A 46,461-nucleotide genomic window follows, 5' to 3' on the forward strand; every position below is an offset into this window, starting at 1 on the left:
CGGTGCTCGTCGACCGTATTCAGCTCGGGGATGTCTGCGAGCATCAGTCCGGCTCAGGGAGTGGGTTGGTGCGCTGGGTTCCGTGCTTCTCCATCAGTCGATAGAGCGTCGTCCGGTCTACACCGGCGTTCCGAGCCGCGCTGGAGATGTTGCCGCGCGTCCCTAATGGCATGCTCCAAGTACGCCCGCTCGGGATCCGCGAGAACCAGCTCGCGAGCCTCGTGGTAGCCTTTGCTCAAGTGGAGCGACATTCGGACGGATGCATCCTCAGGTGTGGCGCCCGGCAAGCCCATGTGCTTTGTCGACCCTCATAAAGCGCAAGCGCGGTGCCAAACGGAGCTAGATTCTACAACCCCATATGTTGGAGCGACTTACGGTAAGGAAGTGCGCCGGTATAAGGCCGAAAGGAGGCGGACAGCTTGGCGGCATCGGACGAATTGACCGGACAGACTGTCCGCGTCGGGATGGGCGCGCCAGTCTGACGCGTCGTTTCACGACGCGTATTTGGTCTACCCGCCGCCCTTCCGTTCGATGTGCTTCGGGAGCGTGAGAGCCCTCTCAACGGTGGTCAGCCGCCAGCCGAGTCGCTCGGTGAAAAGCTCTTGTCGTACCCCATCTCGTGCTTGAATCCCATGTACCAGTGCGACCCGTCGCAGAACGGTTTATTGCGGGATCCGCCGCAGCGGCAAAGAGTCTGGCGCTCACGGAAATCGTACTCCTCGCCATCGCCCGCCACCACCAACACAGCGCGTACGATGTAGGGCGCGTCCCTCGCCACAGTGACACTGGGCCCCTGAGGGCTCTCCACGGGCTCGGCGGAGTCCGTCAGCGAGTAGCTCAGAGCGCCTGACGGACACGCGCTCACCACACGGATGATCTCCTCCGCCTGCGCACCGTTTACATCGATCCACGGCTCTACGCCGGACCTGAACACTTCGCTCAGATTGTCCCCGCACAGGCCGGCGTGAGAGCAGCGGCTGCGGTCGTCGTGAATCGTGACGCTCTCGCCCACGTAGCTCTCCGCCCGGTCCGCCGCGGTGTCTTTGCTGGCAAATTCCTGACCGTTGAAGTTGTTGCTATTGTGGGTCCCATCACAAAACGGCTTGTTTTTCGATCCCCCACAGCGGCAGAGGGAGTAGGCCGCGGGTGCCTCGATCCCGGTGCCCTCGTGATCAATGAGGGGCACCCCTCCTTCCACCCGGTACGGACCGCCGGTCAGCACCCTAATTTTCTGCTCGTTCGTCCCGTCAGGCATCTGCTGCTCCCGTTCGAAAGGGCTTCGAATCGCATCTCGGTCTCCGTCACCACCCAGGGGTCAGGACACTAGATCCTCGCCTATCCGGTGTAAAGTTGGTGGTGGTGTCTGCTGATTTCGATCCACTCATCATGGCGCCCGCGCTCGCGATGCCGGTCGATAGGCACCTAACGCGAGCCGCCTGTGGGCCGGAAGGAAGACGCGGGCTATCCAGGCTGAGCCGACCAGTAGGAGCGCTATGATCAATATCGTGGTGCGAAAGTCCAGAAGATCCGTCAGCAGTCCAGCGAACAACGCGCCAACGGCGTATCCAAGGTCACGCCACAGGCGGTAGCGGCCGATGGCGCTCGCCCGCGTCTGCGGGCTGACGAGGTCACCCACCTGAGCAATGAGGGTCGGGTAGACCGCGGCCGTGCCAATACCCAGCGCGACAGCCGAAGCCGCCCAGGGGATGAATCCACTCAGGCTCGCGAACCCGACCAGCGCCACTGCTTGAAGCAGCAGCCCTCCCACGATCAGGGGGCGGCGTCCGATCAAGTCTGACAGCGTGCCCGTGCCGAGTTGCGTGAGCCCCCAAACCGCCGGGTATAGCGCGGCCAGCCATGCGATCTGTCTCAAATCGAGTCCCTGCCGGGCAAAAAAGACAGGTAGGAGTCCCCAAGCCACGCCCTCTTTGAGGTTGGTGAGCAACCCCGCTTGGTTAGCGGCGAAGAGGGGTTTGTGGGTCCGGCTTCCGTGCCCTATTCCCGCTGCCCAACCGGACGCGAGTTCAGGCGCCCCGCGCGCCGCGTTCGTTTTCACGATCTCTCTTTCGAGCTCGACGTAGTGTTCGGTATCGCGAACCCCGAAGAACGTCACCGCCAACCCGAGCAGCGCCGCGCCCAGGGCGATCAGATATGGAGCGGGTCGCGGCCCGTACGCGTCCGCGAGATACCCGGCCCCGAGGGCCGCAGCGGCAACCGCCAGGTACCCAGCACATTCGTTCAAGCCCATCGCCAACCCGCGCCGCCTCGGTCCCACGAGATCGATTGTCATGATCTGTGTGGTCGACCATGCGAGTCCCTGGTTCATGCCGAGTAGCAGGTTGGCGAACACAATCCAACCCCACGATGGCGCCCACATGAGAAGGAGCGGCACCGGAATACCAAATCCCCAGGCGGCCAGTAGTATGCGCCTGCGTCCGATCTGCCCTGCAAGATCGCCCGCGAGAAAGTTCGCCACGGCCTTGGCAAGGCCAAAAGCGATCAGAAAGCTGATCGCAGCGGTCGCGGACGTGAGCCCGAATTCTGCCGCGGCGAGAAGCGGAAGGACGGACCGTTCGACGCCAACCACGGCCCCGATGAACGCTACAGTGACAAGAAGTAGAGCGACCTGGGCCCCATTCTCGCGCAGACCAAGGCGCGTATCCGGGATTCGTACACCTCCTTGCGAGGCAAATCGGCTGTTATGTAGGCTTGAAGAGTAAGCCCCGCAAGACTTCGCCGAGTTGCTCTCGAGACGAAAGCCACGAAGCTAGATCAGGAGCCATGCACCAAGCCCCGCCCCGCCCCACCGGAGTGGATGTCAGCCAGACCCCATCAAGGGGTCGCTCACGCCGAGCCAGTGTACGGCGATGAGCCCCAGGACGCCGACCACCAGCAAATAGTAGATGGTGGGCAGCACGGTCTTGCGGAGCGTCGCTCCTTCCTTTCCTAGTAGGCCAACGGTCGCCGAGGCCGCCACGACGTTGTGGATCGCGATCATGTTGCCCGCTGCTGCGCCGACGGCCTGCAACGAAACGATCATCACGGTCGACATCGCCAGACGCTCCGCCACGCCGTACTGGAAAGCGGAGAACATCAGGTTGCTGACGGTATTCGAGCCGGCGATGAAGGCGCCGAGCGCTCCGGTGAAACCGGCGAAGAATGGCCAGACTTGACCCACGTTGCCCGCGACCCAATCCGCCATGGCGAGCGGCATCGAGAGCATGTCGGCACCGTTCACGTCGGAATTGATGTAGACCCGGACCATCGGAACCGTGAACACGAGCACGATGCCCGCGCCCAGAAGCACCTTGCTCGACGAGCGCACCGCGTCGACGACGTCGCTACCCTTCATCCTGTGCAGCAGCGCGGTGATTGCCACGACGACGAGCAGAACGAAGCCAGGCAGATACAGCGGAGTCGTGGTCGCGGTGATGCCCGACCCGAGGATATTCGCCCACTCGACGTCGACCGCGCGTAGCCACTCACCTATGGGCAACGCAGGCAGTCGGGTCAGCACGAGCAGCCCCCCGAGGATCGCATAGGGCGCCCACGCCACGACCGCGGGGATGTTCTCGCCCTCAGGCACGTCGGCGAGCTCCTCTTCGAGGCCGCTGACCCACTCGTCTTCCCAGGACGCTCGGTCGGGGAAGTCCCATGTGTCCTGCGGCAACAACCAACCCTTGCGGGCGATGGTCACCACGATCGCCAGGCCGACCGGCGCCCCGAGCAGAGAGGGAAACTCGGGTCCCAAGAAGGTGCCGAAGAGCACGTAGGGCACCGTGAACGCGAGCCCTCCCAGCAGCGTGAAAGGCAGAATCGACAGGCCTTCGGACCACGATTTGTTCTTGCCGAAGAAGCGCGTCATCATGACGACCATCCAGGTCGGCATGAGCACTCCCGCCGTCGCGTGCAACAACACCGATTTTGCCGTGACGGCCCTGAGAAAGTCGGTCATGGTCATGCCGACCGCGGCTAGGTCGGCAGAGAACGCCTCCCCGCCCAGACCGCCTTGCACGCCTACCAGGATCGGAGTGCCGACGGCGCCGAACGTGACCGCCGTGCTCTGCACCATCATGCCGAGCATCACGGCTGTGGCCGCTGGGAAGCCGAGTGCGACGAGCAGGGGAGCCGCCACCGCTGCCGGGGTGCCGAAGCCGGCCGCGCCCTCGATGAACGAGCCGAAGAGCCACGCAACGATCACGACCTGGACCCGCCGGTCGTCGCTTATGCCGTGGAAGCTTCGGCGGATTGCGCCGACGCCCCCGGATCGCTCGAGGGTGTGCAGCAGCAGGATGGCGCCGAAGATGATGAAGAGCAGGTCGAAGCTCAGGAAGAGGCCTTGGATCGACGCCGCGATGACCCGCGACGGCACCATCTGCCACGCCCAAAGCGCTACGGCCACCGCAGCGACATACGCGGCGGGCATGGCCTTCTTGGCGGGCACGCGGAATCCGACGAGCAGGACCCCACCCAGGGCGATCGGAAAGAGCGCGAGTGCCGCCTGAAGGCCGGAGCTCACGTGCGCCCTTCTAGAAGGGCACTCCGAGTGCGCCGCACAGGAAACGCATGAAGGGCGTAGCGGTCTTGAATACCTTGGCGAGTTCCTTCGGCAGATCGGCGCTCGTTGCGAACGATCGCGACAGGCGCTTCACACCGATGAAGTCCTTCCATTTCAGATCCTCGATGAGCGGATGCTCGGGGTCGAAACCATTGGGAGGGCGACTCAACCGATCCCCTTCGAGCTCCACGGTATCCCTGAATTTCTTGCCGCGCGAGGCCCTCTTCCACGCTGCGGGCTCTGCGACGATGTGCTCGCGGATCGCGCGCAGCGCCTTCGACTCGGGGTGCCAGATCCCCATGCCCGCGAAGATGGAGCCGGGCTCGAGGTGCAGGTAGTACCCGGGGGCGTGTGCGTTCTTGCTCTGCTCGTGCCGGAAGTGGATACCGGCGTGCGTCTTGTAGGGGCTCTTGTCTTTCGAAAACCTCACGTCCCGGTAGATGCGGAAGAGCGAGCGGGGCGTCGCCATGAAGTGCGGACTGAGCTTCTCCAGGTGGGCGGCGAAGTCCTCGATGAAACCGAGCGAGGCGTCTTTGACGTCGGCGTCGTATCGATGTTTGTTCTCGGCGAACCACTCGCGGTCGTTGTTGTCCGCCAGCTCCGACAAGAACTGGAAAGTGTTTCGCGTGAAGTACTGCCTACCGGCCACCGTGATCCTCCTTCCGGTCGAGATTTTGGTTCAAGATGTGACCCCGCCCGGCGAGGCACCACCGAGCTCTTTTCGTAAGCGTGGGCGACCCAGGTCGCGCTCCGCCGATGCCGGGCCCAAGTTCCACCACTGCCGCGCTGCTAGAAGAACACACACCTGGAGGTTTCCATGACCTGCTTCACTCGTTGCAACCGGCTGGGATTGGCCGCAGTGGTTTGCTCAGTGGTGATCGCCTCGGCTGCATGCGCCGCGGGTGGGCGTTCGATCGGCCGCGACCCCTTCCAGGGTTCGTCTGCGGGCTCACGATCGGGCGATCGCGCGAGCGAGATTCGCATTCGGGTCCGAAACTCCAACTTCAACCAGGGCACCGTCTACGCCGTCAGGCTAGGGAGTCGGAGGCGTCTGGGTCGGGTTCAGGGCGCGAGCGACGGAGAGTTCAGGATGCCGTTGGTAAACTCGGATCAGATCCACTTCGAGGTCGATCTTCTCGCGGGCCAGCGCTGTGTGACCAGAACCGTCTTCGTCGAGCCGGGACAGACTTTGCTGCTCGTCATCGACTCGACGAGCCGGCCCAGGAGCAATGGCGTCAATAGCATGTGCGACGTGCAGCGTGCCCGCTGAGGGTTCATGGGTAGAGCCGCGCCGTGTCCCAACCGCCCTCAGACCGCGTGAACACGAGGCGGTCGTGCAAGCGGTCGGCGCGCCCCTGCCAGAATTCGATCCGGTCCGGGTTTAGCCGGTATCCTCCCCAGAACGACGGCAGCGGGACGTCGTCTCCAGGGAACCTCTCCTGGACCTCGCGGAAGCGCGTCTCCAGCTCCTCGCGCCCACTCAGGGGCTCACTCTGCTTCGACGCCCACGCGCCGAGGCGAGTCCGTTTCGGACGGGAAGCGAAGTAGTCGGCGTTCTCTTCTTCAGAGACACGTTCCACGGTCCCCGCCACTCGTGCCTGGCGGTGCAGGACGGCCCAGTGGAAGCACAGCGCGGCGTAAGGGTTGGCGTCCAACTCGGTGGCCTTCGGGCTGCCGTAGTTGGTGTAGAATACGAACCCGCGCTCGTCCACGTCCTTGAGCAAGACCATGCGCACAGAGGGCCTGCCGTCCTTCGTCGCCGTGGCGAGCGCGACCGATTCCGGTAGCAGGATGCCGGACTCCTCAGCGGCATGAAACCACTGACCGAACAGCTCGATCGGGTCCATGTCCGAAGCGGCTTCCGGAAGGCCGCTCGCGACGCCTTTCCCGAGCGTCAGAACGGTCTTGATCGACGATTTGAGTGACATGGCGGGAAGGTGCCCGGTCGGGTGGCACGCCACAAGGACTGATTGACATGCTTTCAGTCACGGCTACCTTTCATGACATCCCCCCCCAGGGGGGTAGGGTCAGCTCCGAGTTCAGCAGGGAGTCTTCGCATGAGCGATGAGAGACAGGTCGACATCCTACGGCGGCTCAAGAGCGTCGAGGGCCACGTGAGAGGTGTCGAGCGCATGGTCGAGGAGGGCGTGTACTGCATTGATGTCGTGAATCAAGTACTCGCCATCCAGCGGGCTCTGAAGAAGGTCAGCGGCCTCCTACTCGACCATCATCTCCATCACTGCGTGACGAGGGCGATCCAGGGTACAGACGACGCGGAAAAGGAGCAGGTACTCGGTGAGCTGATTCAAGTGTTCGAGGCGACCGGCAAGGCGTGAACCGACCTTCTGAGGAGAAAAAATGACTAGCAAGACCGTGAACGTGCCCAACATCAGCTGTGGGCACTGCGTGACGACCATCGAGCGCGAGGTCTCGGAAATGGATGGCGTCTCCGACGTGAAGGCCGAGCAGACCTCGAGGAACGTGACGATCACGTGGGACCCGGAGACGACGGACTGGGTCGTGATCGAAGATCTGATGACAGAGATCGACTACCCTCCCCTCGCCTAGAAGGCGCACGATGACGCCTGAAGCCGTGAAGGAGCGTGAGGTCGTCCTGCCCATCACGGGCATGACCTGCGCGAACTGTGCGGCGACCGTAGAGCGCGCGCTGCGAAAGACCGAAGGGGTGACGGAGGTATCGGTCAACTACGCGACCGAGCGGGCAACTGTGCACGTTGACTCGTCGACGCTCGGTGTGGACGAGCTGGCAGCAGCCGTCGAGCGCGTCGGCTACGGCGTGGTTCAGGCTGACGAGTCGGATCTCGACGACGCGGAGGCCGAGGCCCGGTACGCCGAACTGCGCAAGCAGACACGCATGTTTTGGACCGGAGTTGTGTTCGCCGGCCCCCTCTTCGCACTCAGCATGGCCCGGGACTTCTCGTGGCTCGGCGCCTGGGCGCACGCGACGTGGGTGAACTGGCTCATGTTCGCCCTCGCGGCGCCGGTGCAGTTCTACGTGGGCTGGGACTATTACGTCGGAAGCTGGAAATCGCTACGGAACGGATCGGCGAACATGGACGTGCTGGTCGCTCTGGGCTCGTCCGTCGCGTTCGCCTACTCCGTTGTCGTGGCATTCGCGCTCAGCGTCGGAAGCGTCGGCTTCGGCGAGCACGTCTACTTCGAGACCGCCGCGCTCATCATCACGCTCATCAAGCTCGGCAAGCTGCTCGAGGTCCGCGCAAAGGGAGAGACGGGCGAGGCGATACGAGAGCTCATGAGTCTTCGGCCCGACACGGCACGCGTCGTCCGGGGCGACGAAGAGCGGGACATCCCGCTGGACCAGGTCGAAGTGGGTGACGTCGTGGTGGTCCGGCCCGGAGAGCGGGTACCGGTGGACGGTGTGCTGCTCGACGGGCGGTCGTCCGTGGATGAGAGCATGCTCACCGGAGAGAGCATGCCCGTCGACAAGGAGCCGGGGGACGAGGTGATCGGGGCGACCATGAACCGTTCGGGGTCGTTTCGCTTCCGCGCGACGAAGGTCGGGGCCGAGACCGCGCTCGCTCAGGTGATCCGCCTGGTGCGCGAGGCTCAGGGTAGCAAGGCGCCAATCCAGAGACTCGCGGACCAGGTTGCGGGCATCTTCGTGCCCGTGGTGATCGCGCTAGCGTTAGCCACCTTCTTGCTATGGTGGTTGGTCGTAGGAGCCGGCTTTACGGATGCGTTGATCCGCCTCGTGGCGGTGCTCGTGATCGCGTGCCCCTGTGCGCTCGGGCTCGCCACGCCGACAGCGGTGATGGTCGGGACGGGGCGCGGCGCCCGACTGGGCATCCTCTTTAGGAGCTCGGAAGCGCTCGAGCGAGCCAAGCAGGTGAGTGTTGTCGTGCTCGACAAGACCGGCACGATCACTCGTGGCGAGCCGGTCGTGCGCGACGTTGCTGCGGTCGATGGCGACGAGGCGAGACTATTGCGCCTTGCCGCCTCCGCGGAGATGAGAAGCGAACACCCTCTGGCGGAGGCCGTCCTCGTCGAGGCGAGGCGTCGGGATCTGACGCTCTCGGAGCCTGAGCGGTTCGAGGCGCTGGCGGGCCGAGGTGTGACGGCATCGGTCGATGGCGCTGGTATCCTGGTCGGGACCCGATCCTTCCTGGAGGAGCACGGCGTCGAGACGTCCTCCTTGGCCGACGCGGCGGCGCGCATCGAGTCCGACGCGCAAACGCCGCTCTGGATCGCCACGGACGAGAGAGTGCTCGGCCTGATCGCGGTCGCCGACTCCGTCAAAGAGGGCTCCAGGGACGCAGTGCGCGAGCTCCAGGATGCCGGCCTCCGTGTGGTGATGTTGACCGGAGACCGGAAGGCGACGGCTCGAGCCATCGCCGAAGAGGTCGGAATCACCGACGTGCGCGCCGAGCTCCTTCCAGAGCACAAAGTCGGGGCGATCCGGGAGCTGCAGGAGAACGCCGTGGTGGCGATGGTCGGTGACGGCATCAATGACGCGCCGGCGCTCGCGCAGGCCGACGTGGGAATCGCGATCGGGACGGGCACCGACGTCGCGATGGAAACCGCGGACGTCATCCTCATGCGAGGGGACCTGAGGTCCGTACCGGTGGCCTTCGCGCTGAGCCGGGCGACGATGCGTACGATCGAACAGAATCTGTTTTGGGCGTTCTTCTACAACGTGATCCTGATCCCGGTGGCGGCCGGGGCACTCTACTCGCTGGCGTTCCTGCCGATGATGCTACGAGCCCTCCACCCGATTCTGGCGGCGTTCGCGATGGCGTTCAGTTCGGTCAGCGTCGTCATGAACAGTCTGCGGCTGCGCCGGGCACGACTTTAGGAGGGGGAAACCCTGGACCGGTGCGCGCCGTAGGAGTCGGCATGATTACGATCCTCAAACGACTCGTCCGGCTCGTACTCAGCTGGATTATCGGGAAGCTCTAACGGTCAAAGGCTCACTCGGAGCACGACGGAGAATTTCTGGTCGTTGGGCTCGGCCCCGGGTGGGGGAATCTCGTCGTGCAGATACTCGTGCTGGATTGCTAGCGACAGAGTCGACGTGAGACGCGTCGAGACGGAGTTGCTCATCTCGACGACGTAGTCTCCGAACCCGTTGATCTGCGGTTGCCAGAACGTGACGTGCTGGAAGGTCGCGCCGGACGCGAACGCGTGATCGAACTTGAACCGGGCGCTCCAGCGCAGCTTGGTCTGCGTCTCCTCTTCCGTCGAGCCGGCTTCGAGTCGGAAGTCCTCGTAGTCGAGGATGCCGGCAAGGCTGAACGACGCCTTGCTCCTGGCTTGCGCGCCGCGGAAGAAGGTCCACTTCGCGCCGACACCGCCGGTGGCCTTTAAGTCGAGCTTCCGAATCCGGTCTCGACTCGCCGTTACGTAGGTGAAGGGCGAGAAGTCCGAAACGGGCTTCCAGTCGAACTTGATGGTACTTCGACGGTCGTCCGCGATCACGCGGTCCTCGCTCTTCCCGTAGCGCACCAAGGCGGAGATCTCGAACTCGTAAACGTCTGTCTGGATTCGGGTTAATGATCCTCCTGTGCGAAGAATCCCGAAAGAACTGTTGCCAGAGGAACCGTTGAAGCCGAACTCGAGTTGGGAGCGCCAGAGGTTGGGAGCGTCCTGGGCGTCGGCAGGCGACGCGGCGGCTCCGAAAAGGATGCCCAATACAATCGAGAACCGGCGAAGTGTGTTGGGAGGCATGGCTTTTGTGGGGCCGAAACGTGTGTGATCAATCTCGCAAGGTCTGCGTCCGGGGCCGCTGCGGCAAGCGTGGCGGTGCCCCGGTCCCCTCGGTTCTACGCTGAACTTCTGACTCCGGACCCTAGCCGAGTGCATCCACAGGAGCGATTCTACTGCTCCCGTTGAGTTTGAGGCCGTCTGGCCATCCGTCACAGGCCTAGAAGGGTGATCGGAAAGGGGGGTGGGCCGCGCACATGGTGCTTGCGCGCGTTCAGGCAAGGAACGACGAGGAGTCGTAGCCGAGCGGGCACCGCCGCCGAAGGCGGTGGTCCGACGAGGAGAGACGATGGATCAACCGCGCAACCGCCATGTGCCCAACAACAGGATGAAATGAACATACGAGTGTGTGGGTTGCGGTGGCACGGCCCCATCTCCGTCGTTGGAGCTCCTCGACGTAGCGACGGCTATGCCTTCGAAGCTCCGCGACCCGCGCCATGCGCGGGTGCCCCCTGGGGCCGTGGCACCCGGGGACCCGTGCGTAAGCACGGGTGGCGGCCCGCCCCCCTTTCCGATCACCCTTCTGGTCGACGTCCGCTGCGCATCGCTAGGAGCGTTCCGATGGTATCATTTCCGCACCCCCGCAACCTATTCCTTCTCGCGGCGCTGACGATCTCGGTCGCTGCGTGCGACTCGGGTCCGGCCCCCGAGGCCGCCGATCTCGTGCTGCTCGATGGCAAGATCGTCACCGTGGACGAGGCGATGCCCGAAGTCCAGGCGCTGGCCGCGCGCGACGGGCGGATCGTGGCGATCGGATCCGATGCCGAGATGGACGACTACATCGGTGACGACACCGAGGTTATCGAGCTCGATGGCAAACTCGCGATTCCAGGATTCATCGAGGGCCACGGTCACTACATGGGTGTCGGGCGCTCGACGCTGCAGCTCAATCTCATGGAAGTCGCCAATTGGGATGAAGTTGTCGCGATCGTGGAAGCGGCGGTCGCCGAGGCCGTGCCCGGGGAGGTGATCACGGGCCGTGGATGGCACCAGGAGAAGTGGGACCGGAGGCCCGAGCCGAACGTCGACGGCCTCCCGTTCCATACATCGCTGAGCGCCGTGTCGCCGGACAACCCCGTGATCCTCACGCACGCCAGCGGCCACGCGACGTACGCCAACGCCAAGGCGATGGAGCTGTCCGGGATCGATCGGAACACCGCGGACCCGGACGGTGGAGAGATCGTCCGTGATGCCGGTGGCAACGCTATTGGCGCGTTCCGGGAGACCGCGTCGGAGCTGCTCGGACCGGCCCGCCGCGGAGGCGCCGCGCCGGACGCGCGCCGCGTGGCCCTTCTCGCGCAGGAAGAGGCGTTCTCCAAAGGGATCACGTCCTTCCAGGACGCCGGCTCCGGCTTTGGAACCATCGATCTTTGGAAGGGGATGGTGGATGACGGTAGTCTGAAGATCCGCCTCTGGGTGATGATTCGGGCCGGGAACCAGTCCTTAGGCGAGAATCTCGCTGCGTATCGCATGGTCGGGTACGGAGAACGCCTCACCGTGCGCGCGATCAAGAAGTCGATCGACGGCGCGCTCGGTTCGCACGGCGCGTGGCTGCTCGAGCCGTACGACGATTTGCCGACGAGCACCGGACTCAATACGACCACGCCGGAGAACATCAGAGAGACCGCCCGCCTGGCGATGCAGCACGGGTATCAGCTCAACGTGCACGCGATCGGGGATCGGGGGAACCGTGAGACGCTCGACATCTTCGAGGAGGCGTATGCCGCCCAGGGCGACGGCGACTATCGCTGGCGCGTAGAGCACGCTCAGCACTTGCACCCCGACGACATCCCGCGCTTCGGTGCCCTCGGAGTGATCGCATCGATGCAGGGGGTGCACGCGACATCAGACGGGCCCTGGGTCGAGTCAAGGCTCGGAAGCCAGCGCACGCGGGAGGGTGCGTACGTCTGGCAGAAGCTCATGGAGAGCGGTGCGCTCATCGTGAACGGCACCGACGCGCCGGTCGAAGACGTGGACCCGATCGCGAGCTACTACGCCACTGTTTCCCGGAAGATGAACAACGGGGGTGTCTTCTTCGCGGACCAGCGCATGAGCCGCCTCGAAGCTCTGGAGTCCTATACGATCAACGCGGCGTACGGAGCGTTCGAGGAGGACATCAAGGGTTCGCTCACCCTGGGCAAGTTCGCCGATATCACCGTTCTGTCGCAGGATGTAATGACAATCGATGAGGACGCGATCCCGAACACCGAAATAGTGTATACCATCGTAGGTGGAGAGGTGGTCTATCGAGGGGGGGGAGAGTAATTCCATGCAGCCCGATCAGGCAGCGAAAGACGATCAGGTGGTCACCGGCGTGCTGCCGGACATCCTTGCTGTCATCGAGAGCGCCAAGGCTCGGGGTGGTATCGAGGCACTCAGGAAGTTCATCGCCAAGACGCTACCCGAGTCCGAAGAGTCCGAGGTCGCGGAGGCTGCCGACGTCGCGCTTGAGATCATCGAGTCGATCCCGATTTTCCTGGCCCGCGCGCGTCAGGAGGCCCAGACTCGGGGGCTCGGGTCGGTCGTGAACCCGCTGCTGGATCACGCCGAGAAATACTATCTGCAACCGATGGATCTGCTTCCGGAGATGACGCTGGGTCTCGCCGGCTTGCTCGACGACTCGTACCTGGTCATCCGGATTCTGGGGAACCTCGAGAAGGGGCCGGAGGCGTTCCTCGACTGGGACCTAGACTACCCGGCTCGTTTCCTCCGGAGGCTCGTCGGACCCGGCCTGGCTCAGAGGCTCGACGCGATCGCGATCCAGGCGATGCAGGATGTGTCGGCCGGTCTATCAGACATGTGGTCACGAATGAGCCATCCGGCTTGAGATGCATCCAGGGCGGCGCCTCTCAAGCCGGACCGAGCGGGCGGTCGCCTAAAGGCCGAGCCAGGTCGTTGACTGACCCACGTTGATGGCGAGGTGTTCGCCGTCGGTGCCCGGGGCGGCACCGTGCCAGTGCTCCTCACCGGGATCGATGGCGACGACGTCTCCGGGCTTGAGCAGTGCCTCGTCTCCGTCGCGGTTCGCGACGACGCATCGACCGCTCAGGCCGAAGAGTAGCTGAACGTCGTCGTGCGTGTGCCAGTGGGTTCGCGCGCCTTCGTCGAACGTGACCCGGTAGAGACGTACCGGAAGATCGTCGTCCGGGCCGAGCAAACGCTGCATCTGGGCCGGCAGCACGAAGTTCGAGGGGTCCGCGGGGCTCGGGGGCCGGCTACTCTGAGCGATCGCTCTCATTCGATTCCTTCCGGTGTGGTGTGACTCCCCACGCGTCCCTACCTCCCTCCACCTCAGTCGCCGCTGGGTTTCTCCGCCGTCATCATCACTGCTTTGACCCCATACGCTTCCGCCGAGTTCTGCGTCGCCGTCTTGCGGAACCGAAAGTTCGGTACGACCGCCGAACGAACGCGCTGGAACCCAGACTCTTCGAGCAGCCTGAACATCTCTCCTTCCAGGAGAGCGCCTCCGATTCACGCCGCCCACAGCTTGGGGTCGTTCACGATCGAGGGGGACAGCTGCTTCGCGCTCACGATGTCCGTGATCGAGATCCGCCCGCCCGGCTTGAGGACCCGAAACATCTCTTCGACCACTTTCCGCTTCTGGAATGACAGATTGATGACGCCGTTGGAGATGACCACGTCGACGGACTCGTCCGTCAGCGGGATGCTCTCCATGCGGCCTTCATGGCACTCCATCTCCAAGCCGGTCGCCGCGGCGTGGGCCTGTGCCTTCAAGCACATCGAGGGATTGAGATCGACGCCAATGACTTTGCCGGTGGGGCCCGTGCTGCGCGCGGCGATGATCGCGTCGAGTCCCGCGCCGCTACCCAAGTCGAGCACGGTCTCCCCGGGCTGCACGTTGCTACGCAAATGGGGATTGCCGACGCCAGCAAAGGACGCGACGGCTCCCTCGGGCGCTTCGTCGAGCGAGTGCGCGTCGTACGCGAACATCTCCGCGGCCTGGCGCCCGTGGAAGAAGTGGAATTCGCCCTCTGGATTGTCCGCGACGTCCTGGTACATGCGGATGATTTCGTCCTTGAGAACGCTCTCCAGTTCCGCTTGCGCCTCGACGCTGCCTGTCATGCCAAGCTCCCGCTACATGGTGGTTGGAAGAGACCGATACCCCCTGGGTTTCGCCAGGGCCGTCAGTTCCCGTTCCCGTCTCCCTCCCCCTCGTCTTCGTCTTTCTGGTCGGGCTTCTCCCAGAAGCCCTCGGTACCCGTCGTCTCGGCCGCCAGAGCGCCATGGAAGAGCACCGCGTTGAAGAGGACCCGGAAGGTGCCGCGCGGCTGGCCGCGCCACTGAGGCCGGAAGCCCAGCAAGATCACATGGCCTCCGCCGAGCCGGACGTCCACTGCGGCGGCCTGACCCTGCAGGTGCTCCTCGCCGAGCAGATAACCGGAGAGCAGCGGGGAGCCGTCGGGCCCGTACGACGCGATCACAGCACCCTCGAAGCCTTCTTCAGTCGTGAAGACGGGACTGCGGTCGAAAAAGATCTTGCCGCGTTCCGGCATGCCGGCCATGACGGGATGACCCGTGTCGATACGGACCTCGAAGATGGAGCCGGCCGAGAAAAACTCGCCGCGGTCGAGGCCACCCACGACGTTGCTCACCGGCAGGTGAAACTCGTCGATGCACAGGTCGCTCGCCGCGCTCATGCACACCAACGTGCCTCCCGCGCGCACGAACGTGTCGAGTGCTCGCACGCCCTCCTGACCGAGCCCGCCGACGTACCGGGGTGGGGCCGACCCCTTTGCGAAGCCGTCCATCAGCCCACCCGGCCGCTCCGAAGGCAGCACGATCACGTCGTAGCGATCTCGCAGGTCGCCCGCGTACACGTCTGCGTTGCGGACGTTGACGAAGGAGAAACCATGCTCTTCGAAGAGCCAGCGCGTCCAGCCCTCGTCCATGCTGGGGGACCACGGCCGGTAGAGGCCGATCCGTGCCTGTGGGAGTGGCGTCCCGCTGTCGGATCCGCGTGTCGCCTGCAGAGCGAGGTCGCGCACCAGTCGGTCCACGTCGCTTCCGCTGAGGCCGGAGACCGCATAGCGAGCGTCTGCGAAGCGGACCGTCGCTCCTGCCTGCCATGCTTCGTTCAACGCGCGAAAGCTGTTGTTCTGGGCGGGATCGAGCAGTAGCGCCGAGCCCGAGCCTGTGACTCGTCCGGGGCTCGGCCGGATTGCGGCGGCGACCGCATCGGTGTCGAAACCGACTCCGGAGATGGCGTCGAACGCCGCAGCGTCGACGACTTCCGCGTCCCACGCGGTCGGTTCGGCGGAGAGCGGCTGCATCGCCGCGCGCACGTCCTCGCCGAGGGGCTGCGTCGCCTCGATGACGTCGACGTCCATCAGGTAGGCAAGCGTCCAACCTGCCGCGTCGTACGGTTGCTCGGGCGGGCCCTCCGGATACTCGCGCAGGTCCGGATAGCTCTGCACCTCCATGACCTGGCGCGCGAGCTCGCCGAACTCCTGGTCGAGCGGTAGCACCCACGTGCCGGCAGGGTGCGTGATCCCTTCGTGCGTCACGTCGGAAGTCAGCTCGTAGACCCGTAGCCCGTTGAACGCAAGGCGGCGCAGGAGGTCCACGGGCCCCACGGGGTCGCGCTGCGACTTGGGGACGAAGTACGCGAACGGTGGCGAAGTCGTGTACTTCCGGATGACGTCGCGACCCGACTGGTACCGGTTGAACAGGAGGTCCTCGCGGTACTTGGCGGCGTAATCCAGAACCGCCAGCGATGCCACTCGCATGTAGTCGACGGCGTCGCCCAAGCGCCACCACCCGCCTTTCCACGGGCTCGGATAGAGCGATTCCGCCCTGAGACCGCGCCGGTTCGCCGGGAAGTCGGAGAGCGTGTAGAAGCGCGGCGTCGCGTAGCGCCAGAGCGCGGTCTCCGTCCAGAACGCCGCCTGGTTCTGCATCATCGGCATGTAGTCGACGTAGCCGGGATACCAGGCGTCGAAGCCGGTACCCATGTGCACGGCGCCGGGCATGCCGCGGGACTCGAGCATCTGCGCGATCGTCATGCCGAGGGTGTTCACGGTACGCGACATGAGCGGTGGAGCGAAACGGGCGATCGGCTCCGCGAACGGCGGTAACCAGATGCGCGTCGGAAACGGCGAGCTCTGGTGATGCACGTAGATGATCTGCGGATCCCACTCTTGCCACGTCCGCGCGATCACACGCGACTCCACCATGTTCAGCATGTAGGCGTCGCGGTTGTTGTCGTGCCCTACGTATTTCTGGTACAGCCAAGGCATGGGCGCGACTTCGTACTGCGTGCCGACGTTCGAGGAGTACCAGTCGGCGATCATCGTTTGGCCATCTGGGTTGAGTGACGGCCACAGAACCGTGATCACGTTTTCGCGGATCGCAGCGACGCGAGCGTCCTCGCTCGTGACCAGCTCGTATGCGAGCTGGATCGTATGCTGCGCGCCCGCGACCTCCGAAGCGTGCAGTCCGCCGTTGATGTCGACGATCGCTTTCCCGCGCACCGCGAGTGCCCGCGCCGCCTCGTCGGTCAGCTCACCCGGGTGCGCGAGTTGGTCCGCGATCGCCCGGTAGCGCTCGACCTCCCTGAGGTTCTCAGGACTCGAGATCAACGCGATCCACCAGTCCCTCCCCTCCGACGTACGCCCGGTGCGCACCATGGTGATGCGATCCGAGGCCGCTGCCAGCCGTTGGAAGTAGTCTATGGACTGCTCGTAGGTCGCGAGGCGGAAGTCGGCGCCCGGCGCGAAGCCCAGCACGGACTCGGGGGAGGGAGCTTGGGCGGTCCCGGGAACCGCGAAGACAGCGATGGCCCCCGCGGCGATGAGGGGCGACCGCCAGAAGCTTCTCACTGGGTGTGCCGCTTTGGCCCCTTTGGCCCCTGTGGCCCCTGTGGCCCCTGTCGCTCGTGTGGCCCCTGTGGCTCCTGTGGCTCACTGATGATGCGGGTGCTGTCCGACCGGAAGATTCGAGGCGCGAACTCCCTCATGCGCCGCTCCTTGTCCAGATACGGTACGCCGTCGGTCATCCAACCCGCGGCGGGCTCACCCTTGAGGTGGTGTTCGAAGAACTGGCGCAGTCGGTGCTGGAAGTCGACGCGATTCTGGAGCTTGCGCAGACCGTGCCCCTCGTCGGGATAGGAGAGCCAGATGATCGGCTTCCCGAGGAAGCGAAGCGCATTGTACCACTCGAGCCCCTGTTCCCAATTCACGGTCGGGTCCGCCTCGCCGTGCAGGTAGAGGACCGGCGTGTCCATGCTCTGGACGCCGGAGATCGGGGACTGATCCCAGTACCGCTGGAAGTCGTCGTACGGGTTCGTCGCGTACCGGCCCTGACCGTAGATGTCGTACGAATGGTTGTTCCGACCGCTACCCACGAAGAGTTGGTTGAACTCGCTCACGAGGTTGATCGGGGCCGCTCCGTGTGCGATCGCCGAAAACATCTCTGACCGGGTCGCGATGTAGGCGCTGCCTCCCCCGCTGTACGAATGACCGCTGAGGCCCAGGGCGTCGGGGTCCGCGTACCCCATCTCGATCACCTTCCGCACTGCCGCCTCGACCGACTCGAGCATGTCGCTGTGAGAGCTGCCGATCCGGAAGTGCACGTCCGGCTGCATGACGAGATACCCGTTGCTCACGTAGCCCGCGAAGTTCGGCGAATGTCGGAAGGTGGGCGTTGGGTACAGGTGCAGATCCTGGGAGTACTTCTCGTAGAAACGCACGAGCATCGGCAGCTTTTGGCCCGGTTCGTAGTCGTCCGGGATGGCGAGCGTACCCTGAAGTGGCACGCCGTCGTCGTTCGTGTAGTCGAACAGGATGCGATGACCCCACAGGAACTCGTCCTGCTGCGGGTTCGCGTCCGTGACCCGCGTCCGGTCCGCGAAATCGTTTCCGCTCACGTACAGGTCCGGATACTCCTGGAAGGTCTGGGCTGTGAACAGATACCGTTCGGCGTCAGCGGCCTTTCTCGGCGTATCGAAGCGGCGGTCCTCCCACGTAAGCTGCTCGAGGTCGTCGCCGTCCAACTCGAAGAAGCCTTCTTTCTTCGTCCACTGCCCATACGCGTCGATCAACAGCGGCTCGCCGAGGTCGATCGTACGGGCATCGGGATCGGTGCGGATGTAGCGGAGTCGCATTTCGTCCGCGGCTCCGCGGCCGCCCGTCAGGTTCGTCGCGCTGCTTCCGTCGAGCGGCTGGAGCCAGATGTCGTAGCGATCATACAGCACGACTCCGTCACCGTCCGCGGTCCAGCCGGCGACACCGTGCGGAGGCTTTTCCCCGAAACGGTCGTACTCCTGGTTGGTGAAGTCCACCGGAGCGGAACCGGTGAGGTTCACGTGTTCGTCGTCCACGATCCGGTAGTCCCAAAAGTCGCCGTCCTTCCAGTAGAGATAGTGCCTGCTATCCGGGGACAGCCCGAGCGTGCGTAGCTGGCCCTCGAGGACGGTCACTCGCTCCCCCGTCCGCAGATCCAGGCGGTAGAGGTCGGCCAGCTCGGGCCGCCAATCGGAGATGTACGCGGTCTCGTCCCGACCGATCGCCCAACGCCCGTCCCGCGTGATCTCCACGGTGCGCATGCGCTCATCGGCGAGCGGGACGACTGTACCGCGCTCCAAGTTCACCGCCGCGACGTACGTCCGGTCCCGGTCCCGCGATGCAGCCTGCTCCTGTTGGGACTGAATCCGGTCGTCGGCCCAGTGCCAGATGTTGACGTCCGCCAACGGCAGGTCGTCTTCCGGCCAGTCCTCCAGTTCGTCGTCCTGTCGCTTGGTCGCGACGAAGAGCATGGTGGCGTCTTCGTTCCAGACGAGGCTGCCCTTCTCACTCAAGACTACTCCGTCGCCGAGGCCGCCATTGCCCGTCGCGTCGATATCGATCCGCGTTGGCGGGCGGTTCGCCACGTGCCTGAACGCGATCAGTACATTCTCGCGCTCGACCTTCTGCTCCGGCTTTTCGCCGCGGAGGACGGCGAGCGCGTCACCCTCCTCGGACCACGTCAGCCGGGCGTACCGCTCCTTGGCGTTGTCGAGTCCCCTACGGGAGCCCGTGGCGAGATCGACCAGGTACAGACCATTCCCGTCCTTGTCCTCAGCGTCCACGGTGAAGGCGAGGTGAGTCCCGCCATCGTTGAACTCGGCTTCTCCGACGCTGCCGATCAGCTCCTCGAATCCTTCGCGAAGGTTGCGGAGGATGAGGTCGGTGCCGTCGTGCTCCGCCTCTTCGTTCGTCTTCCTCTTCTTCACAAAGAAGTGGCTCGAGCCTTCGGAGAAGCCGAAGGAGGAAGCGTCGTCCCAGGTGAAGCTTGCGCCCGTCGCGAGCTCGAGCAGGCCGGCCTGCCGCGTTACGGTTTCTCCCTCACGGAGCAACTTCTCCGCTTCGAGAAACGGCGGCGCAATGAAGTACGCGATCCACGCCCCGTCGTCCGACAACTCCGGGTCTGACGCCGACGCGATCACGTGCGCGGCATCCGAGTCGAGCGCCTCGACGTGCAGCGTGTCGTCGCCCCGCACGCGCGAGTACGCCCACGCGACCCACCGGCCGTCGTCCGAGATCTTCGAACCCGAGATCGTACGCCACTGCGCGTAGTCGGCGATCTCCAGCGTTCTTTTCTCCGTGGCGGACTGTGCCTGAACGGAAACCGGCACCATGAATGGTGCCAGAGCGACCAAGATAACGGCTGACAGGGAGGGCAGCCGGCGGCGGCGCGGTGCGCGAGAGAGCATGGAACGCCTCACGGAGAAGATGATGAACCGGGCGAACACCCCGCTCGCGATCCTGCTGTCGACCGGGGGCGTCGGCTACCCTAGCGGCCGCTTGGAAGGAAGGCCAGAGGTCCCCTAGTGCCCCTGTGCTCCGCGGCGCTAGACTTCTGAATGCCTCGACCGCTCTTGCTTGTCCACCTCGTTGTACTCGTGTCCGTGAATCAGGTGATTTGCGGCTGACAATTACAGATCGGAGAGATCCCGATGCTTGCCGTTCATCTTGCCCGTGCCCGACTCGGGGCCGCGGCACTCTTGGTGCTACTGGGCGCCGCGTGCGGCCTACCGCAGCGCAGCGATGTATATCGTCTTTCCGCACCCTACAACTTCGCCTTCTATGACACGCATGAGTTGGCCGCGCGCTCGTTCTACGCGGCCCACTTCGCCCACTTCGGAGCGTACGAGCTACTCATGGATCCGGGTGCGGACATCGGTGCAAGGATGTCGGAGTTCGAAGCACAAGTCCGTGCGTACGTGGCCGACCCGCCGAAATTCGAACCGCCCGCCGACATCGTCGCTCCCACTTGGAGCAGGATGGCGTTCGAGACCGGCCAGTCCATGGATTGGACGCACATGCTGCACTCGCAGCTCTATGACATCCTCACCGACGACCGAATAGCGGAAAAGCGAGCGGCCGGTGAGCGTGCGGTCACTTATTACCTATCAGAGCCCAACGCTGCTTTTTCGACCAGAGGATACGGTCACCGCTGGATGGAAGGTGGCGGTGAATGGGCGGGAGCGTTCAGGCGAACGTACCCCGGCGTCAACGGAATCCTCTGGGCCTACCACTGGCATCACGCAGCGGTGTACGAGGCCCTCATGGAGTCGGACCCGGCTCGGCGCCGAACTGAGCTCGACCGGGTGATTCGCATCTTCACCGACTCCGTGCTCGTCGACCTGCCGGACGTTATGCCGCTCATGGCGGAGGTGGCGCCCGAGTTCTCTGAGATGTTTCCAGCAGCTGCGCACATCTTCGACAACCTTCACATGATGCATGATGTCGTAAACGACATCATGGCCGACGCTTCTTACGCGTTGGACCAGAAGGCCGCAGAGATCAGGCGACTGCGCGAGTTGATGGTCTACGCTGGTCAGGACACTGTCGTGGCGCCCCCCATGCCCATGCGTGACGGCCACTCGATGAGCGGTGGCGCGATGCGCGTACCCACCCAGCTGCCCTCGGGGGAGTGGCTTCCGCAGGGTCACCCGGACGCTCGCATGGCGTCGATGCAGGAGTTCATGCAGCCGCTGCCGGCGAGTGGGTCCGGGTCGGGAGGTGCGTGATGAAACGGCCGGCCTACGTCCTCTCCGTTAGCCTCGTCCTTGCAGCCCAGCCACACGTGGGCTGGGCCCAGGAGGATTTTCGCGCCGCCGACCTCGACCGTCCCATACGGGTCGAGGACGCCTATCCGATCAAGTTCCGCGAGTGGGAGTTCGAGATCGGGTCCCGAGGCACCCTGGAAGAAGGATCTCGTGGTCTGCACGGGATCTTGGAGGTGAAGACCGGGGTGTTTCGGAACACACAGTTCGGGATCGAGGTCGAGAGTGCGGTCCGCACCCTCGGGTCAGGCGCGGATACTGGTCTCGAATCCGCTTCTGCACACCTGCTCTACGGCATTCGGCGAGAGACCGTCTCGCTGCCGGCGATGGCGATCCGGCTGGAGGGAGCCACGCCCGGTACGGGCGCGATCGGTCACGAAGATGCGCAGTTCGGCTTCAAGGGGATCGTAACCCGGTCTTTCGGTCGGTTACGTCTACACGGCAACGGCGGATACACTGTGGCCAGTCGGGCCGATGGCGGGGACTTCTGGCGGGTCGGTCTAGGAAGCGACTATCCGATCGGACTCTTCAGCCGCGCGGTGCTCGCCGACGTCTATGTCGAGATCCCCACGTCACAGGCTCGGTCACGTGTTTGGGTCGAAGTCGGTACCCGCGTCCAGGTGAGCAACTGGAGCGTTCTGGACCTGGGCCTGTCGACGCGCTTGGATGAGTGGGACGCCGGCAACGCGAACGTCGAGCTGGTAGTCGGCTTCTCGAGAGTGTTCGGGATCCAGGGGAACGTCGGTCCGTATCCGAATCCGACGATACGGTGATGGGGATGGACGGGATGGCCTTGCTGAACTGAACTAGGAGATGGTCATGAGGATCACACGCTGTGCCCTGGCAGTGCTGGCGATCGTGGCGCTTGGCCATGCGGCTCCCCCGCTGCAGGCGCAGGACACTCGAGCGGTAACCGAAGTGATCGAGGCGTTCCACGCAGCGCTGGTCGCGGGTGACTCGACCAAGGCGTTGTCCCTACTCGCCGACGACGTCGTGATTCTCGAGAGCGGCGGGGTGGAGGACAAGAACCAATACCGGAACGGTCACATCTCGGGTGACATGCGCTTTTCGCAAGCGGTTCCGCGGGAGCGTGGCGAGATCGACGTTCGCGTCGTCGGCGATGTCGCCTGGGCGTCGTCGACCAGCGTCAGCCAGGGCCGCATGGGCGATCGGGAGATCAATTCTCAGGGAGCCGAGCTGGTGGTTCTGGCCAGGGATGGAGCGTCGTGGAAGATCACGGCAATCCATTGGTCGTCCAGGACGCGTCGCGAATAGGTGCGGGCATCATGGGCGTGGGGGTTCTCTAACTACTACCTACCTGGGAGAGCGCCTGCTCAGGCGAGTTCACGTCGACTCTCGCCTCGAGTACGTCCGCGTCCTCCGCGATGACCTCGAGCGTTTCGTCGTGGAACGTCACGATCCAGTGCGCGGTCTCACCCGCGGTAGCCTCGTCCGAGTCCTCGACGACGTGGAACGAGTACGGCTCGAGGCCGGCATCGTGGAGCGGATGCTCGTGGAGTCGCTCGTCTCCCGGAGGCCCGAGCGTCAGCGACTCGACGCCCGTGAACCTCAGGACCGCGCAGTACTCGTCGAAGCCCGGATGATTCGGACTGGCGTCCGATCCCCACCCGGGGAAGTCCGCGTTGTTGCATCGATACGCGACCCAAGCGGTCCCACGGTCTTCGTACACCGCAGGCTCGGGTGAGCCCACGTCCATGGCAGGTGGGTCGGGCCAGTCCTCGATTCGCGGTTCTGCCACAGCGGGAGGTCTGCTAGACCCAGCCCTTCGCCCGGAACCCCTTGAGCGTCTCCGCCCAACGGTCCTGCTCCTCCGGCAGGCCGAACGAGATCCTGCTCCACTCGAGCATGGGCGGGAACGGGCGACCCACACGAACCCCGGCGTCGGCCATCCGGCTGATATACGTGTCGAGGTCCCCGTTGATGCGGTGCATGGTGAAGTTCGCGTCGCTAGGCAGGCACTCGAGCCCGAGCTCGTCGCACGTGGCTTGCACGATCTTCTTGGACGCTTCGTTGAGCTCCAGACTGCGCGCCGTGTGGGCTTCGTCCCTCAAAGACGCGATGCCTGCCGCGGTCGCGAGCACGTTCGGACTGTTCTTTGCTACGAACTCCGTCAGGCGGGTGATCGTGTCCGGGTGTGCCACGGCGTACCCGACGCGCAGGCCGGCCATCCCGAAGATCTTCGAGAAGGTGCGGACGACGATCACGTTGGGGTGTGTGTCGATCCACTTGAGTGCTGACCAATAGGAGGGGTTGTCGACGTAGTCGAAATAAGCCTCGTCCATCAAGAACATCGTCGTCTTGGGCGCGTCGGCGATCCACGCGTCGATATCGCGCGACGCAGTGATCGTCCCTGTCGGGTTGTTCGGGTTGCAGAAGTACACGATCGACGGCCGGCGAGACCCCTCGGCATGCTCTCGCATGCGACCGACGTCGTGCTCGTGGCTACCGGTCAGGGGTACCGCGACGAGGTTGAACGACAGCGGGCGCTGATAGCGGGGCACGTCCTCGAACGTCGGCTCCGCGATTACGAGCGGAACGTTCGGCCCCTGGTACGCTTGCACCGCCATCTGGAGGATCTCGGTCGAGCCCGATCCCAGCACGAGGTTTTCTTCCTTCACGTCCATGTACTTCGCCAGCTCTTGCAACAGCGCAGGGGTATAGTCGGAAGGGTACCGATTCGCGTGCGGGATCGCGTCGATGACCGCCTGCCGGGCGGACTCGGAGAGGCCGAGCGCGTTCTCATTAGAGCTGAGCTTTACCGACCCGTCGGGTAGCGTCTTGCCGGGGCCCCAGCCGGGGGTGTGTTCCAGTAGGGCCGTGAGGGAGGCGGCGGTGCCGCTGACGCCGACGAGTCCGGCTGCCATGCCTGTGCCTACGAAGCCTCGACGATCCATGGGTCCCTCCTGCGTGTGGTTGCGCTTCGGCAATTTGCGAGAGGATGGGGGGGACCGAAAGGGTTCGTCCCCTGTAGGATGTGCTTCAACCGGAGCCGGACACTACGAACGGATCGACATGCGACGTCTCGCCACGACTACGCTTTTCCTCGGTACGATCACGCTGCCGGCTACGCTGTCGGCGCAAGAGTTCGACGCCCCCGTCCGTTACGACCAGGACTACCTGAGCGCCGACTTTCATCGCGGTCGCCGTGCCGCAGTGATGGCGCAGCTCCCAGGCAACTCGCTCGTCGTGCTCTTCGGGGCGCCCGTGCGGAATCGCAACGGCGACATGAACTACGAGTACCGTCAGTCGAGCGATTTCCTCTACCTCACCGGAAGCGAGGAGCCTGGCTCTGCGTTGATCATGGCACCGGGGGGGCTGGAAGTGGACGGCCAGCGCGTGCACGAGATCCTGTTCGTGCCGCCGCGCGATCCCGCACGCGAGGTATGGGATGGACGCCGATTCGGTGCAGAACGAGCTATGCAGCGGCTCGGAGTGCAGCTCGCGCTCGATGCGACGCGCTTCGGCGAGGTCTTGGTGCCTTTGCTGCGGACTGGGCAGCACCGTGTTTACCACCTCGCTTTCCCCGACGGGGTCCCTGAACGATCGCCGCTGCATGACCAGCTAGCCGCGTTCATCGACAACGTGGACCCAGAGGCGCTAGCCGGGGGCGGTACCGGTGATGCCAAGCCGCTCCGAGGACTCCTGGACGAACTGCGTGCGATCAAGTCCGCTGAGGAGATGACCGCGCTACGGCGCGCGATCGACATCACCGTCGAGGCGCACCGCGAGGTCATGCAGCAGGTGAAGGCAGGGTGGGCCGAGTACGAGATCGAGGCGCTCGTCGAATACACGTTCAAACGCAACGGCTCCGAGCAGCCCGGCTTCAACAGCATCATCGGCAGCGGCGAGAACTCGACCATCTTGCACTACATGACGAACCGGCGGGTCACCGAGGCGGGTGATGTGGTCGTCATCGATATCGGAGCTGAAGTCCACGGTTACTCGGCCGACATCACACGCACGATTCCAGTGAGCGGCACCTATTCACCCGAGCAGCGCACGATCTACGAGCTCGTCTACCGCGCTCAGGAAGCCGGCATCCAAGCAACACGGGCCGGCAACGCGTTCTTGGCCTCGAACAGGGAGGCATCGCGCGTGCTGGCAGAAGGGCTGGCGGAGCTCGGACTGATCTCGAGCGCCGCCGACCAGCGCGGGTTGCGTCGCTTCTTCACGCACGGGACCAGCCACTACCTCGGACTCGACGTTCACGACGTGGGTAGCTACGGACCGCTCCGCCCCGGCGAGGTCGTCACGATCGAACCGGGCATCTACATCCCTGCCGCCGAGGACATCGACCCGAAGTGGTGGAACATCGGCATTCGCATCGAAGACGATGTGCTCGTCACCGATGGGGATCCGGTGATCTTGTCGGCGGCGGCGCCTCGGCAGATCGATGAGGTTGAGGCTCTCATGCGGACGATTTCCTAGAAACCGCTTTTTGGTGGTTCCTGCGGCCGCACGCCGGGGGCTTCGCGCTCGGCTCCGGCTACGGTCGCGACTGGTCGGACAGGTGCGGGACCTTGGTTGCGTCGCGTCCGTAGAGTCGCCTCGCTGCGAAGCCCCCGGCGCGCGGCCTCCGGCGCGTTGGCGCGGGTCCCAGGATTCGTCTTTTTCTACACGTTGAAGCGGACGTGCATGATATCTCCGTCCGACACGACGTACTCCTTGCCCTCCACCTGGAGCTTGCCGGCGTCCTTCACGGCGGCCTCCGAGCCGTACTCCATGAACAGCTCGTATGGCGTGACCTCGGCGCGTATGAAGCCACGCTCCAGGTCGGAGTGGATCTTCCCGGCGGCAGGGCGCGCTTTCGTGCCGCGTCGGATCGTCCAGGCGCGGACCTCGTCCTCGCTGACCGTGAAGAAGGAGATGAGGTCGAGCAGGCCGTAGGCGGCACGGATGAAGCGCGCGATCGCGGACTCGGAAAGCCCCAGATCGGAAAGGAAGTGGGCCTGGTCTTCGCCATCCATGCTCGCGATATCCGCTTCGACACTTGCGGAAAGAGTCAGCCCAGCCGCCTGCAACTCCTCGATGCGTTTGGCCAGATCTTCGGGCATCGGCTCGGCGGCTCGGTCTTCGGCGCGGTTCAGCGTGATCAGCAGAGGGCGGTCGGACAGCAGCCCGAAGCCTTTGAGATACTTCCGGTCGAGCTCGGCCTCCGGGATCGACCGGAGCGCTCGCTCGCTCTCGAGCGCGGACAGCATGATCTCGAACGCAGCGATCTCGAGCTGATCAATTCGCTCTTTGCGGGCGCGATCCAGCCGTTTCTCGACGATCTCGTGGTCGGCGAAAATGCATTCCGAGTGGAAAGCCTCGAGATCGCCGAGCGGGTCGGGCTCGTCCTCCAGCGCCGGGTTGTCGAAGTCGCGCAGCACGAGGCACAGCGCTTCCTGATCACGGATCTGCTGGAGGCCTCGCGGCGAGAGTCCCCTCTTGGCCGCACCGTGTTCGCCCGGCACGTCGCAGAAGCTCATCTCCGCGAACGTGGTCTTCCTCGGCGAGAAGATCTGCGAGAGCCGGTCGATGCGCTCGTCCGGCACGCGAACCATGCCGAGGCGGACTCCGCCACCATGTCCGACCGGGACATCTTGCCCCGTCATCGTATTGAAAACAGTGGTCTTCCCCGAACCGGCGAAGCCGACGAGACCGATCTTCATGCGATGTGCCTGCGGAGTGCGGTGTTTCGGGCACATGCGCGTCCGCGCCCGAGCGGCTTAGAGTCTAACCAAGTCACTTGGGCGCGCGCAGGGGCGATTGCGGACCGATCGCGCCATGGCGCGGCCTCTCCCCCCCCGCGGTTGCGACGATCACGTCTCCGGAGTCGTGTTGCCTGTACGTTTGTCTTGGGAATGATGTAATGATGGTATATCATGATGTCATGACATCACTCATCCGGATTCAGGTCCAGGTCACGGCGCCGCAGGCCGACTTCCTCAGGGCGCTCGGCGCGGAAGAAGGGCGGTCGCTGGCAGACCTCGTGCGCGAAGCGGTCGACGGCCTGATTCAGGAATACCAGGGAATCGACCCGGAGACCCGCCGGGCGAGCGCGCTCGGCGTCGTGGGGCACTTTCGCTCCGGCCTTTGCGACGTAGCCGCGGAGCACGATCGGTATCTGGGAGACGCGTTCGAGGCATGAAGGTGTTCGTCGATACCTCGGCTTTCTTCGCGATCCTCGATGCGGACGATGCGATGCACGCGACCGCGGCCGCGTACCTCACCAGCGCACTGGAGTCTCGCACGCGATTGATCACGAGCAACTACGTGGTCGTCGAAACGTCCGCGCTGACTCGGAGCCGCCTCGGCGCTGAGGCGTTTCGCGCGTTCACCGAGAAGCTGCTACCCGTCGCGAAGATCGAGTGGGTCACGCCCCAGCAGCACTCAGCGGCGACGTCGGCCGCCCTATTGGTAGGGAACGCCGGACCCAGCCTGGTGGACTGCACCAGCTTCGAGGTGATGCGCGCACTCGGGATCGGGACCGCGTTCGCGCACCATCGGCACTTCTCACAAGCCGGATTCGAGTCCGCAAAGGTGGGCTGAGGGGAATCGAGCTCCGCTGATCGTCGTTCTCGCTGTCGGCTCGACGGTCCCGGAGGCCCGGTCAGCGTATCTCCGTATCGACCTCGGTCTCCCCCTCGGAGCGTGCGATGATGGCCGCGCCGCACGAATCGCTGAACACGTTGACCGCGGTCCGGTACATGTCGAGCGGCCGATCAATGGCGAGCATCATGCCGACGATCACGTTCACCTCTGGGCCGGCAAGGCCGATGGCCTCGAGCACGATGAAGATGACGACCAGGCCCGCAGAGGGGACTGCGGCCGCTCCGATCGAGGCGAGCAGCGCGGTGAGGACGACGACGGCCTGGATCCCGATGGACAGGTCGGCCCCGAGCACCTGCGCGATGAAGAGCACACCAGCGCACTCGAAGACCGCGGTGCCGTCCATGTTGACGGTCGCACCCATGGGGAGCACGAACGACGCGACCTTATTCGACACCCCGACCTTCTCCTCTACGACGCTCATCGTAACCGGCAGCGTGGCGCCCGACGAGCTCGTCGAGAACGCCACCAGGAGTGGCTCGCGCATGTTGGCGAAGTGGATCAGCGGCCGGATCCGCCCGAGGAGGAGCAACAGGAGCGGCAAGGTCACGAAGAGATGGAGCGTGAGGCCGGAAAAGATCGTGATCGCGTAGAGGGCGAGCGTCTGGAACGACTCGAAGCCGGTGGTCCCGACCATCTTGGTGATCAGCGCGAACACGCCGATCGGCAGGAACTTTATGATCCCCGACGTGAGCGCCATCATCACGTGGAAGAGCGCGTCGAAGGTGTCGGTGAGGAGCACGCGCATCTTGTCGGGCAGCGTTGTGATCGAGGCGCCGAAGACGATGCAGAAGAAGATGATCGCGAGCATGTCGCCGGCCGCCGCCGCCTGGACGAAGTTCTCCGGCACGATGTCGAGGAGAAGCTCGACCGGAGACCCCGGCGTCTGGAGCTCCGCGAGCTCCCCCGACGCGGCGTCGACCATGTTCGCGCCGACGCCGGGCCTGATGAGGTTGACCATCAGGAGGCCGACCATCGCCGCGAGGAAGCTCGACAGGACGTAGTAGCCCATCGTCTTGCTGAAGAGACGGCCGATCGCCTTGCCCCCGCCCACCGACGCCACGCCCGAGATGATCGAGGTGAGCACGAGCGGCACGATGATCATCCGCAGGAGCTTCATGAATAGGTCGCCGATCCAACCGAGCCGAGCGGCGGCGGGTTCGCCGAAGACCGCTCCGGTCACGGCGCCGAGAGCCATGGCCAACAAGACCTGCCAGTGAAGTTGGCGGTACCAGGGGAGGTTCGGATCGTGTTTCATGGGGCCGAGCTTACGGGCCGTCTCCGCCGAGGCGCAAGGTCGGCCCCGCGGTCACCGGCCCCGCGGTCTCAGCGGGTGACGAGAACCTCGGCGCGCTCGATGACGTCGCCTTCCAGGATCGCATCGACCAAGTCCATGCTACTTACGACGATCCCAAAGACGGTGTAGTCGTGGTCGAGGCGCACATTGTCGACGAGGTTGATGAAGATCTGCGCGTCCCCCGTGTCATGGCCGCGCGTCGACAGCCCGACTGTGCCGCGCCAGTGCGGAAACACGCCGACCTCGTCCCGTGAATACAGTCCGTCACCCGAGTACTCGTTCGCCCCCGGGCTACCCCCCTGGAGCACGAAATTCGGTGCCCAGCGGTGGAAGGTGAGTCCGTCGAAATAGCCCTCGCGCGCGAGGCGAACGAATCGGTACGAGTTCGTCAGCGCGATGAGGGGAAGCGGCTGTATGGAGATCGTTCCGCCCTTCTGCATATGAAGCAGAACGGTCGCCCTGCCCAAGGCCGGCACGTCGGCTACTCGGGGAAGGGAGCTCCTCGGAAGCGCTTGCGGGTCCGCCGCGTGAGGCCGCCCTGTCCAGAGCTCCAGCACTTCGGCTACCTGCTCGGCGATCACAGCGTCGTAGTCGGACAGGAACGGCGTGAGCCGTTCGGCGAGCGCGCCGCTTCCCAGCTCGGCGACGCGCGTCAGCAGCGCGCCTCGCGGGTCCCGCCACGTCTCTCTGCGAGCTCGGGAGATCCGCTCGAACGCCGTCAACGCAGCCGAGGCGACGGGGAAGCCCAGCTCCGATCCCTCGAGCAGGCGCGCTGCGGTCATCAACAGCTGCGGGTCGTCGGACGCCAGCTGGCTCACCAGTAGTTGGTCGATGTCGTTGGCGTCGTCCTGCGCCAACAACTGAAGTGCGGCAGTGCGCACGTTGGCCACGGGGTCCCCCACCAGCTCGAGTACGACGTCGGTCTGGCCCAGGACCGAAGCCGCGCGGGCGCCGTAGACGCGAACGAAAGGGTTCGGGTGGCTCACGTAGACGGGGACCAGCCGGGACGCGAAGTCCGGCGCGAACCGAGCGAGGGAGACCAGCGCGTGCGCGCCCATCTGCCAGTTGACACGCGTCTCGGGACCGACGGACGACGCGGTCCCCAATAGGATCTCCGTCTGAGCGTCCGGGTCGGTGCACGGTTCGGCAAGCGCGTCGAGCGCGAGCAGCCGTATCGCCTGGCTTTCGTCGCGTGTCGCCACCGCGAGCAGCCTCCCGCATACGACCTCGTCCCGCGCTTCGCGAGCGAGCTGCTGGACGGTGAAGATCCGAACTCCGACGGACTCGTCAAGGAGGCCGCGGCGGATGAATTCCGAGCGCGCCGCAGCCACGACGGCACTGAGGTATCGGGCAGCCACGATGCGCACGCGCGCGTCGGGATCCCTCAGTCCACCTTCGACGAGCTCGACGGTGATCGCTCCGGCTTGCCCCATAGCGGATAGTGCGAGCAACCGCACCTGGGCCGACTGGGGGCCATACTGCTGCCGCACACGGTCGAAGAAGACCAGGTTCGACAAGCGACCTTCGGCGCGCCCGCCAATGGAGGTCCCGGGGGCGTTGCGCACCATCGCCTCGAGGCCGAGCGCCACACCCACCAGCGTGGAAGGATGGGCGTCCTCACCGCCCACGGTGCTCAGGTCGAGGATCGCCTCGATGGCTCGCGCCCGGTCGCTTCCCTCGATCTGCAGTCGCCCGAGCGAACGCGCGTATACGCCCCGGACGTTGGCTTCGGTCTCCGAAGCGAGATGGCCGAGCAGCAGGTCGAGGGCGGTGGCGCCGTCGGCGCGATGAACAGCCTGAGCGAGAGCGTTGACCGCTTGCCCACGCACTTCAGCTACGGGATCCGCCAGGTGCCTGGCGATCTCCTCGACGAGCTCAGGATTTTCGAGCCGCCCGAGTGCCCGCACCGCGGTCTGACGCAGGTAGTCGTGACTAGTCGCGGTCGCAGCGATGAGCTCGGCGAGATCGTCTCCCCCGGTGGGTCTGGCATCCTCCAGCGCGATGATCCGGAGGTACTGCACTGCCGTGCGGTCCGGTCGTCCCGCGTCCGGGGGGGTACAGCCGCCGGCGCTGAGCAGGGCTACACAGACGAGTGCCGACAGCCTAGGAGGGCAGAGAGGTGTCATCGATATCCGCTACCTCCCCGCCGCTGCGGGAACCGAAGGAGCGGCGGCCAAAATCCCGTCCACGTATTCGTCTGCCGGACCCTTGAGCACGTTGTGCAACGAGTGAAACAGTTGAGTAGCAGCTCCACCGTGCCACCCTTCGGGCAGCAAGGTCCGCGGCAGGTACGGATCCTCGAGAGGGAAGGCCCGGAACTCGTGCAGGAGGTCGAAGCGCAACGTGAAGCACTCCTCCGCGGTTACGTCGCCCGACGACACGCCGGTCTCGCACCGATCGAGCTCCGCACGCCACCGCTCCGTGAACTCCACGTAGCGCGCGTTCACGCCAGGAAGGTCCCAGCAGCGATCGACCAGCGCCTGCGGCTCGTGACCACCGACGCGCTGCGCGCGGAAACACTCGAGGTGCTGTTCGATGCCCAACTGCTCGGCGAGCGCTTGAACCTCCTGCTCGACGTCGTGGGGCGAGATCCAGAGCCCGTTGCCGAGGGACCCGAATCCGAGCCAGGCGAGACGGTCGCGCAGCCGATCTCTCAGGTGCCGGACGTCCTCCGGAATCGAGTAGGCCAACAGAAACCAGGATCCGTCCCAGGGTCCGTCCCACGACGGGTGGAAGATGCGGTCCTCGCCTTCCTCCAAGAGCCGGCGTCCCATGGGCGCGAGGTCGTAGAACGAATTCCGGCCCATGCGTCGTCCGTCGAGCCAGCCTTTTCGCGCCATGCGCGAGAGCACCGTGCGGACCGCGCCCTCCGAGAGGCCGAATGGCTGAAGCAGAGAGATGAGGCTGCCGACCCAAATCGGCTCGTCGCGGTGCAGGAGGTACTCACCATAGAGCGTGAATACGAGACCTTGAGGACGCTGGGCTGACATGACTTCTGGGCCCGGCCGCTATAGGCCCGCGCCGGCAACCCACCGATAGACCGCCCGCACATTCATCGGGAACCAGTCTTCGTAGCGATCCCAGTCAGAGTATTGATCGAGCCGGATACGCTGAGCGGCTTGGTCTTCCGTGAGCCCGTCCGCGACCGCTCCGCGGACCGCCGTCGTGAGGTCGTCGTAGTAGGCGATCTGTCGATGGATCGCCGCTCGGTCACCCGGCGGTCCGTGCCCGAAGATCATCGTCTCGAACGGGATATCGAGTAGTCCTGAAACCGCATCGAAGAACTCCGGGAATTGCCACCCCGGCAGCTCTTGATACCCCATTCTGTCGAGCGAGACGAAGTCGACGGCGAACGCCACGCCCACGTCGGGAATGAACGGCACGGCCATGTTGTCGGTATGGCTCGGCCCTAGATAGTAGAGCTCGATCCACCTGCCACCGATCTCGAAGCGAAGCTTGTTGGAGAACGTCACGTTCGGCTCGGGCTGATCGGCGCTCCCACGCGCCCGAATGGGGGCGAGGGCGTTCTCGTGCGCGATGATGGGAACGTTCTGCTGACCCATGGCGTCCATGAGGGCATTGGCGCCGGTCGAATGGTCTGCATCACTGTGACTGTACACGATGCCCACCAAGGGAGAGCCGGGCGCGATTCGCTGAATCTCCGACGCGAATACCCTCGCGGCGTCGACGTTGATCGGGTCGAAGGCGACTACGCCTTCGTCGGTGGTGACGAACATCCCGTTGTGGCCGATCCACCTGAACTGGTAGACGCCGTCGGCGATCTGTGTGGTCTCGTAGTCCTGGGCGCAGAGTGGCGCGCTCGTCAGAGCGGCTGCGATTCCGACGGCCAACGCGACTCGTTTTCCTCTCATGTCATGGCTCTCTCTCGCATGGGGCCCTCACAAGCTACAAGTCGCGGTGCTTGACCGCTCGTCCGTCTTCTTCGCGCAAGTCGGCGATCACACTCCCAGCACAACGGCGCAGTCACGCTCTAAGTAGCCTTGCCGAAAGGAGCACGATTCCGGGGTCGATACTGCGCCGGCGGTGGAAGGCGATCCGGTCCCCGCGCGGTGACCAGTTTCCTGCCCAGCACGCATCCGAAAACAGGACCGGCCCGCTCCATTTGCCCCCGACGCGGTCACGCGACGTGATCCACGCGCCGGCGTCGCCAAGGCGGAGCGTGCCCCCGAACCCGGGGCGCTGCGATGGTCGAGCGTGACAGTGCTCTTTCCGAGACCCGGGTCCCAGTCAAGGATCGTCAGGACGTGGCAGCGACGTCCTGCTTCATTAGCAAGCGATCGCTTGCTAATGTGAACAAGGAGGCGAGCGCCGCTCGACCGCTTCGGCGCTCGAATTTCTCAACGTTTCGGCATCGCAGCTTCTCCTTGCACCGAAGCCGAGAAGCCGCATACTATAAAACTGTGCGTTTCTCATGGGAGTTCGGTCCGGATGAAATCGATCGTCATCAGCTCCGGCGTGTTGGGCATGACACTCGTGCTCGCGGGCGAATCTCTCGACCTGCCGACCTACGACGTGACGGTTGTTCCCGATCCGCACGAGGCTCTCGCCACGCCGGAAGTCGATCCCAACGAAATCGTGGCCAGCACCTGCGTCCGATGCCACTCGGACGCGCGCCTCCGCGGCAATCTGTCCCTGGAGGATTTCGACATCGCGACCGCCCCGGAGAACGCGGAAGTGGTCGAGCGCATGATCCGCAAGCTTCGGGCCGGCATGATGCCTCCGCCGGGTGTGAGGGCGCCCGAGGGGGACACACTGCTACAGCTCGTCGAGGTGCTCGAGAGCACGCTCGACTCCGCGGCACGGCGGAGCCCGAACCCTGGGCGTCGGACCTTCCAGCGCCTGAACCGTCGCGAGTTCGAGTACGCCATACTCGACCTCCTCGATCTGAGCATCGACGCGGGAGACTGGCTCCCGCTCGACCAGATGAGCGCAAACTTCGACAACATCGCCGACGTACAGTCCCTCTCCCCGATGCTGCTGGAGGCCTACCTCAACGCAGCTGCCGACATCAGCCGCATGGCGGTGGGCGACCGAAACGCATCAGCGGTCAACGTGAACTACAGGCAGTCGATTTATCAGTCGCAGCACCCTTGGGACCGCGTGGAGGGCGCGCCGTACGGCACGCGGGGCGGGCTCGTCGTCGAGCACGTCTTCCCGGCAGATGGCACGTATCAGTTCGGTATGACCTTCAACAGCGGGCGGGGGACGCGCTTCGAAGACATCGACGTGTCGGTGGATGGCGAGCGCGTGGCGCTTGTGGCCTACACGCGATCCGGTGAGGCCGCGGATGGACGGGGCGGCGGGGCACTTTGGACGGACCCCGTATTCGTGCGCGCGGGTCAGCACAAGGTCTCGGCTGCGTTCATCCGACGCTTCGACGGTCCGTACGAAGATCTCATTCGTCCGCACGGCTGGTCGCTCGCCGGCGGTGGTTCGGGCGGAGACGGGATCACTACACTGCCGCACCTCCAGGATCTGATCGTCGGTGGACCTGTCGAGGCGACGGGGATCTCGAACAGTCCGTCTCGGGACAAGATCTTCACCTGCCGGCCTACGTCGCCTTCCGAGGAGCAGCCGTGCGCCCGTGAGACCATCCAGCGGCTCGCCTCCACAGCGTACCGCCGGCCCGTGGACGACGATGAAGTGGACGGCATGATGCGCTTCTACCTCAGCGGACATGAGGCTGGCGGTTTCGAGCAAGGCATTCGCAGCGTGCTCGAGGCGATTCTGGCCTCTCCGTTCTTCGTCCTCCGCCTCGAGCGGGAGCCTGAGGGTCTCGCCCCGGGTGCGTCGTACGAGATCGCGGATCTCGACCTCGCGTCGCGTCTCTCGTTCTTCCTGTGGGGCACCCCGCCGGACGACGAGCTGATTCGAATCGCCGAGGCCGGCAACCTCAACGATGCCCAGGTGCTCGAGCGCCAGACCCGTCGGATGCTGGCGGATCCTCGCTCCGAGGCGCTCGGCACGCGATTCGCGGCTCAGTGGTTGCGTCTCCAGGACCTGTACAAGGTTCGTCCGGACCCGAACTTCTTCCCGAACTTCGACGAGACGCTCGCCGACGCAATGCGCCGCGAGACCGAGATGTTCTTCAACCATCTCGTCCGGGAAAACCGGGACGCATTAGAGCTGTTAAACGGGCACTACACTTTTGTGAACGAGCGGCTCGCGACGCACTACGGGATGAAGGGCATCGCCGGCCGCCACTTCCGGCAGGTCGCTTATACGGACGACGTTCGAAGCGGGCTCCTGGGGCAGGGGAGTGTGCTCGTACTGACGTCGTTCGCCAACCGGACCTCTCCGGTGCTGCGCGGCAAGTGGGTCATGGAGGTCCTGATGGGGATGCCTCCTCCGCCCCCGCCGCCTGGAATTCCGGACCTGGAGGAGACCGCGGGCACGCAGGACGGCGTGCGTCTCACGACCCGGGAGCGCATGGAGCTGCACCGCGCGAACCCGACGTGCAACTCCTGCCATCGGTTCATGGATCCGATCGGCCTCGCTCTCGACAACTTCGACGTGACGGGGCAGTGGCGTGTCCGTGAAAACGGGATGGTACTCGACACCCGAGGCGAGTTTTACGATGGCACACCGATCGCGACGCCAAAGCAGCTCGCCGATGCTCTATTGCAGAGGCCAATACCGCTGATGCGGAATCTGACCGAGAACCTTATGGCGTACGCGATCGCCCGTCGGGTGGAGTACTACGATCAGCCGTCGATCCGAGAAATCGTGACCGAAGCGGAAGACGACGGCAAATATCGTATGGCCGACCTCATCATAGGAGTCGTGCAAAGCGATGCGTTCCGTATGAAGCGTACCGCCAACAGTGCGGTGTTTGAGGATGCAAGGAACTGAACGTCCACAACTCACACACGTGAGGAGTTAGGAGACGATGGAGTTCATCACCGGGAAACACATCGGACGTAGGACATTCCTGAAGGGGCTCGGCGCCACCGTCGGCTTGCCCTATTTGGACGCGATGGTCCCCGCCGGGCGCCTGAGCGGCGCCGTGGCGCGAGTGGCGGAGGAGAAGACGCCGCTGATCGTGATCGAGGAGGTCCACGGACTCGCGGGCTGCAACAATTGGGGTGCGACGCAGTTCCTTTACGCGCCCGAGACGATCGGCAAGGACTTCGAGCTGTCTGACATCAACGCGCTCGCGCCGCTCCGTGAGTATCAGGACTACCTCACCATCGTCAGCAATACGGATTGCCGGATGGCAGAGGCCTTTACGACGCCGGAGATCGGGGGTGACCACTTCCGCTCGAGCGCGGTCTTCCTGACGCAGTCCCATCCGAAGCAGACGCAGGGATCCGATCTCTTCGTCGGCACGTCGCTGGACCAAATCCACGCAAGGCGCTTTGGCCAAGATACGCCGCTCCCGTCTATGCAGTTCACCATTCCGAACATCGACCAGGCCGGTGGCTGCACGTACAACTACTCGTGCGCGTACACGGATTCGATCAGCTGGGCTTCTCCCAGTGAGCCGATGCCGATGATCCGTGATCCGCGGGTGGCGTTCGACATGCTGTTCGGCGCCGGCGGTACGCGCGAAGAGCGGGCGGTACGGCGCGAATCCCGGGCGAGCATCCTCGATTGGATTACCGGCGAGGTTGCCGCGATCCGTCGCGAGCTCGGCTCGGAGGACCGTCAGCGCATGGAGCAGTACCTCGACAACGTCCGAGAGATCGAGCGTCGCATCCAGATGGTCGAGGCACACAACTCCACGGGTGAAGAACGCGCGATTCCGGAGGCACCCGCAGGCGTGCCGGACTCGTACACCGAGCACATGCACCTGATGTTCGACCTCCAGGTACTCGCCATCCAGACGGACATGACGCGGGTCATCTCTTTCAAGACCGGTCGCGATGCGGAGAGCCGGGTCTTCCCGGAGAGCGGCTCCGATCGTCCCTTCCACCCCGCGTCGCATCACGGCGGACGCGAGGAGGGGGTCCTCGAGTTCAACAAGATCTGCCAGTTTCGCGTGAGCATGCTCCCGTACCTGCTGGACAGGCTCCAGAACACGATGGACGGTGACAAGAACCTGCTCGAGCGATCGATCGTGATGTTCGGTTCGCCGATGGCCGATTCGAACATCCACAACCACCGTCGCTGCCCGCTCATCTTCCTGGGTAAGGGCAACGGAATTCTCGAGGGCAACCTCCACCTGAAGGCCACGGACGGGACCCCGATGGCCAATGCGATGCTCCGCATGATGCAGGACCTGGGGCACACGGACATGGAGGGCTTCGGGGATAGCACCGGAAGCATGTCGCTCACGTCGCCGGGTCGCGCAACCGCGCAGGAGCTCCACTAGGACGAGGCCTTTCTCGGCGGGAACCGAACGCCCAAACCGCACGCGAGGGATTTAGGATGAAAGCAGGTCTACGCTCCAACGTTCTAGGTGGTCTTTGTCTCGCTGTCCTAATCGGCGCCGGCGCGCCCGACGCTCCGGTGGCGGACGCTCCGGTGGCGGACGCGGCGATGAGGGGAGATGTCGACGCGGTGCGTCAGCTTCTCCGGGAAGGTGCGGACGTCAACGCGGCGCAAGGCGACGGCATGAGCGCGCTGCACTGGGCTGCGGAGCGTGGCGACGCCGAGCTCACCGAGATGCTGCTCTATGCGGGTGCCATCATCGATGTGGTTACTCGTATCGGCGAGTATACCCCGCTCCACATCGCGAGCAGAAATGGGCAGCTGGAGGTAGTCTCCGCGCTGCTCGCCGCCGGCGCCGACGTCGGCGCCAGGACGGATCCGGGCGGTACCACGGCGTTGCACTTGGCCGCCACTGCCGGTGACGCGTCTGTCATCGACCTACTCGTCGAGGCTGGAGCCGATGTCAACGGGCGTGAGGCCGAGTGGCAGCAGACGCCTCTGATCTTTGCGGCCGCCCGGAATCGCGTAGACGCGATCCATGCGCTTCTGGAAGCGGGCGCGGATCCGAACCTCGCCGCCGAGTCCTTCGATCTGAGCGCTCAGCGCCCGATCGACCGCGCCGCGAACCAAAGGAATGCGGATGTGCTCGCAGCGTTCACCAATGACGGCGCATGGGCGCCCACATCGGCTCAGATCCAGGCGGCCGTGCGCGCGGCGCGCCAGGTGTACGAGGCGGGCATCGACGAGGATGCGGAAGAGGAAGAGGAGGACGAGGACTCACGCCGCCGTGGGCCCCCGAATATCGTCAGCAAGGGGGGACTCACGCCGCTTCTGCACGCCACGCGTCAAGGCCATCTCGAGTCGATAGCCGCGCTCTTGGACGGTGGGGCCAACATCGATCAGGTGGGAGGAGGAGACGGCACATCGCCCCTTCTAATTGCGACGATCAACGGTCAGTTCGACGCGGCGATGCTCCTCTTGGAGCGGGGCGCGGACCCGAACGTCGCGTCGTCCCTCAACGGCGTCTCGCCGCTGTGGGCGACCGTAAACTCCGAGTGGCAGCCCCGCACGCGCTTCCCGCAGCCGCAGGAGCGCGGGCAGCAGCAAAACGGCTACCTCGAGACGATGGAGGCTCTGCTCTCATCAGGAGCGGACGCGAACCACCGGATTACGATGCACCCCTGGTACATGGTGTACAGCGGGTGCGGGAATGGCAACTGTGGGCTGATCGACACCAACGGTGCGACCGCCTTCCTCCGTTCTGCCTACGCGACGGATGTAAACGCGATGAAGCTCCTGTACCGCTGGGGTGCCAATCCATTCCTCACGACGAAGGCACCGGAGCGGCGGCCTAGCAGGAGTGCGCGCGCGCGTCAGCAAGCCATCAGTCAGATCGCCGATGCGGACGAGTTCGCAGAGCTGTCCGACTCGACGAAGGCCTCTGTGCTTCGCTCCGTCTGGAACGAGCTTCCGGACTCCGTGAAGGAAGATCTGCCCGAGTTCACCGTCACCGACACGCCTGATGCGGTTCGCGAGGATGTTCTGGCCCACGCTCAGCGACAGGACTCGGTCAAGGCGGCCGAGCCGGATCCTTCGGGTCTGCCCCCGGTTCCGGTCGGTGGCCCGGGCGTTTGGGCGATCCACGCCGCTTCCGGAGTGGGATACGGCGAGGGCTTCGCCGGTAACGCGCACCGACATGTCGACAACGGGTGGCTTTCCTCGGTGAAGTTCCTGGTCGAGGAGGTGGGTATGGACGTGGACGCCCGAGATCACAACGGTTACACCGCGATGCACCACGCGGCGGCTCGCGGCGACAACGAGATGATCCTGTACCTAGTGGAAAAGGGAGGCGACGTCACGGTCGTCAGTCGACGGGGGCAATCGACCGCGGACATGGCCAACGCGCCGGTGTCCAGGCTGTCGCCGTTTCCCGAAACGATCGCTCTGCTCGTCAGCCTCGGTGCTGTGAACAACGACAACTGTGTGAGCTGCCAGTAGCGCGGATCTAGGTCAGAGGTCGAGGGAACTGTTAAGCATCGATCACGTCCTCTGCCTCACCTTCCCGTCCGACCGCCGTTGAGCGTGAACTTCTGCGCCCGGAACCCGGCCTGGACACTGTCACCGGCAGCGGCATCGACGATCCAGGGGCCTGCCGCCTCGGCCACGAAGATGTTGCCCTGCGGGTCGACGGTCAGGTTGTGCGGCCGACCGAGCTGTCCGGTGCCCGTTCCTGGACCCCCGAACTCGTCGACCTTCTCCAGATCAGAGCGCCGCAGCACGACGATCATGTGCGAGCCACCGTCGGCCACGTACAGGTACGTCTGGGCTTCGTCCGGCGAGAAGCCGACCGAGAAAGCGGCCTCGCGGGCACAGCCGGGTGTCGGTGGCTCACTCCTGGGCGGGCACATGGGCCGTAGGACCTTCTCCATCACGAACTCGCCGCTCTGGAGGAAGACCTGGATGCGGTTGTTGGCCCGGTCTGCTACATAGATGTGGCCGTCCCGCGAGCCGGCGATGCCGTGCGGCGTCCGGAGCTGCCGTGACGGTTCCGAGGACGCGGGGTCTGGGCGGTACTCGTCATCCGGCATCTCGCCGTACGCTCCCCAATGGCGGAGGTACTCACCCGATTCGCCGTCGAAGACGATGACGCGCCGGTTACCGTAGCCATCCGCCACGAAAACCTCATTGTCGACCGGGTCGACCCAGATCTCGGCGGGTCGTCCCATCAACTCCGTGTCGTTGCTGCCACCGGTCTCGTCGAAGCGGCCAATGGTTAGGACGTGCTCACCGTCACGCGTGAACTTGAGCGTCAGGTTGCTCTCGCGGGCGTTGGTCCACACGAAGTCGTTGTGGTCGATGAACAGACCGTGCACCACGCTCCAGTTCTCGTCGGGGCCGCGGGCGCTCCAGCTCTGTACCATGTTGCCATCCGGATCCCACTCGGCGATCACGCTGCGGCTCGACGTCCACACATGCCCCCTGGAGTCCGCAGCGATCCCGATGACCTGGCCCCACTCGAAGTCGGCTGGCAGGATGGGCCAGTCCGCGTCGGCCTGGAACGTCGGCACGGCGAGCGGGGGCTCGGTGGCCTCCGGGCCGGCGCAGGCTGCGCCGAAGAGGAGGAGAATCACAGCGGAGCCAGTCGCAAGCTTCTTGGGCGCGATCATCGATCATCACTCCTCGTTACTGGGACGCACGGGTCTACTGACGACTCGCGGCATGTCAACGTAGGAGGGCGGATCCGGCGCTGTCCATCGCGGCCCCTTGCCGACGCGCCCCGGGGGCGAAGCTCGTTGTTTCGCGTCGAGGGCGTGATGCATAACGTGGGAGGAGCAGATACCCCCAAGGGAGAGCCCGATGCGCCGAGTCCTTTGTGCCGTCTTTGCGACTGCCCTTATCGTAGCGTGCGCGCCCGATATCACCTCGTCGGTCGCCGATCCGAACCCGGAGGCGTAGTTCGCAGCTGCTGCGAGCGGCCGCGGGGGTGTGAGGGCGTCATTCGTCTGCGAGCTTCGGAGAATTATTTGGTCGACTGGGGTTGCTCGAAGGTGATTCAACCACCGTATCGGGGCTGAAGGCTATGTAGATAGGGAGGAGCGAGGTGACGACGTGCGAGGGCGGGCCGGAGTAGGGGAAGGAGCGGACGTCAGCGGGACGGTGGTGGATGCGAGGACGTCAGTGGGACGGGGGCATACTCATCGGTGCCCCGCGAGGTGAGGGAAACGATGTCGCCGGGAGCGTAGAGCCGTTCCAGCGCGAAGGGTGGACAAGCACAGTAACGGAGCAGCCGCTCTACACCCGCCCGGTCCTCACCGTGGATACGGACAGAGGGGCAACTGGTTGTCGAGGGAAACATTTCTATGCCTGTCCCCCTTTGCATCGCCGCGCTGGACTCGCCATGGTACACTCTCAACAGTGACCGCTGAAAATTCCACGCACCCAGGAGACGCTATGAAAGTCGAGATCCGTTATTGCTCCGCTTGAGGCTATCAGAAGAGAGCCACGAGTCTCGCGGCAACCATTCAAGAACAGTTGGACATTGAAGCTGTGCTCGAGGTCGGTGAGGGCGGTCAGTTCGACGTGCTTGCGGACGGCAAGGTTATCGCTTCGCGTGGGGGGAACGTGTTCGCCCGCATCCTGGGCGGCGGCTGGCCGAAGCCTGACGAGGTTGTTGCCGCACTCAGTGCGCATCGTTGACAGCTCCGCATTCTTGTGTTGATCACGACTCTTGCTGATTGCAATTGTTCAAGAAACTGTCCAGCATGGTTATCTCACTGCAGGAGGATGCTTGAAACGACCGGTGGGTCAGTGAGGAAAGCGAGAATCTTCATCTGGCCGCCGCAACCGGTACAGATGAGCGGCAACACGCCGTAACCGCGAGCGAGAAGGACCGCCCAGCGGATGCGGGCCCGATTCGCAGGTCGGGCCGGACGGTCGCCGCCTGACGCATGGTGCATCGAGAGGGGGTCGGTGGCCTCAGGCTGCGGGGCCTCGACGTGAGGTCTGTCGATCGCTACGACTGCAGCCCGGAGCTTCGCGTTTGGGGCAAGAACGCCGTGGTAGCGATGTCTGTGTAGACGCGGTGGGGGAATGAGGCGCACGAGCCGCTCCAGCAGTTCAAGCGGAGTGAGTCTGAGCTCAGTGCAACCGTCGGGTGCGGGCTTTGCAAGCCGATAGACGAGGCGTGCCCCGGTTGACGAGAGCGAAGCGATTCCTGCGGGTGCATGAAGTCGCTCGAGCGCAAAGGGCGGACGCGCACCGTAGCGGAGCAGCCGCTCGATGCCTGCCCGGTCCTCTCCTTCGATACGCACAGAGGTGTCGATGCTGAATCCGCCCGAGCCTCGCCATTCGAGCATGCCGCTGGCGTCGGCTTCATCCAGAATTCCATGGCTGCGGAAGCAGCGAAGCACACGCCGTTGCACGACACGCTGAAGCTCAAGCCAGTGGGCCACAGTAAGCTGGCTGGCCGCATGGAACTGGGCACCTCGGTCGTCGGCTCTGGAGAACACGCCATGGGCTCAGCAGCAAAAACGGAGCCAAATGAAGTTCACGATCCGCGCCAACGTGGATCTCAACTCGCTCCTTTTCCAAAACGCCGAAGAGGCGGCCCGGGAGTCTCCGCAGCGAGGCAGGACACTGTGTGGGTGCCCAAACGGAGTCCGGACCGCCCCTTTGTCTTTGGGGGATGAGTGGGGGATTATTCGGCGGCGATTCGGGGACGATTCCCGGTCCGGCTCTAGCGGACGGCGACCCCGGTTTTAGCCTACTCCGCTCTCAGCGCGATAACAGGATCCACACGAGTCGCCCGCCGGACAGGGGCCCAGCAGGCCAACATCGCGACCGCGAAGAACCCTAGGGCAACCGTCACGTAAACTGGCACCTCCAGCGGTGACACGCCGACCAGAAGACTCTGCATGAGCCGGGTCGCCCACAAACTTGCGATCAATCCGAGTGTGGTGCCCGCTACAGTGAGCGTCACAGCTTGCTTGAGGATTAGACGGAGGACACTACTCGGTTGCCCACCCAAGGCCATCCGGACCCCGATTTCGCCCATGCGCTGCTTCACGATATGCGACAAGACGCCATAGATGCCGGTACCCGCGAGCACCATCGCGACGAGCCCAAACGCGCTGATCAACACCAACGCAAAGCGGGTCTCCGTCATGGCTTCCGCGACCCGAGACTCCATGGTGCGCACATCCGAGATCGGCAACCGCGGATCTAAGACGCTGAGCGCTCGCCGCACCTGCGGCAGCAACGAGGTCGGGTCGTCTATACCGGTGCGCACGACGTAGGTCATTCGAGGGGAAGAGCCCCCGTAGCCGTGCGTAAAATAGACGGTTTCTTTGCTGTCCACGGCGAGCGATGGGCCGCGTTGATGCTCCACGACGCCGATGATCTCGACCTCTTGGGGGTCGGGTGTGGTCGCGCGGATCAACATGCGCTTACCCACAGCATCTCCTGCCGGGGCGATGATCGCCGCGAGCAATTCGTCGACGACCACGACCGCGGAGCTGTCGGCAAAGTGTTCGGGAGAGAACGAGCGTCCTGCGACCAACTGTGTGCGCATGGCCTCGAAGTAGCCTGATCTTACCATACGATAGGTCGCCTGACCGTAAAGGCTTTCGTCCGTTAGAGCCTCGAGCGGACCATACCGCCCTCCAACGCCGTTGTCCTGAAGGGGAATCCTGGTGCTAGAGGACAGCTGTTCAACACCGGGAAGCGCAGCGAGCGCAGCGTCGAATTCGTCGAAGAAGATTCTTCGTTCGGCACGAGGATATTCACTAGCCGGCAGGCCGATTCTGAAGGTCAGAACGTTGGTCGCATCAAATCCGGGATCGACACGCTGAAGCTCAACGAAGCTCCGGACCATTAACCCAGCACCGATCAACAGGACCATGGACATCGCGATCTCGAGCACCACGACTCCGTTTCGAAATCGGAGCTGCCCTGAACGCGAAGACGATCGGCCTCGGTCCTTCAAACAATCGGTCAGACGTGGATTGGACACCTGTAGCGCGGGTACCAGCCCGAAGAGCAATGCCGCGAGCATCGATGCCCCCGCCGCGAACCCAAGAACGGTTAGATCGATCCCTACCGAATCCATGCGCGGCAAGTGGGCGGGCCGTAGCGTCTGCAAGATTTTGTTTCCGCCCACGGCAAGCAGCAACCCAAGAGCGCCTCCCGTGAACGCGATGACGCCGCTGTCGATCATCAGCTGTCGGATCACCCTGCCGCGACTTCCACCCAAGGCCGCTCGTACCGCGAACTCACGTTCCCGACTGCTGGCCCGGACCAGGAAGAGATTTGATACATTGGCACACGCAATCAACAGGACGAAGACCACAGCGCCGAACAACGGAAGGAGAACGGGCCGCACTTCGGCCGTCAGCTCCGTTAGCATGAGCGTCACGTCGAGCTGCCATCCGGCGGTCTCCATCAGCGCCGAAGATTCACGCATACGGATCGAGTACCCGTCCATCTCGGACTGGGCCTGGGCCAAGCTGACCCCTTCATTCAAGCGTCCGACCACCACCCAGAGCCCAGTCCGGCGGGCGGGCCAGGCGTCGACATCGATTTGTGACGCCATCCAGACATCAACCTGAGGTGTGAGACCGGCCAGACCGAAGTGAAGACGGACCTGAGGCGGCATGACCCCGACCACCATCGCCGTATTGCTGTCGATCTCGATGGTGCGACCGACGATCTGTCGGTCGCCTCCATACCGGCGCTGCCACAACTCATGACTGAGTATGACGGTGGAGGGGGGTATCTCGCCGGGATTGGCATCGGGACTGACCGGGTCCGAGTCCTCTAGGACGAAGCCGCGTCCTATCAAGGGCACAATGCCCAGCACGTTCAGGAAGTTGTGCGTCGTGAGAGCGATGTCGACGACCTCGGGGTCGCCGTCGCCGCCCGTGAGTGTTTGAGCACGGGTAACCACGCCGGCGAGGTCCTCGAACAGCGTCGACTGCTCCTGCATGTCTCGGAGGTCGAGTGGCGAGATGTTGAAGTGGGGCTGGTTTCGGTTGGTGAGGTTGGCCCAGATCACGGCGAGTCGATCTGACTCTTCGTAAGGAAGGGGCTCGAAGAGCACACTCTGGACCACGCTGAAAATGGCTGTGGTCGCACCGATACCGAGTGCAATCGTACCGACTGTGATCGCCGTGAAGCCAGGTTGGCGGAGGAGGCTTCGGACTGTGTATCGGAGGTCTCGCATGAGTTCGCCCAAGGTATCGCTCCGGCAGTTCTAGGGTCCATTGAAGGGGTGGACTTACGTCGCCCCACTGGGGCGCGCAAGGTGCGACCCAGCGGGTTCCCATGGGTTGCCCGGGGCCGCTAGGCCTAAAATAAGCGAGTTGGGCAAGAACGCCTGCGGGTTGTGCGGTGGGCGCTATAGCAGCTTAGAAGCGTGCATGAAATGGCGGATCTCTGTCGCTCGGGCAGGGTGGCGGTAGCGCAACGCCTGAGTGGAGAGATGTTTTAGGGGTTCAGGGCGCAGAGATCCCTGGACCGCGCCGTAGCGGCCCGTACAAGCGTGTAAGCGGTCTGGGACCCTGGGAGACCGCGGTGACTACCCGAAGCCAGTGCGCTCGATGGTGCGCCAGGCACTGAAGAAGCGGTCCAGAGTGGGTTGGTAGCCAAGGAGCCGGATCGTGATGCTGCGCGCTCGCCGCGTCACACGGCAGGGTATGAGGATGACGCTGTGGATGAAGCGGCGGAACTCCATGCCCAGATATTCCTTCCGATCCCGCTTCAGGTGCATCATCATCGCGAACCACGACTTGATGTTCCAAGCCAAGGCCGCGATGACCATGTAGGCCCAGTTGCTCACCAGGTCGTAGAGCGGCACCCGCAGCGCGTTGACGCCATTCTTGAGCTGCTCGATGACGTTCTCCTGGTCGCAGCGCTCGTTCGCACACCGGACCACTTCCGCGGCGCTGAGATCTGTGCGGGTCGTGATGTAGAAGAAGTAGCGGATCTCATCGATCAGGACGTGCTCGCCCTTCATCTTGCTGATGTTCTTGCGCAGAGCCACCACCCGATACGGCTGGCCGCACTTGCCCGGCTGGTAGTCGAACTCCGCCACGTCCTCGTAGTTCAGCTCCAAGTTGACGTAGCCCCGCTCCCGGACGATGCGCTCCTTCTCGTCGGCCTGGAAACGCTGCCGCGTCTGGTCGGTTAACGGCACGTGCTTCGGCTCTCGTTCCATACGCTGCCAGCTGTCTTCATCCAGAGCCTCGGCGCGGCTTACCAGGGCCGCATTGGCGTCCATGCCGAAGATGAAAT

Annotated in this window: 38 protein-coding genes; 16 read left to right on the forward strand and 22 right to left on the reverse strand. The window is 64.4% G+C overall.

Annotated elements, in window-relative coordinates:
- Positions 1–568 precede the first annotated feature (568 nt).
- From IIB36_15645 to IIB36_15660, 4 genes are all read right to left on the reverse strand, one after another.
- Positions 569–1,255 (reverse strand): CDGSH iron-sulfur domain-containing protein, encoded by a 687-nt coding sequence (locus IIB36_15645; protein ID MCH7533169.1) that lies wholly within the window; start codon positions 1,253–1,255, stop codon positions 569–571.
- Positions 1,256–1,384: 129 nt separating this feature from the next.
- Positions 1,385–2,587, reverse strand: a complete 1,203-nt coding sequence (locus IIB36_15650) for an MFS transporter (GenBank protein ID MCH7533170.1) — start codon at positions 2,585–2,587, stop codon at positions 1,385–1,387.
- 231 nt (positions 2,588–2,818) lie between these two features.
- Positions 2,819–4,519: an L-lactate permease gene (locus IIB36_15655; protein ID MCH7533171.1), complete on the reverse strand. Its 1,701-nt coding sequence runs from the start codon at positions 4,517–4,519 to the stop codon at positions 2,819–2,821.
- 10 nt (positions 4,520–4,529) lie between these two features.
- A complete protein-coding gene (locus tag IIB36_15660) occupies positions 4,530–5,213 on the reverse strand; it encodes a DUF2461 domain-containing protein (protein MCH7533172.1) in 684 nt (227 codons plus the stop codon).
- Positions 5,214–5,375: 162 nt separating this feature from the next.
- Here IIB36_15660 and IIB36_15665 point away from each other — a divergent pair, with 162 nt between their 5' ends.
- Positions 5,376–5,828 (forward strand): hypothetical protein, encoded by a 453-nt coding sequence (locus IIB36_15665; GenBank protein ID MCH7533173.1) that lies wholly within the window; start codon positions 5,376–5,378, stop codon positions 5,826–5,828.
- Positions 5,829–5,832: 4 nt separating this feature from the next.
- Here the strand turns inward: IIB36_15665 and pdxH are convergent, their stop codons facing one another.
- A complete protein-coding gene (gene pdxH, locus IIB36_15670; GenBank protein ID MCH7533174.1) occupies positions 5,833–6,486 on the reverse strand; it encodes a pyridoxamine 5'-phosphate oxidase in 654 nt (217 codons plus the stop codon).
- A gap of 129 nt (positions 6,487–6,615) precedes the next feature.
- Here pdxH and IIB36_15675 point away from each other — a divergent pair, with 129 nt between their 5' ends.
- From IIB36_15675 to IIB36_15685, 3 genes are read left to right on the forward strand one after another with little or no spacing between them, the layout of a single operon-like run.
- Positions 6,616–6,894, forward strand: coding sequence for a metal-sensing transcriptional repressor (locus IIB36_15675; protein ID MCH7533175.1), 279 nt, complete (start codon positions 6,616–6,618; stop codon positions 6,892–6,894).
- Positions 6,895–6,916: 22 nt separating this feature from the next.
- On the forward strand, positions 6,917–7,126 hold the full coding sequence (locus IIB36_15680; GenBank protein MCH7533176.1) for a heavy-metal-associated domain-containing protein: 210 nt from the start codon (positions 6,917–6,919) through the stop codon (positions 7,124–7,126).
- A gap of 10 nt (positions 7,127–7,136) precedes the next feature.
- Complete coding sequence (locus tag IIB36_15685; protein ID MCH7533177.1) at positions 7,137–9,392, forward strand: copper-translocating P-type ATPase; 2,256 nt, start codon at positions 7,137–7,139, stop codon at positions 9,390–9,392.
- Positions 9,393–9,499: 107 nt separating this feature from the next.
- On the opposite strand, the gene IIB36_15690 is transcribed toward IIB36_15685, so the two are convergent.
- Positions 9,500–10,264 carry a DUF481 domain-containing protein gene (locus IIB36_15690; GenBank protein ID MCH7533178.1) on the reverse strand — a complete coding sequence of 255 codons (765 nt, stop codon included), beginning with the start codon at positions 10,262–10,264 and terminating at the stop codon, positions 9,500–9,502.
- Positions 10,265–10,861: 597 nt separating this feature from the next.
- Between IIB36_15690 and IIB36_15695 the strand changes: the two genes are divergently transcribed.
- Positions 10,862–12,565: an amidohydrolase gene (locus IIB36_15695; protein MCH7533179.1), complete on the forward strand. Its 1,704-nt coding sequence runs from the start codon at positions 10,862–10,864 to the stop codon at positions 12,563–12,565.
- 4 nt (positions 12,566–12,569) lie between these two features.
- Positions 12,570–13,127 carry a hypothetical protein gene (locus IIB36_15700; GenBank protein ID MCH7533180.1) on the forward strand — a complete coding sequence of 186 codons (558 nt, stop codon included), beginning with the start codon at positions 12,570–12,572 and terminating at the stop codon, positions 13,125–13,127.
- A 48-nt stretch (positions 13,128–13,175) separates the two neighbouring features.
- On the opposite strand, the gene IIB36_15705 is transcribed toward IIB36_15700, so the two are convergent.
- The 5 genes from IIB36_15705 to IIB36_15725 form a co-directional block, all read right to left on the reverse strand.
- Complete coding sequence (locus IIB36_15705; protein MCH7533181.1) at positions 13,176–13,538, reverse strand: cupin domain-containing protein; 363 nt, start codon at positions 13,536–13,538, stop codon at positions 13,176–13,178.
- Positions 13,539–13,591: 53 nt separating this feature from the next.
- Complete coding sequence (locus IIB36_15710) at positions 13,592–13,744, reverse strand: hypothetical protein (GenBank protein MCH7533182.1); 153 nt, start codon at positions 13,742–13,744, stop codon at positions 13,592–13,594.
- Between the two features lie 27 nt (positions 13,745–13,771).
- Positions 13,772–14,383 (reverse strand): methyltransferase domain-containing protein, encoded by a 612-nt coding sequence (locus IIB36_15715; protein ID MCH7533183.1) that lies wholly within the window; start codon positions 14,381–14,383, stop codon positions 13,772–13,774.
- A gap of 62 nt (positions 14,384–14,445) precedes the next feature.
- A complete protein-coding gene (locus tag IIB36_15720) occupies positions 14,446–17,112 on the reverse strand; it encodes a hypothetical protein (protein ID MCH7533184.1) in 2,667 nt (888 codons plus the stop codon).
- A 23-nt stretch (positions 17,113–17,135) separates the two neighbouring features.
- Entirely contained in the window at positions 17,136–20,009 is a 2,874-nt protein-coding gene (locus IIB36_15725) for a prolyl oligopeptidase family serine peptidase (protein MCH7533185.1), read from the reverse strand.
- A 243-nt stretch (positions 20,010–20,252) separates the two neighbouring features.
- On the opposite strand from IIB36_15725, the gene IIB36_15730 reads away from it, so the two are divergent.
- From IIB36_15730 to IIB36_15740, 3 genes are read left to right on the forward strand one after another with little or no spacing between them, the layout of a single operon-like run.
- Positions 20,253–21,329: a hypothetical protein gene (locus tag IIB36_15730; protein ID MCH7533186.1), complete on the forward strand. Its 1,077-nt coding sequence runs from the start codon at positions 20,253–20,255 to the stop codon at positions 21,327–21,329.
- Entirely contained in the window at positions 21,329–22,138 is an 810-nt protein-coding gene (locus tag IIB36_15735) for a hypothetical protein (GenBank protein MCH7533187.1), read from the forward strand. Before IIB36_15730 ends, IIB36_15735 begins: the two co-directional genes overlap by 1 nt.
- Before the next feature lie 46 nt (positions 22,139–22,184).
- Positions 22,185–22,640 carry a nuclear transport factor 2 family protein gene (locus tag IIB36_15740; GenBank protein MCH7533188.1) on the forward strand — a complete coding sequence of 152 codons (456 nt, stop codon included), beginning with the start codon at positions 22,185–22,187 and terminating at the stop codon, positions 22,638–22,640.
- A gap of 28 nt (positions 22,641–22,668) precedes the next feature.
- Here IIB36_15740 and IIB36_15745 read toward each other — a convergent pair whose 3' ends face one another.
- A complete protein-coding gene (locus IIB36_15745) occupies positions 22,669–23,124 on the reverse strand; it encodes a hypothetical protein (protein ID MCH7533189.1) in 456 nt (151 codons plus the stop codon).
- 13 nt (positions 23,125–23,137) lie between these two features.
- The gene (locus tag IIB36_15750) at positions 23,138–24,280 is read right to left on the reverse strand and encodes an aminotransferase class I/II-fold pyridoxal phosphate-dependent enzyme (GenBank protein MCH7533190.1); all 1,143 of its coding nucleotides are present in this window, start codon (positions 24,278–24,280) and stop codon (positions 23,138–23,140) included.
- A gap of 118 nt (positions 24,281–24,398) precedes the next feature.
- Between IIB36_15750 and IIB36_15755 the strand changes: the two genes are divergently transcribed.
- Positions 24,399–25,814 (forward strand): aminopeptidase P N-terminal domain-containing protein, encoded by a 1,416-nt coding sequence (locus tag IIB36_15755; GenBank protein MCH7533191.1) that lies wholly within the window; start codon positions 24,399–24,401, stop codon positions 25,812–25,814.
- A gap of 185 nt (positions 25,815–25,999) precedes the next feature.
- Here the strand turns inward: IIB36_15755 and ychF are convergent, their stop codons facing one another.
- Complete coding sequence (gene ychF / locus IIB36_15760; protein MCH7533192.1) at positions 26,000–27,040, reverse strand: redox-regulated ATPase YchF; 1,041 nt, start codon at positions 27,038–27,040, stop codon at positions 26,000–26,002.
- Between the two features lie 221 nt (positions 27,041–27,261).
- Here ychF and IIB36_15765 point away from each other — a divergent pair, with 221 nt between their 5' ends.
- The gene (locus tag IIB36_15765) at positions 27,262–27,519 is read left to right on the forward strand and encodes a CopG family transcriptional regulator (GenBank protein ID MCH7533193.1); all 258 of its coding nucleotides are present in this window, start codon (positions 27,262–27,264) and stop codon (positions 27,517–27,519) included.
- Entirely contained in the window at positions 27,516–27,920 is a 405-nt protein-coding gene (locus tag IIB36_15770; GenBank protein ID MCH7533194.1) for a PIN domain-containing protein, read from the forward strand. The genes IIB36_15765 and IIB36_15770 overlap by 4 nt, the downstream gene beginning before the upstream one ends.
- Positions 27,921–27,981: 61 nt before the next feature.
- Here the strand turns inward: IIB36_15770 and IIB36_15775 are convergent, their stop codons facing one another.
- The 4 genes from IIB36_15775 to IIB36_15790 all read right to left on the reverse strand — a co-directional run bounded on the left by IIB36_15775 (position 27,982) and on the right by IIB36_15790 (position 33,149).
- Positions 27,982–29,238 (reverse strand): dicarboxylate/amino acid:cation symporter, encoded by a 1,257-nt coding sequence (locus IIB36_15775; GenBank protein MCH7533195.1) that lies wholly within the window; start codon positions 29,236–29,238, stop codon positions 27,982–27,984.
- A 68-nt stretch (positions 29,239–29,306) separates the two neighbouring features.
- Positions 29,307–31,298: a peptidylprolyl isomerase gene (locus tag IIB36_15780; GenBank protein MCH7533196.1), complete on the reverse strand. Its 1,992-nt coding sequence runs from the start codon at positions 31,296–31,298 to the stop codon at positions 29,307–29,309.
- Positions 31,299–31,412: 114 nt separating this feature from the next.
- The gene (locus tag IIB36_15785; protein ID MCH7533197.1) at positions 31,413–32,267 is read right to left on the reverse strand and encodes a phenylacetic acid degradation operon negative regulatory protein PaaX; all 855 of its coding nucleotides are present in this window, start codon (positions 32,265–32,267) and stop codon (positions 31,413–31,415) included.
- Between the two features lie 18 nt (positions 32,268–32,285).
- Positions 32,286–33,149, reverse strand: coding sequence for an MBL fold metallo-hydrolase (locus tag IIB36_15790; protein ID MCH7533198.1), 864 nt, complete (start codon positions 33,147–33,149; stop codon positions 32,286–32,288).
- A 577-nt stretch (positions 33,150–33,726) separates the two neighbouring features.
- On the opposite strand from IIB36_15790, the gene IIB36_15795 reads away from it, so the two are divergent.
- The 3 genes from IIB36_15795 to IIB36_15805 are packed head-to-tail and all read left to right on the forward strand — an operon-like array spanning position 33,727 to position 39,669.
- Positions 33,727–36,150: a DUF1592 domain-containing protein gene (locus IIB36_15795; protein ID MCH7533199.1), complete on the forward strand. Its 2,424-nt coding sequence runs from the start codon at positions 33,727–33,729 to the stop codon at positions 36,148–36,150.
- Between the two features lie 37 nt (positions 36,151–36,187).
- Complete coding sequence (locus IIB36_15800; GenBank protein MCH7533200.1) at positions 36,188–37,612, forward strand: DUF1552 domain-containing protein; 1,425 nt, start codon at positions 36,188–36,190, stop codon at positions 37,610–37,612.
- A 56-nt stretch (positions 37,613–37,668) separates the two neighbouring features.
- Complete coding sequence (locus IIB36_15805; protein ID MCH7533201.1) at positions 37,669–39,669, forward strand: ankyrin repeat domain-containing protein; 2,001 nt, start codon at positions 37,669–37,671, stop codon at positions 39,667–39,669.
- Between the two features lie 56 nt (positions 39,670–39,725).
- Here the strand turns inward: IIB36_15805 and IIB36_15810 are convergent, their stop codons facing one another.
- A complete protein-coding gene (locus tag IIB36_15810; GenBank protein ID MCH7533202.1) occupies positions 39,726–40,838 on the reverse strand; it encodes a hypothetical protein in 1,113 nt (370 codons plus the stop codon).
- Positions 40,839–41,703: 865 nt separating this feature from the next.
- On the opposite strand from IIB36_15810, the gene IIB36_15815 reads away from it, so the two are divergent.
- Positions 41,704–41,868 carry an Rdx family protein gene (locus tag IIB36_15815; protein MCH7533203.1) on the forward strand — a complete coding sequence of 55 codons (165 nt, stop codon included), beginning with the start codon at positions 41,704–41,706 and terminating at the stop codon, positions 41,866–41,868.
- Between the two features lie 74 nt (positions 41,869–41,942).
- Here the strand turns inward: IIB36_15815 and IIB36_15820 are convergent, their stop codons facing one another.
- The 3 genes from IIB36_15820 to IIB36_15830 form a co-directional block, all read right to left on the reverse strand.
- On the reverse strand, positions 41,943–42,680 hold the full coding sequence (locus IIB36_15820; GenBank protein ID MCH7533204.1) for a transposase: 738 nt from the start codon (positions 42,678–42,680) through the stop codon (positions 41,943–41,945).
- 254 nt (positions 42,681–42,934) lie between these two features.
- Positions 42,935–45,403: an ABC transporter permease gene (locus IIB36_15825; GenBank protein MCH7533205.1), complete on the reverse strand. Its 2,469-nt coding sequence runs from the start codon at positions 45,401–45,403 to the stop codon at positions 42,935–42,937.
- A 342-nt stretch (positions 45,404–45,745) separates the two neighbouring features.
- Positions 45,746–46,461, reverse strand: a 716-nt coding sequence (locus IIB36_15830; protein ID MCH7533206.1) for a transposase, incomplete at its 5' end; no start/stop codon positions are given.

This window comes from Gemmatimonadota bacterium, from assembly GCA_022560615.1.
Taxonomy (GTDB): Bacteria; Gemmatimonadota; Gemmatimonadetes; order Longimicrobiales; family Gaopeijiaceae; genus UBA1138.

Coding starts and splice junctions, on each gene's coding strand:
- IIB36_15645 (MCH7533169.1), bottom strand. CDS start 1,255: ATGCCTGACGGGACGAACGAGCAGAAAATTAGGGTGCTGACCGGCGGT.
- IIB36_15665 (MCH7533173.1), top strand. CDS start 5,376: ATGACCTGCTTCACTCGTTGCAACCGGCTGGGATTGGCCGCAGTGGTT.
- pdxH (MCH7533174.1), bottom strand. CDS start 6,486: ATGTCACTCAAATCGTCGATCAAGACCGTTCTGACGCTCGGGAAAGGC.
- IIB36_15675 (MCH7533175.1), top strand. CDS start 6,616: ATGAGCGATGAGAGACAGGTCGACATCCTACGGCGGCTCAAGAGCGTC.
- IIB36_15680 (MCH7533176.1), top strand. CDS start 6,917: ATGACTAGCAAGACCGTGAACGTGCCCAACATCAGCTGTGGGCACTGC.
- IIB36_15685 (MCH7533177.1), top strand. CDS start 7,137: ATGACGCCTGAAGCCGTGAAGGAGCGTGAGGTCGTCCTGCCCATCACG.
- IIB36_15690 (MCH7533178.1), bottom strand. CDS start 10,264: ATGCCTCCCAACACACTTCGCCGGTTCTCGATTGTATTGGGCATCCTT.
- IIB36_15695 (MCH7533179.1), top strand. CDS start 10,862: ATGGTATCATTTCCGCACCCCCGCAACCTATTCCTTCTCGCGGCGCTG.
- IIB36_15700 (MCH7533180.1), top strand. CDS start 12,570: ATGCAGCCCGATCAGGCAGCGAAAGACGATCAGGTGGTCACCGGCGTG.
- IIB36_15705 (MCH7533181.1), bottom strand. CDS start 13,538: ATGAGAGCGATCGCTCAGAGTAGCCGGCCCCCGAGCCCCGCGGACCCC.
- IIB36_15710 (MCH7533182.1), bottom strand. CDS start 13,744: ATGTTCAGGCTGCTCGAAGAGTCTGGGTTCCAGCGCGTTCGTTCGGCG.
- IIB36_15715 (MCH7533183.1), bottom strand. CDS start 14,383: ATGACAGGCAGCGTCGAGGCGCAAGCGGAACTGGAGAGCGTTCTCAAG.
- IIB36_15725 (MCH7533185.1), bottom strand. CDS start 20,009: ATGCTCTCTCGCGCACCGCGCCGCCGCCGGCTGCCCTCCCTGTCAGCC.
- IIB36_15730 (MCH7533186.1), top strand. CDS start 20,253: ATGCTTGCCGTTCATCTTGCCCGTGCCCGACTCGGGGCCGCGGCACTC.
- IIB36_15735 (MCH7533187.1), top strand. CDS start 21,329: ATGAAACGGCCGGCCTACGTCCTCTCCGTTAGCCTCGTCCTTGCAGCC.
- IIB36_15740 (MCH7533188.1), top strand. CDS start 22,185: ATGAGGATCACACGCTGTGCCCTGGCAGTGCTGGCGATCGTGGCGCTT.
- IIB36_15750 (MCH7533190.1), bottom strand. CDS start 24,280: ATGGATCGTCGAGGCTTCGTAGGCACAGGCATGGCAGCCGGACTCGTC.
- IIB36_15755 (MCH7533191.1), top strand. CDS start 24,399: ATGCGACGTCTCGCCACGACTACGCTTTTCCTCGGTACGATCACGCTG.
- ychF (MCH7533192.1), bottom strand. CDS start 27,040: ATGAAGATCGGTCTCGTCGGCTTCGCCGGTTCGGGGAAGACCACTGTT.
- IIB36_15765 (MCH7533193.1), top strand. CDS start 27,262: ATGACATCACTCATCCGGATTCAGGTCCAGGTCACGGCGCCGCAGGCC.
- IIB36_15770 (MCH7533194.1), top strand. CDS start 27,516: ATGAAGGTGTTCGTCGATACCTCGGCTTTCTTCGCGATCCTCGATGCG.
- IIB36_15775 (MCH7533195.1), bottom strand. CDS start 29,238: ATGAAACACGATCCGAACCTCCCCTGGTACCGCCAACTTCACTGGCAG.
- IIB36_15785 (MCH7533197.1), bottom strand. CDS start 32,267: ATGTCAGCCCAGCGTCCTCAAGGTCTCGTATTCACGCTCTATGGTGAG.
- IIB36_15790 (MCH7533198.1), bottom strand. CDS start 33,149: ATGAGAGGAAAACGAGTCGCGTTGGCCGTCGGAATCGCAGCCGCTCTG.
- IIB36_15795 (MCH7533199.1), top strand. CDS start 33,727: ATGAAATCGATCGTCATCAGCTCCGGCGTGTTGGGCATGACACTCGTG.
- IIB36_15800 (MCH7533200.1), top strand. CDS start 36,188: ATGGAGTTCATCACCGGGAAACACATCGGACGTAGGACATTCCTGAAG.
- IIB36_15805 (MCH7533201.1), top strand. CDS start 37,669: ATGAAAGCAGGTCTACGCTCCAACGTTCTAGGTGGTCTTTGTCTCGCT.
- IIB36_15810 (MCH7533202.1), bottom strand. CDS start 40,838: ATGATCGCGCCCAAGAAGCTTGCGACTGGCTCCGCTGTGATTCTCCTC.